Origin of the sequence: Vibrio sp. Sgm 5 (assembly GCF_026241575.1) — a bacterium.
Taxonomy (GTDB): Bacteria; Pseudomonadota; Gammaproteobacteria; order Enterobacterales; family Vibrionaceae; genus Vibrio; species Vibrio jasicida.
Window position 1 is genome coordinate 1 of record NZ_JAPHPY010000039.1, and the last position, 56,173, is coordinate 56,173.

The following is a 56,173-nucleotide window of genomic DNA, read 5'->3' on the forward strand; positions in this document are numbered from 1 at the left end:
GTCTATCGGATTTTTACACACTGGTGGGATCGTTCAATTGATCAGTCTATTAATTTCTTAACTGATCGGCATTACCGCAGTTTGCGGCTCTTTTTTTATTCGAAAGTGAGTTTCGTTAAAAGCTCAACGGAGCGTTATTGTGCCAAGTCTGCAACGAATGTTTGTTGGTTTCTGAGGCTACTTTGCAACTCCCCTTTGATCCACTGATTAAACAAACTAAAGTCAGAATGTAGCGGCCAGAAAAGGGAGGCAATGACTCTTTTGCCAAAAAAATCGGGGTGGTCGTTAATCAGCTTTAGCTTATTTTCTTTTATGTTCCCCTCTATAAGAAACTCCGGCAAAAATGCGATGCCTTTTTGGGCTTTACATAGGTCTAGGATGGTCCCTAAATCATCAAGCCTCCACAAATTATAGGCGGCGATGTTTGATAAATTGAGTAACTCTTCGCACCCATCCATTAAAAGAACGCGTTGTGATGGACTACCACCAATGTGCGTTAAGTCTTCGTGAGCTACCCACCAACAATTGACGTGAAACAATTCATCAATGTTAAAGTCGTTTCCCGTTTTGTGGTACGGGTTTCCTAAGGCAAGATCTATTTTTCCTTCGTTAATGTAATTTCCTAATACAAAACTTGGTTTAGTGACAACCAGCAGATCCACATTAGGAAATGCTTCTGAGAAATCCAACAGTGTTTTTTTTACTTCCTGATTGAATACCAATGGATCTATTCCAACGCGGTAAACAATTTGTTCCGAGATATTCATTTGTTGAGCTGTTGTCATCAATTCGCGGTACTTTGAAACAACAGGGGCTGATAAATGAAATAGACGTTTCCCTTTTTCATTCAACCAGACTTTAGAATACTGCCTATTAAATAAATTGAAGCCTAAGTCTGATTCAAGATTTTGAACAGCAGTACTAACGGTAGATTGGGATTTACCAAGCTTACGAGCAGCAGAACTAAATGAACCCTCTTCAACTACAGCTACAAACGAAACAATATTTTCGAAATGCAGTTTCATGATTCGACCAACCTTTTAAAAGCAAGCAAATTTTAGTTTTTTGAATTGTAATTTGTATATTTGCAACACAATAGCGTGATGATGCTCGTATTTCAACACGTTTTATAAAGCATAGTTATTTAAGAGTGCAGCTTTCATTCTTGCCATATTACTATCTTGCATAAGGATTCATTACAAAAATCTATCATTTTGATAAAATCAATTAGCATGTAGATAGTTTGTTACTCTATAAATGATCTACCTCTCATCATTTGCATTGTTTTAATTTAAGTGATTTTTGTTATTCTTCTCCGCTTTACTAAGGTAACCACTTGTAAAGTATGGTTTTGTGTGTTTTTTGTTCGATTTGCTTTGCTTTTTATTTGGTTGTTTTTTCGATTGCCTATCGATTTTATCAATAAGAGCTATTTTCTGTTGAATGGAAGTATTAATTACTATGGGGCTGCATTTGTAAATTCACTTCATAGGAATAAAACATGATTACTAAATTGTACGTGAAAACAGGCCTGTTTTTGTCGCAATTCAAAAACGATGAGCGTGGTGTAACGGCGATTGAATATGGTCTAATTGGTGTTGCAATGGCAGTGCTAGTTAGCGTAGCGGTAGGTGATAACGGCTTCATTAAAGAGCTGGGTAATGCGTTTGATACAATTGCTGATACGATCAAAACTGCTGGTACTAAACCAACGCCATAATTAAACATATTACCCTTTGGTTTTATGTAGATAATATCGATAGATATTTGTGCCAGATCTATGGTTTTCATTGGTCTGGCATCGTTAATTCAGATTATCTAATAAATGTTTTTTGAAAATAAACCAGAAAAGTTAACCTGAGAGTCTTATTTTTGAGTCGTGAATGGTATTTGTTAGTATTGGCAATTGCGTGTGTTTATGTTTCATCTGTCGATTTTATTTGTCGAAAAATACATAATTACACCTTGCTCATACTCCTCTTGTTGCAAAGTTTTTTTTCACCGTTAGATATTCAAATAACAACCTTTTTGCTGGTGTTAGGGGTAGGGTTAATACTTTACGCTCTGATTTCGATTGGAGCTGGTGATATTAAGTATGCCGCTGTCTTATCTCTTTCAATCCCTTTACATGATTTGCCGTGGGCCTATATTTTGACGGCTTTTGCTGGTGGTTTTTTAGCTGTTATTTATTTGATAGGTCAAAAGCTAATAAGCAACACGTCGAATAATAAAGAGGGAATCCCATATGGAATAGCAATTAGCGTTGGATTTTACTTAGTAATTTTAACTCAAAATACGCCACATATATAAACCTCCAAAAATAGGCACGTTATGAGATCTCGACTGGTATTACTTGTTGCTATTGTTGCTTTGATAGTTGGCGCGCTAGGCGTTGTCGATTTGTTCAAAAGCGAACCTCAGTCAGCAACTACCGCTGAATTGGCAGATAACAAAGAAGAAGAGCATGTTGCTGTCTGGACGACCACAGAAGCGTATGAAAAAGGGCATGCGATCAGTGCTCAAGGCGTCATAAAACGACAGCTCCCACTTAGCGAAGCATTGACGCTTGGTGTGAGAGAAGACGCTGAAATCAGTTTTTCCCCTTCCGTTTTATTGAATCGAGATTTGAATCCTGGCGAAGTTGTGTTGCCAGAATACCAAGTCGCGTCTGGTCAGCCTGGGTATATCGATCTTCTCGTCACGGAGGGAATGACGTTGTATCCACTCGAAGTGAGCAACAAGAATCTAATCAATGATTATATCCGACCAGGTTCATACATTGATGTCCTTACGGTGAGCTCTCCAAATGATAACTTAGCGGGAAATATTGATAAGCCAAAGCGCTTCAGAGGCGTGAAAGCATCAATGTTCCTCAAGCATATTAAAGTGCTCAACATTGGTGATGGAGAAGGGGAAAACAGTTCTGTTACTGCACGAGCCCCGAGTAAAGAAGACGGTTTAACGACTGTGGTCATTGAAGTTAGACCTGATGACCTAGCCAAACTTGCGTTAGCCCAAAGAACTATGCACATCGAAATATACCGAAGCCAAACCTACAAGCAGCCTGAGTACGCAGAAGTGCGCAATATTATTGATAATTACACTGGTATTGACGAGTTGCGCGGTAACGTCAACAACCCAAGAGAGGCTCTGTAATGACAATACAACCTCAAATGAAGCAATCAGTTTACCGTTCTATCGTGCTCTTTTTTATGGGCTTACTGTGCGTAACAAATGTTTATGCGGCGAATCGCTCCATTACGCTCAATGATGGACAACATATTCAGCTTAAGACACCAATTGGAAAGGTCTTCATCAGTAATCCTGATATTGCGGATTATAAAATCATCAATGACAACACATTGGTGGTATTCGCTAATGGAATAGGGCAGTCACGATTGATTGTGTACGGGATTGATGATGATGTGCTGCTCTCTGATCGCATTATTGTTGATTTGGACTTAAGCGAAGTCAGACGCCAGCTTAAATTCCATTTTCCAGATGCTAAGGTCAAGGTTCAGTCTGTTGGTGAGCAAGTTGCCGTCAGTGGTGTTGTTGATTCCGAAGCAACGCGTGATGACATCTATCGATTGGTTGCAACACTACTTGGCCGAGAAAAGACAGAGCGATGGGACAAAGCCGAGAAGTTGGAGTTCAGCTCTGAAAGTGCCGACTATGAAGAGCCGGAGGGAATGGTTTTCGCGCGAAATATGACATGGGAAGGGATCGTCGAACGCATTGAAGTCGCTACGACTCAACAAGTGAACGTCAAAATTTCCGTTGCTCAAGTCACCGAATCATTTGGAAAAACAGTAGGCGTTGACTGGAACTCTGTGGGTTCTAGTGTCGGTGAGTTTGTTTTTGATCAGTTTGACGCCGCAAATTTAAGCACGTTGATTACAGCATTAGGCAATGACCAAATTGCTGAAGTTTTAGCTGAACCTAATTTAACCGTACTCTCCGGCGAATCGGCAAGTTTCCTCGTTGGTGGAGAGGTGCCGGTCATCGTATCGACGGACAGCAATGTCAACATCACTTTTAAAGAGTTCGGCATTAAGTTGGACCTTACTGCGAAGGTACTTAGCCAAGATAAGATCCGAATGCAATTAGCCCCAGAAGTCAGCGAAGTAGAAAGCTATGTAGAGGCGGCTGGTATAAAAGTACCACAGCTGGCTTCGCGTCGAGCGTTAACGACGGTCGAGTTAGCAGACGGAGATAGCTTCATTCTAGGTGGGCTAATGAGCAGCACCGATTTAGAAAAAATGCAGAAGATTCCTTTTGTCGGCGATATCCCTGTACTTGGCGCGGCATTCCGTAAGGCAACGACAGACAGAAAACGCACTGAGTTGATCATCGTGGCGACGGTAAATCTGGTTGAGCCAATGAAACCAAAAGACATTCAACTGCCACATATCAAAAAAACATCAACATTGGCGCGTTGGTTGAATATTGATTCCGAGGGTAATTCCCCAGTGATATCGGATGCAACGATTCGCTTACTGTCTGAAGGAGGTTTCATTCAATGAAGAAACTCGTACTCATTACTTTATTGACTTCATCCCTCTTTGGTTGCGCTTCAGAGCGTTATTTTGGTGGTAACGGTGCTGAAGCTTTGGTGTACAAAGAACACCACAATTTCGAATTTGCGATCAAAAAACAAGCGGAAACCACCAAGCAGATTAAGCAACTGATTCACGATATTGAGTCGATGGATAAAGAGGCGACTTACGTGGTGGATTACAGATCAACGCGTAGCAAGACGATGTTAGAGCAGATATTTAGCCAATATCCGTCACACATTGTCGCGCCGCAAAGAGTGACGTTCCGCAATGCACCTCATTTACCGAATGATCTCAGCATTCAAGTAACGTTAACGCGCATGAAGACTCAGCAATGTGCGCCTGCACAAATTCACGTCCAACTAGGTCAACCTGACTGCTTTGTAGAGTCGATGCGTCTAAAACAAGTGTCCTACAAGTCTAGATTGGTGGGAGAATAACATGTTTGATCTGACCAAAGCGTTAAGCACCAAGGCTAAGCCTACTCAGTCCACCGCGACTGGCGTTGCTGGTTGTACTTTGTTTTATCAATCACAAGAGTGTTTGAACCTAGTTCAGGAAGTGTTTCGATTTGAAGGTTGGAATGACCCTGAATGTGTCAAAGCCAATGCTGGATTAACTAAGTTAACGGAACAGCAGAGTAGTCACATTGTTATCCTTGAGCTTAATGAATCCAATAACGTTGTTGAAGACGCCAAATCTTTTGCCAGCAAATTGCCTACGCATAAAGGCGTGGTCGTAATTGGCAAAGAGGATGCTATTTCGACGCTGCGTTCGCTGAAAGATATGGGCTTCTATTATGTTTTTTGGCCAGTGAACAAACAGGAATTTGCTGACTTCTTAAATCATGTTAGCAAGAACCTAAAGACGTTTTCGGGTGTCAGCCAAAAACGCAAAGCAAAACGTGTTGCAGTTGTGGGAGCAAAAGGTGGTGTTGGTGCCTCATTTATCACAACAGAGTTGAGTTCACTACTGTCTACTCAGGGCACGGATACCATCCTTGTTGATCACCAATACACTGATACCAATATTGATGTCTTATTGGGCTTAAAAGACTTTAAACCCCGCGGTATCGATGAGTTTACCGCGCCATTGCATGAAATGGATGAAGAAGGTGCATTGAGCTATCTGTTTAATGCACGAAAAAACCTACGTTTGTTAGCGATTGATGGGGATATGAGTCAGACCGATATCCTTAACTATAACCAAACGCTTTGTGACCTTTTGGCAAGAAATACCAATTTCATTATCGAAGATTTCTCTGGTGGCGTGGATTTCAAAGTTGAACCTCAACTCTTGGTAGAAAACTTCGACGTGGTTGTTTTGGTATTAGACGCATCGGTGTCTTCGGTAAGAAGCGCAAAGCGGTTATTTGAAAAAATGTCGAATTTGCAGCTCACACTCGCATCTCGCACTCGTGTTATTACGGTCGTGAACTACCATCGACCAGAAAATGCTTATGTATTGCAGAAGCCTGACCTAACCAAATACTTAGGGGCGGATGTTGACCTAGAAGTGGCTTACTGCAAATCGCTTTCACACATCATCATTGATGGTAAGCGAGGCCATAAACATGATCGCCACGTCAGTCGCTCTATGGAGTTACTGGTGAAGCTGATCAATGGCCAACCTGTTGATCAAAAAGGCATGGGATCGTGGTTAAAGAAGGTGCGTGCTAAATGAGTTCTAACAAAGACTTATATCTCGCTTTTCGTGGCCAAATATTTGAAGCGTTAGATGCTGAAGCGGTTCAGAAAATGAGCCGTCGAGATCTTGAGGCCCAGATACAAGCTGCGGTAGACCTCCTTGCGAACAGCTACCAACGACCGATCACTTCCATGATGAAGTCTGGGTTGGTGAAAAGCTTAATTGATGAGCTTTTTGGCTTAGGGCCTTTGCAACCTTTGGTCGAAGACCAGTCTATCTCCGATATTATGGTGAATGGACCAAACCATATTTTCTTTGAGCGACACGGGAAAGTTCAAAAGTCAGAAGTCACATTTGTAAATGAAGAACAACTCCTAGCCATTGCGAAGCGTATTGCTTCACGTGTTGGTCGCCGTGTTGATGAGTTGTCTCCAACGGTTGATGCCCGACTCGATGACGGTAGCCGTGTCAACATTGTTATCCCACCTATTGCGTTAGATGGGACGTCAATCTCGATACGTAAATTCAGGGAGCAGAACATTGGTTTCGAAGACTTGATTGGCTTTGGAACCATGTCACCAGATATGGCAAGAGTGCTCATGATTGCGTCTCGCTGTCGAATGAATGTGCTAATTTCAGGTGGTACAGGCTCAGGCAAGACCACTCTGCTCAATGCATTGTCTCAATACATTGCAGAAGATGAACGCATCGTCACGATTGAAGACGCTGCGGAACTGCGTTTGCAACAACCGAACTTGGTCCGATTAGAAACTCGAACGTCCAGCGTGGAACAAACCGGTGCGGTAACGCAACGCGATTTGGTGATCAACGCACTTCGTATGCGCCCAGACCGAATCATATTGGGTGAGTGTCGTGGGTCTGAAGCCTTTGAAATGTTGCAAGCAATGAATACTGGCCATGATGGTTCGATGTCTACGTTGCACGCTAACACACCGAGAGATGCGATTGCTCGTGTTGAATCCATGGTGATGATGGCGAATTTGAACCAACCTCTTGACGCGATTCGAAGAACAATTGTCAGTGCCGTTCAAATGGTCGTTCAAGTTAATAGGTTGCGTGATGGCTCCCGTAAAATTACCAGTATCTCTGAAATTGTTGGCCTAGAAGGCGATAGCGTCGTGATGGAAGAGATCTATCGTTTCCGTTACGACGATGCGCATTTCGGGGAAACGGTGAAAGGCGACTTTGTGACCAGTGGCATCATGCAACGATCTGAGCTTGTGAAAAAATCCCAATTCTTCGGCTTATATGACGAGCTGATGGCTGCATTTAAGGGGATATAGCATGCTCTGGATCTCGCTCATCCTCTTTGCGGTTGTACTGCTTTTGATCAGGGATTCGAAGGTCAAAAAGGTTAACCAGTTTTTCAATATTGAAGAAGCTGAAGCGGAAAACTTCAATGCTATCAACGTTAAATCATTGGTACGAAAGCAAAGCTGGCAAAAGTTCAAAGAGTCCATTTCACCAACATTAACTGTATTGGGGCCGAGATCTTCGCTGTACATAGCGCTGTATATCACGGGGAGTCTGATTGCATCTTGGTACGTCGTCGTTAAATTATTGTTGATGACGAATACAGTGTTGATTCTCGGTTTATCTTTGTTGCTTACCATTTTTGGTTATCGCTACCTGATCACAAGAAGACGTCGAGATTTTGAAAACACATTCCCGGATGCGCTGAATATTCTGATGAGCGCGGTAACGGCTGGCGACAGTCTAATGCAAGCCATTAGTTACGTCGGCGAGGTGATGGACAACTCAATTGGTCGTGAATTCAAGTTAATGGGTGACCGGTTGAAGTTAGGTGAATCTCCTGAAGTGGTACTTCAACGTTCTTGCAAGAACTACCCGTATCCGGAGTTTCTCTTTTTTACCGTAACGCTTAGAGCAAACATTGCGCGTGGTGGTCAGCTTAAAGGGGTGTTAGCAAGACTAATTCGAGTCTTGGTGGATGCTAGGACGTTAGAGAAAAAGAAAATGGCGATGACCTCTGAAGCGAGGATTTCGGCCAAGATTGTGGCAGCAATCCCATTGATTTTTATGGTTATTCTTAACTATGTAAATCCTGGCAATGTGGATTATGTCTTGTATGACCCTTCTGGCCGAATCGTGCTCTTTTATGTGCTTGGCAGTGAGTTGTTCGGGTTATTCATTGTTTGGCTGTTAGTCAAAGGAGTACGCGCATGATGTTATTGGTTTCTCTTGTTGTGCTGTTTGTTTCGTTACTCTTTTTAATCGTTGATTCACTACGTACTGAGCAGCGACGCAAGAAAGTGGCATTTTACATCGGGGGAGATGCAGTGCGTGCGCCCTCTCGCGTTAACCGTTTTTTTGTCCGTTTCGGTAAAGAGTATCGACATGAATTAGAACAAAAAATGATTGAAGCTGGGTATTACAACACAGAGTGGGCCAAGTTCTATTTTCCGGCCAAGTTGTTGGTACTTGCTTTGGTTGCTGGTGGGGTTTTACTGTCGGATATGACAACGACCAGTCAGCTTATCGTGGTCATTTTTGCTCTTATTGGCGTGATAGTTGTACCTGATACCTTGCTGCAGCTTCGACGTAAAGTTTTGATTAGTAAGACGTCATCTCAGTTACCGTATTTATTAGACATGATGTCGGTGTGTGTTCAAACCGGTATGACGATTGAAGCGGCTTTGGTGTACTTAGGGAAGGAGTTGGCAGAGTTTGATTCAGACCTTTGCTATCAAATTAAACGCACTTCCGATTCAGCCAAAATACACGGTGTAGAAAAGGCGCTTAATGATCTCAGTGACCGGATACCAACACCAGCAGTTCGAAGCTTTGTCCTGACTATTATTCAAAATTTGCAATACGGAACCTCCGTGGCTCAAGTATTAAGTGATCTCGCAGAGGACATGCGAAAAGTTCAAATTCTTACGGTCGAGGAAAAGGTTGGCAAACTCTCGGCGAAGATGAGTGTGCCTTTGATCTTATTCATTATGTTTCCGATCGTCATTCTGATACTCGCTCCTAGTGTCATGCAAATGTCGATCAATATTGGGGGTAACTAATGGTTGCAAAACGTATTTCTGTCGTTTTGTTCGCGTTAAGCGTATTAGCTGGCTGTCAATCGACACCTTCACAGCAGAGCCAGCAACTAGATGATGTCACTAGCATGGAAAAAGTGAAGAATTACGACGGCTTAATCACGCATTATAAATCCAAACTGGAGCAAGGTTCACAAGATCCTGCGGTAAAAGAAAACCTCGCGTGGGCTTACTTCCATAAAGGGGATCTTGAGTCAGCTAACTTCTACGTTCAACACCTCAGAAAAGAGGGTATTGAGAATCCTAGTCTGTATCAACTAGAAGGGCAGGTGTTTGATGCAAAAAACGACACTGAAAATGCCATTGCCGCTTATCTATCTTCAGTCAGTGCTGGTAATCAGGCAGGGCAAATTCATGTCTTGCTCGGCGTCTCTTACACCAAAGCGGGTAAGTATGAAGATGCTTATCAAGAGCTGAATAACGCTCGCTTACGTGGATACGACGATGTCGTGATCAAGAACAATATTGCGATGATACATATGGCAAGCGGTGAGTACCAACAAGCAATTGAGACGCTAACTCCCGTGTTAAAAGACAATCCAGCAAATAAAGTGGTCAAAGCAAACCTTGCTATCGCACTTATGAAAGCACAACAAATGGACGCAGCGAAGAAATTGCTCAAAGGTGACTTTTCAGCTCAAGAGATCCACAGTATCGCGACTGAATTGACTCAGACTAGGAGTTAGTGATGAGAAGTCTTTGCAAGCAGAAGGGGGTGACGGCGATAGAGTTTGCTTTGGGTGCGCTCGTTTTGTTCTTTGCCACTTTTGCTATTTTCGAATCCAGCTATCAAATCTACGTCGTAAACATGACGGAGTACTCTCTCAGAGAAACCATAAGAAACACAAAGATCTATGAGGGAAAAGGCATTAATCAACAGTATGAAGATAAGTTTCGAACGTTGATAGAAGCCGATAGTAACCTGTGGCATTTCTTAATTGATAGTGCCCGATTCTCTATTCAAGGTCGGTACTACAAAACCTATGACGATTTTATTGCCAATCGAGGGCATTCTGATCAAGGTCTGAACTTCAATTATGACTTAGCCGAAATCACGGTTACGTATCACTACTCTCCAATGATAAAGCTAACTGGTGCTGCTGATAAAGACATTGCTCGAACCATGGTTTTGAACTTAGAGCATGAAGGGTGGAAAGATGACACTCCGTAACCGATTTTTACCTTCTACCAAGCACCAAAAAGGCGCATTTACGATTGAGCTTGTGTTTGTTCTTGTCGCATTGTGGGGTGTTTACCTTTTTGCGGCGGATCTCAGTTATCAGCTACTTGTGCGCGCAAAGCTCGATCGTTCCAGCTTTGCCTTGGTCAATGTGATCAAAGAACGTACTCGTTACTTTGATGCTGATGTGTTGGCAGGGAAAAACTTATCCGTCACCAATACAGATTTAGAAGACCTGACTCAAGTGGCGAGCCGGATGTTAGATACAACGCCAGATAATGTGGCGATTAAAATCGAGTCGTTGACGAATAAGGCGAATGTGGCTGCTTTTACCAGTAGCAAATTCAATAAATTAGGTTGCGAAACGGACTCAATTCTTGCTCATGCAGATTTGGCTCCGGTTGAAAAAGGCATCGTATACCCACTGTATCGAGTCAGTGTATGCGAAGAGCAAAGCTCTTGGTTCAAACCTTTTTTCAATGGAGGCACCGGGACAACGGTCAAGATTGGCTCTTCTTCAATCATGCCAGGGAGATAATGAAATGAAAATGCAGCGATACCAGCATCAAAGTCTCCAACAACAAAAAGGCGTTGCCGCGATATGGATGGGTTTATTGCTTGTTCCTATCATGGGGTTCACTTTTTGGGCTGTTGAGGGAACACGTTATGTTCAAGAGTCCAGCCGATTACGAGACTCAGCAGAGGCTGCTGCGATGGCGGTGACCATTGAAGACCAGCCCGATGCAGCTCGTGAACTGGCAACGAAATATGTCGAAAACTATGTGCGAGATATTAAATCAGCCAGCCTTTCTGCCCAGCGATTTCATCAGGCGGAAGATGAAGGGGCAGGGGTGCTTGAATACATTCAATATACGGTGAACGCAAGGACGACACACGACTCATGGTTTGCGAGTAGTTTTGTTCCTTCTTTTAATGAGCAACAGGATTTAGCGGGCCGTTCGTTAGCCAGAAAATACCCCGTTTACCTTGGAGATAACAACATCGATATTGTCTTCGTATCTGATTTTTCAGGCTCGATGGACGAAAGGTGGGGATCAAGTCGACATAAAAAAATTGATGATTTGAAAACCGCAATCGATCAAATATCAAACAAGATTCTTTGTACATCTACTCGTAAAGAGTATGTCGATGGGGAGTGGAAAGATGTTTGTGACGAGCCGGGAGAAGATACAACCGGAGACAAGCTGCTTAATCGAGTAGGTTTTGTTCCATTTAACGTTCGAACCAGAGAAATTGTCGGGGGCAATCAAGCTCGGGCGACTAGCCAATTAAGTTACAGAGATGGTTATAACGCTTATCTATCGCCGTATACCTATAACGATGTTAATTGGGATTATTGGCGTACGTATTCGCAAAGTCAGGTACTCAACTGTGCGAGCAGGCAATCAAGATGTTCAAACCCCAAATCGGATAATCAAAAGTATGCGAAGCGTATTCGTGATGTCATCAATTTGGACCGTTATGCCGTTGCGGATGTTTACAACTATGTGGATTTTCCGGCGTCAGTTTCAACCATGTTTACTGATAAATCGGGATTAAAGCCCAATTTCTATAGTGTGAGTGGAACACGTCTATTTAACGCACATGGTTCCTCCAATTCATCGCAGTTTTACAACATTCGATTATCGAACAAGCTTTCCGATTTGAACGCAATTAAGTCGATGTGGGCAGATGGCGGTACTGCTGCGTTTCAAGGCATATTAAGAGGATCTCAGGTTCTTCATGATGGAGACCCAAACAGTACAGATGATGAAGAGCAGCAAGCGTACAACAAGAAAATCAAGATGCTGCTGATTTTGAGTGATGGGCAGGAAAGTCCTAACAACGGCATTCTGAAAGGGCTAGTAGACAACGGTATGTGCGACAAAGCCAGAGCAGAGATTCCGGGCTTATACATCGGTGTTATTGGTATCGATTTTCGTGCTTCTCAACAAAGTGGTTTTCAAGACTGTGTTGTCAATCCAAGTGAAGACATCATCGATGTATCTGACTTAGATGAATTGATTGAAAAGATAGAAGAACTCATCCGCAAAGGCTCAAAAACAAGCGGAATAACTAAGTTGTACTAGAGGAAAATATGAAAAAGTTAGTGATTGGCGCAATCGCGTTATCAATGATGCCGTTAAGCTTTGCAGTAAAGGCTGGAGAAGGGCTTAGTGTCTATTGCGACAATACCTTCAGCGAGTACCAACATAGTGTCACTGTGGATGATGTTATCGGAATTGGTCAACATCGACAGGGCTTTTTGCAGATAGAGCAGAAATCTGACAGTCACGAGCTAAAACAAGTGTTGGCGGGTAAATCAAAGTTGGGGTTGGAACAATCTAGATGTTCGACTTGGATTGGCAATCAAAACAACTATCTACAAGGCAAGGGCTTAGTTGCGCGTCTGCATTTTGGCTTTGACCAATCTAACTTAACTCCGATGGGCAGTAAGGCTCTGAATCAACTCGCAGGTTCGCTTAAAAATAGCGATAGTGCTATTGCGGTAGATGGTCACACCGACAGCAAGGGTTCTGAAGGCTACAACCAATCGTTGGGCTTGCAGCGTGCGTTGACAACGTCTAACGGTTTGATTGCGCAAGGCGTGGATAAAAGCCGTATCGTCGTTCGTTCATTTGGTGAAACTCAGCCGATTGCGTCGAATTCAACCGCTGAGGGACGATCACAAAACAGACGCTCAGAAATATGGGCTTCTAAGAATGATCAGGCAAAACCAGACGAAGTAAAGCCAACGGAATAGGTTTTAATCGCAGAGTGTTCACCTTGCCTAAAACGCAAGGTGAAGCATTAACAACAATGGTGTCGTGGTGGGTCAATTTGGAGTGGCAGTGGGTAAATCTAAAACAGTATTAGTCATATGGGTGGGTCTAGCATGGAGTGGTGTTACTGCTGCCTCAGAGCTAATTAACTTTAATGAGCAAGATAAGTTAAACAGCATCAAGTCGGCTTATCAGCAAGAATATAGCGCGCTCAATATTGATGAAAATATTGCGCATTACAATAAATTGAATGCTGAAATTGAATCCACCAAGATCAAGTTGGTCAACAACGTTGAGATGATCAAATCTGATTCAAACCGTTTAACAGACAAGTTGGTCGATGGCGTCTACGATGAATCCTTGATGCTCACCTTACGTAACATGTCATCCAAAGTGAACTCAATGAAGAAAGAGATTGAGACCGCCGGGAAGTTGCTTACAGAAACAAAACAGCAACTGTCGCAAGACCAACGAGAAGCCAGTCAGATTGAGCGAAAGAAAAACGACGCGTTGCTGGCTTTGTATGAGAAGATCAAAGCTCGACATTTGGACGATTCGAAACGCGTTATTAATGATACTTATCAAGGCCAATTACAGTGTAATGTATCGGAAAGCTTATCAACGTGCGTGAACCGCAATCTTCCTTCTATCAAAAATGCATTTGTGTTGAGTAAAGGTGGCTTGTCGCGCATTCAACTTACGCGTTTTAGAGTGGTAGATGCAAACCAAAGACTAAATGGCGATCTCTCCTTTACCGCGGATGCGAGTTACAAACATGCCTACAGTGCAAACACAGAAGTGGAGCTTAGACAGGCGTTAAACCTAGATAGAGTACGGTTTGTGTTCCGTTCGAACTCGGAAAATACGGTGTTCTACATCAACGATCAAGAAGTCGGGTCGGGTGATAGAGTAGATGTGACGGGTAATTACGTGGGGGTTTACAGTGTTCGCGCCGTAAATAGCAATCAGACACAATCGCTTAAATTGAATCTCAAAAATGGCGGTGATTACTTCTTCCCATTTTCAAATAAGGCCAACGCAACCGATCTCCATTCAACTCGTTCAGTAATGGAAGAGGCGAGTAAGGTTGATGATGAAGCGACTAGAGACAAGCATTCTGGCAAATTCTCTGAGAGTCTTTTACCTCCATACGGCGTTGCCGGAATGGAGCCTGCTGCGAAGCAAGATGTGAAACGCTATACCAATAAAGTGCTGTATAAAGACGATGCGTTTACTTACCTTTTACCCCAGTTTAAAGGCAACCAAAAGTCTCACGATATCTTCCTGAATAGAGATCAGGCTACCCAGTATTGTGAACGTCTATCCTCCCGTTTACCTAGCACTACTGCTTATCAATACCTTGAAAAGTACGCCAACCTTTCTTCTGGAGATTATTGGACGAATAAAGGCAGCGTTTATTCATCAGATAAGCATAAAGAGCTTGATAAAGCGTTTGATACGAACAAGTTTATTTGCATGGTGAGTATGAGCTAACAACGACAACGATGCTATTCTGCGTCGCAAAAACTTCCATAAGAGCCGTATTTACGGCTCTTTTTTGTCTTCTTTTGGTGAATATTAGTTTGCTTAAAGGGGGATAGCTTAGACAGTTGCCTTGCCGTGTTTAAATCCTTTCTCAATGCTATCCCTTTATAGTTATTACCTCATAACATGTTCTTTTTAAAAAATAAAACGTGGGTGGACGTATGGCGAATAGAATGTATTTAGAGTTGGCAAAGCAAGCTTGTCAGAGTGAAAGAGAATACGAATGGGGGTTAGCGTGCGAGCTTTGGTCGGAAGCGGCTACAAAAGCCTCTGAGGGCAGCACGAATAAGTACTGGGCATTACTTCGCTCTGATTTTTGCCGATGTCGTGGTAGAGAGCATGGCATGTGTTTTCTAACAGAGACCGCTTATCAACGAGAGGAAACGAGAGAGGCAGTACAAGGGTTGAATCGACTTAACTATCTGAAAGGTAAATAGACTACCCTTCAATGATTCTTTTTTCATGCAATAAGCGATGTTGAGAATCCGATATTCTATTGATTCTTCAGAGGTTCCCTATGTCGCGTCAGAAAAATCTGATACTCACCTGCATGTATTTCTAATTTAGAGAAATTTAAATAATCTCAAATGATGGTTGGCAACGTTATTTTGATAGAGAATACCTATAGAAGTATTCGAAGATTTAAATGCGATATCTAACTGATACCCGAGTAACTTCAAGATACTGGTTTCTGGGGTATGAATGTACCAGTTTTTACAATGGGCATTTTGAGTTTTACTGGGAGGGGAGTTATATGACTTATTGTTTTAAAGATGAGTTGAATCGGTGGGTCGATACTAGAGATATTTCTCGAAAGGACCTTATCGCGCTGTTACAAAATAACTACTATGAGGAGTTTAAAGGCCTTGATTCTATTACCTTGAGCCGATGGTTCACAGGTAAAAGTATCCCGCCAATATATAAACAGTTCTATATTGCCAAGTGTTTGGATATTGATTTGATAGAGGTTCTGTTGCGAATGGATCTGTCTAAAGTTCGTTACTCGAATAAACATGATCTTGTCATCAGTACCCTAGTTCGAGCCCTAGATTTTTCGATTTCTAACCTTTCTTATCGCAAGGTGTCTGGGCCTCCTAATAGCGAAATAAAAAGTCTGACGATCAATGAATACTCTGACATGTTCAAAGAGTTTAACCATAACATTTCACCACTCAAAAGGTTCTATCAGGAGCTTCAAGAGAAAGCGAGTGATGTGAAGTATCAATGCATTTTGATTAAAAATGACCAAGAGGCAACGGTGGGCCATTGGTACGGCATGGTGAACATTGAAGGTATTAACGGGCTACCTTCATTTATCACGCTCCCACAAGAAGAGGCTGAGCGCAGCTGCTTGATTGGTGTGGGTTACTATACGAGCTCTGCTCATTATTTTGAATTGATTATTCAAGCACTTTGCTATTACTTGATTAGATATTCCAGTAAGAAAGATTACGCGTACTTTTTCATCGTCGATTTTCAACCATTAATTGCATTCAGTAAGCTGGTCTTTAACGCAGAAGAAGTAAAGTACTATCCGCCAAAAGAGAAGGGTAGCATGGGTGTTTACCTATTTAGACATAATATAATCAAATCGATTTCTAACCCTGTTCTATTGAAGAAGGTGAAAGAAAAGCTCGAATGTCTGGTGGATTGCGATCCAAGTTGTAACTTGTGCAATCTGCATGATTTCAGAAAAGATGAAATGATAATAAGTAATGGCATTCCTTTTTAGACGTGACTGAATCTAGAACTCAGGTTTGACAGTGTTGTAATACAGAGCCGCGTATGGCGGCTCTTCGATCACTCGCTTGTACGTGATTCCAACTCTTCATCATTGAGATAACGGTGGCCTTGCCTAAGGCCCGATATCTTTTTGAACATCAATTCGCATCGTTCTTTTGCATGGGTATCATTTTCGTTGACGCAGATACCATTTAAGAATGCATAACGTCCCTCACAGCCTATATCGTGGTTTGGGTTGATCATTGGCGTGGATAGCTGAGCTGTCACTCCATCGATTACGCAAGCGACTTTACCTTTTACGACACCGATTACACGTTTTACCCGATGTGCTTTATCTCCGCATTTCCATGCTTGGCGTGTTCCCCATTCATAACCATGTTTTTCTTTGCCTTTCTGAATATGCACAATGAGGTTCAAGTTCTTTTCCGTTGCATCAATAGGAGCTTGTACTATTTTTTGTGGCGGCGTAGTTCTAACAACAGATAACGGGACATTACAGTTTAGGTATTTAATCGGGTTTGCAGCGCCTTGTGGAAAGTGCGAAGAAATGGCCTTGTAACGAAGCTGTTCTCGAACGGTTTCATTGGCTAACTCTCCAATAAAGCCCCAACGTTCTTTTCCATCAATATCGACTGGATACCAAGATTTGATCTTGTAAACTTCGCGAGTTAACCCACGATAGGTTGTTACTGCGTAGGTTGCTCTATCTCGTTTGCTGCCAATGACCCAAGCTTCTCTTGTTGCATCGTAAAGCTCTTCTTGCGTAATTTCGCGATAGTACTTTTTATTGATGTTAATAAGTACGATGGGTAATGAGGTCTCGAGCGCTTCGGCACTATACATAGCGATAATCTCATCAGTCGTTTTAATGCCAAAATCGCTGGAGTAATGACCCCCTTGCAAATTAGACAGGTTGGTTAGTCCTATAAAATCGATGAACGCTGCTTCAACCTCAAATGCCGTTACTTCATCTAATCCATGCCTCAATACATAGTGTTCTACTTTGAATCCCGCATTTAAAATACTTCGAATTGTGTCAAGCTTGTCGCTAGAGCTATCACTTTCTAATGCACATTCTGCATGATTAAAGATTCGATTGCCTCTGCCTTTTCCAACATAGAAGACGATGCCGTTGCGTGGGTCTCGTAGGAAGTAAACGTAATATTTAAGTTGTTCGATGACTGATTGAGAAAACATAACGTGGATTGTCCGCGCGATAGTTAATAAGGGTGGTAGTGCATATTTAAATGGCGACGGAATCTATCACGAAACCTAACTTAAGTCTTGAATGTTTTGCTTGTCGCGAAATGGCAATTTTATTCCCGGTCCACTCGATATGATGCACCTGTATTGAGACAACTGACTCGGAGATAGAAACCATGAGTATCGTAATTAAAAATGCAAACGTGTTTAACGGTGTAGATGAGCAACTTCTGAAGAACGTGGACCTTCTGATTGAAAATAACTTAATCACACAAATCGGGAAAGTGGATGACTCGAATGCTGAGCAAATCATCGATGCAGAAGGCAAAACGGTGATGCCAGGTTTAATTGATGCACACGTACACATTACGCTTTCAGCGGGCTTCAATGAGCTGGATGGCATGACTCGAGAAGAGATCGCGATTCGCTCAGCGAGAATCTCTGAAGAGATGTTGATGCGTGGCTTTACGACCATTCGTGATGTTGCAGGCAACACATTAGGTCTGAAGAACAGTATCGATAAAGGTTATGCGAAAGGTCCAAGAATTTTGCCTTGTATGGCCGCGATTTCGCAAACTTGTGGTCACTCAGACTACCGTCAAAACCAAGCACAAGAACGCCTAGCGAACGGTCATGAAGACTCACCACTAATGAAGTCGGGCGCATTTAAAGTCGCGGATGGTCGTGCAGAAGTATTGAAAGCGGTTCGAGAGCAATTGTTTAAGGGCGCTTCTCAAATCAAAGTGATGGCAGGTGGTGGTGCATCCTCTACGTTCGATCCACTGGATACGTTGCAATATACGCTAGATGAAATGAAAGCGGCGGTGGAAGCGGCAAGCGATTATGGTACCTATGTAGCGGCTCATATTCACACAGCACCAGCGATGAAACGTGCCGCAGAGGCAGGTGTCATGTCCTTTGAGCACGCCACTATTATGGATGAAGAAATTGCTCAAATTGTGAAAGAGAAAGGCATTTGGCTTGTTCCATCATACTTCACGTCATCATTGATTGCAGAACGTAAGATCCCGTTGCCAAACGAAGAGACTTACCGCAAGACAGAACGCGTTGGTAAAGCAATGTTTAAGTCTGCTGAGCTTATCAAGAAATACGATATTCAAAACCTAGCGTTTGGTACTGACTGTGTTGGTAAAGCAAACGTTCATGAAAGTCAGATGCAAGAGCTGGGCGCTATTGAAACCACATTCGATACGATTACAGCACTTCGCATGGCTACCTCAAACTGTGGGCGTCTATTTGAATTGTCGACTTACAAACATCCGTATCAAGAAGGTAAGTTAGGTCAAATTGTGGAAGGTGCTTATGCAGATTTGCTTATCGTCGATGGCAATCCACTAGAAGGTGTAGATTGCGTGGTACAAGATGAAACTAAGAAAGTCATCATGAAAGACGGTGTTGTGTATAAGAACACACTATAGGCTAAATACCTCCTTATCAAAGGCGCTCACTGAGCGCCTTTTTTGCGTTTGGGGAAAGATTGGACGCCATTTAGCGAAAGCTTTCTGGGTTAATCCTTTGACCCGTTCTAGCCCTTTACCATCTTCCTACCAGTGTCATCTTTCATTGAAACTAACGTCTCCTTTTAAGCTAATTCGTATTGTCCAGCGAGAGCGCCTCGACGCTCCCCTCGCGTTGAGTTTGGTTATGTTCTAGTACTCTATGCGTAAGGGGTAAGAACTTAAGCATAGCAGCATAAGAGCGATGAATAGACACAATTTTACTTCTTATTTTTGGCCGTCAATGGCCCTGTCTTAGGTACTAAAGTTTAGAAAGAGAGAAGGGGCACAAGGTGATGATAGGGACGTGAATTCAGGGATATGACATACAAAAAACCGCACCTCAAAAAGGTGCGGTTTAGATAAAGGTAAAGTGACAGAATCTAATCGAGCTTACTTCATCACATAGCGGTAAGTTTTGATTGCCAACCAAGTAAAGGCTTTGAATAAAATTTTTATGGTCTTAAAGGCAACTTTACCTATGGACAGCATCAGTTCGCCGGCAACGGTTAGACAAGTGTGTAAATCAGTTTGTTTGAACTCTGCGTAAGTCATGTTGGTCTCTCATTTTTTAAGTGGGGACTCCTGTCGCTCAATGCATACCCTGTAGCGATATAGTAGAAATAAGCAGGGATGGGGACTTACCATTTGGCGCCACTTCGCACGTAAAGATAAAAAAGTAATATTGATTGTGGTGGTTATAAATAGTTGTGGTGAATTTTTGATAGGTGGATTACAGGTGCAAAAAAGCCACCACTAAAGAGTGATGGCTTCAAAGGGGCTGGTATGATTAGTATTTTACAAACAACATTTTTCTGAGGCTGTTACAGCGAGACTTATCTAGTGGGTCACCAAGGTATTCGCCATCTTCTGCCGCTTTCTTCATGACCAATGCTTTTGCTCGGTCACCACTGTCTAGGTCTTGATATTCTTCTAAGGTTTTCAGCTTCAATAAACGGTATTTCGATTTGTCTTTGCCAGAGGCGACACGATCGTAACAGTAACTCATCGCTCCTGCGTTTGCGCCAATCTTGCTTGCGTCGGTAATCGCATGAGCGTTAAAACCAATAGTGCTCGTGAGTAAAATCAAAAGGGCATTGCGTGCTTTCATTTTTCTTTCCTAATTCAATCAAGTTGATGAATAAGATAAAGGGCAACGACCTATAAAAATTGCCATTAAGCGACATTAGCGAAAAGTGAGCAATAACGCTTGTTTGTCAGAAACCTGTTAGTGATAAAGGTGTGGCGCAAATTGGTAAATCTTAATAACTTGAATTCAATAATCTTTGCTCATCGAATCATTCGGAGCACGCATTATGAATGCGAGAAAATTTACTAACGATACCAAGCGCAAGTTACTTCCGTTTGTTTATCTATTGACGCTGACTGGCTGGGGGATTTACACGCTCACACATGATTACAGTTGGCAGGCATTGTTATTGTTTGTCATCGGGTTACTGATGGTATTGCGTAACTACCACTTAGAAAGCGAACGCATTGACGAAAAGATCGCGAGTATTGCCGCGCACTCAGTGATTGGTGTCGTCATCCTCAATCAAAATTTACGAGTCGACTTTGCGAACAAAAGCTTTTCCAAGTTAACAGGACATACGGCCAAACAATTGAATGGAGAAGATTTGAAGAAGTATGGTTTCAGTTGTTTGAACGACGCGATTGCGAAGTTAGGAGCAAAAGCAAACTGGAAAGGCGAAATCAAAGTGACGAACCGTTTTGGTGACCACTTAACGTTAGATACTCACATCACGCATTATGAAATGGGGATGGGAATGAGTGATCGATATGTACTTAGCTTCCGAGATATCAGCCATCGAGTTCGGTTGGAGAATAAGCTCAAGAATCTTGCAGAAAAAGACCCACTAACGGGCTGTTGGAATCGCCGTCGTTTTGACAAGGAGATAGCACGTCACGCCAGTATTGCTGACCGTTATGCGGTGTCGAATACCACACTGGCTATTATCGATATTGATCACTTTAAGCAGATCAATGACAAACATGGTCATGATGTGGGTGATGAGGTGATTAAAGAACTTGGGGAGTTGATGCAAGCGCAGTGTCGAGAGACAGACATCGTCGCTCGTGTTGGCGGAGAAGAGTTCGCCATCATCATGCCAGAGACCAACGTTCGTAATGCATTTGAAGCAATTTATCGTCTGAAAGAAACCATTCAATCGAAAAGCGTATTGGGCATTACTATCAGTAGCGGTATTACCATGATCAATCGCTCGGTTGAGCAAAGCTACCGTATGGCGGACAAGGCATTGTATAGGGCGAAAACCTTAGGGCGAAACCGAGTTTGTAGCGCTGAGCGTGAACAAGTGAGTAGACATCATTCTGAGGTGGAAGATCTGACGGTAATGAATAATAAATAGTCTATTTATGAAGGTTGGTTTGTTTACATTTGATAACACGTTGGAGAACGGTTCGGCATTCCTTGCTCAATTGATATCTCTAAAATTAAAAGAGTAGAAATTATTTGAGTTCGATGTATTTATCTTTGTTTATGCTTTTGATGTGTATGTGTTGCTCATGCCGATTTGTGTCGATAAATATTGATTAATTGTCTTTAATTGTCTTTAATTGTTGATTTGTAATGATTTTTCTCTTTCATTTTCGATTGTTAACACTCCGATAATCTCACTTTTACCAATGTTTTAGTCATGATTATTATCGAAAGTATTCAGCTGTTTCTGATCTTTTTTCTAGATAATTAGTTTGAATTCGAACTAATTTTAAGGCATTTTATATTTAACTAACCGTTCAATTAAAAATAACAAGGATGCAAAATGCCCAAGGTTGGGATGCCTGAAATCAGAAAGCCGCAGCTAGTCAAAGCGACGATGTCGGTCATCGACAGAGTAGGTTTGCACGCTGCGAGTATCTCGTTGATCAGCAAAGAAGCAGGGGTATCAACGGGGATCATTAATCACTATTTCGGTGGCAAGCACGGTCTGTTAGAAGAGACCATGCGTGAGATCCTGCGCCAGCTTTCTGCCACCATCAAAGAGAACCTAAGCCAGCTGCCAGCTGATGCGCATCATCAACGTATTAATGCCATCATCGACGGCAACTTTGTGGGTTTCCAAGCCGAGAACCAAGTGGCAAAAACTTGGTTGGCATTCTGGTCGTACTCCATGCATGACGCGCAGCTCAAACGTCTGCAACGAGTGAATGAACGACGACTCCTTTCTCATCTAAAAAAAGAATTAAAAGCCTTGCTGGATCAAGACCAAGCAGAGCTAGTAGCGCATGGTATTGCGTCACTGATTGATGGCATTTGGCTACGCGGAACGCTCAACCCGCAAGGCATCGATGCCGAGAAAGCACGCGTCATCATCAACGACTATCTCGACAAACAACTCACGTTCTACTCAAAACAAAAATAAAGAGTCAAACCTTCAAATGGATATGAAAGCACACTACATCGATGGTGCCATGCACCTAGGATGCTCAGAAGAACACTTCACTACATACAATCCTGCCAATGGTGAGCCGCTTGCGAATGTGAAGCAGGCTAACCAGCAAGATATGCAAGCGGCAATTGAATCTGCCAAGCGCGGTTTTGCTATTTGGTCTGCCATGACGGCGACAGAACGCAGTCGTATCCTGCTTAAAGCGGTGGCGCTACTTCGTGAAAGAAACGACGAACTGGCAGCATTAGAAGTCGCGGATACGGGCAAACCAATCCAAGAAGCGAATTGCGTAGACATTGCAACGGGCGCTGATGTGATCGAATACTACGCAGGTCTTGCGCCTAGCATGCATGGCGAACAGCAACCGCTGAATGAATCCCAGTTTTTCTACACTCGCCGCGAGCCTCTAGGGATTTGTGCGGGCATTGGGGCGTGGAACTACCCAATTCAAATCGCGATGTGGAAGTCTGCACCTGCGCTTGCTGCGGGTAATGCGATGATCTTTAAGCCATCAGAAGAAACCCCGTTAACCGCACTCAAGCTGGCAGAAATCTACAGCGAAGCGGGGTTGCCAGATGGCGTGTTCAACGTCATTCAAGGTGATTACCGAGTAGGCCAAATGCTCACCGCACATCCAGACATCGCTAAAGTCTCTTTCACAGGCGAATCCGGTACGGGCAAAGTCGTGATGGGTGACAGTGCCAATACGCTAAAGCAAGTCACTATGGAACTTGGCGGTAAGTCTCCAATGATCATTTTTGATGATGCCAAGCTAGACGACGCGGTTTCTGCTGCAATGGTTGCGAACTTCTATACCCAAGGTGAGGTCTGTACACACGGTACTCGCGTGTTCGTTCATGAAGGTATTTATGATGAGTTTGTCGCTCAACTTAAAAAGCGTACTGAGTTGCTGGTGGTTGGCGATCCGCTTGATGAGCAAACCCAAATTGGCGCGCTCATTTCCAAAGAGCACGAATCAAAAGTTCTTTCCGCAATTGAACAAGCGAAAGCAAGCAACGCAACGCTACTGACCGGTGGCTATAAAGTCACAGACAATGGCTTGGCGAGCGGTAACTTTGTTGTGCCAACGGTTTTCACTGATTGCGAAGACGACATGCCGCATGTGCAGCAAGAGATCTTTGGTCCCGTAATGTCAGTGCTTAAGTTCAGTGACGAAGACGAAGTGATTGCACGCGCTAACAACACCGATTACGGACTTGCAGCTGGCGTGTTCACGCAGAACCTATCTCGTGCACACCGCGTAATTCACCAAATCCAAGCAGGTATTTGTTGGATTAACACCTGGGGTGATTCTCCAGCTGAAATGCCCGTTGGCGGTTACAAACTGTCTGGCATTGGACGTGAAAACGGCGTTGAAACCCTCAAACATTACACCCAAACCAAGAGTGTGTTAGTGCATTTGGGTGATTTCGATAGCCCTTACGCGTAATCAGTCAGGAGGATTTGTAATGCAACAACACTACGATTACATCATCGTCGGTGCTGGCTCGGCAGGCTGTGTCTTGGCGGATCGCCTGAGTGAAAGCGGTCAGCACCAAGTATTGCTGTTGGAAGCGGGGGGCTCAGACAAGAGCATCTTCATCCAAATGCCTACGGCGCTGTCTTACCCAATGAACACTGAAAAGTATGCATGGCAGTTTGAAACTGTAGCGGAAGAGGGGTTAGACGGACGCCAACTGCATTGTCCACGCGGCAAAGTTCTGGGCGGCAGCTCTTCGATCAACGGCATGGTTTACGTTCGTGGTCATGCTTGTGACTTTGACGAATGGGAAGCAGAAGGCGCGAAAGGCTGGAACTACCAAGCTTGTCTGCCGTATTTCCGTAAAGCGGAAACATGGACAGGCGGAGCAGACGAATACCGTGGCGACAGTGGTCCGGTAGGTACGTGCAACGGCAACGATATGAAGCTGAATCCACTTTACCAAGCGTTTATCGAAGCGGGGAAAGATGCAGGTTACCCAGAAACGCAAGATTACAACGGTTACCAGCAAGAGGGCTTCGGTCCTATGCACATGACGGTAGACAAAGGCGTGCGCGCTTCCACCTCTAACGCTTACTTAAGCCGTGCGAGAAAGCGCAGTAACTTCACTTTGATGAAAGGCGTAACGGCTCATCGCATTTTGCTTGAAGGTAAAAAAGCAGTCGGCATTGAGTTCGAACAATCCGGAAAAATCAAACAGTGTTTCGCCAACAAAGAAGTGGTGTCGAGCGCGGGCTCTATCGGTTCGGTACAACTGCTGCAACTCTCGGGTATTGGTCCTAAGACTGTGCTTGAAAAAGCGGGCATTGAAGTGAAACACGTTCTCGAAGGCGTGGGTAAGAACTTGCAAGACCACCTTGAAGTGTACTTCCAGTATCACTGCAAACAGCCGATCACGCTTAACAGCAAGTTAGGTTTGATCAGCAAAGGCTTGATTGGAACGGAGTGGATTCTGACGCGCAAAGGTCTGGGCGCAACCAATCACTTTGAATCGTGCGCGTTCATCCGTTCTCGTGAAGGGTTGAAATCGCCGAATATTCAATATCACTTTCTACCAGCAGCGATGCGTTATGACGGTCGTGCTGCGTTTGATGGTCATGGCTTCCAAGTGCATGTTGGTCCAAACAAGCCAGAGAGTCGCGGTAGTGTTGAAGTGGTTTCTGCCAACCCAAATGACAAACCAAAAATCGAGTTCAACTACATCTCGACGGAACAAGATAAGCAAGATTGGCGAGACTGTATTCGTTTAACGCGTGAAATCCTCAATCAACCTGCAATGGATGCGTTCCGTGGTGAAGAGATCCAGCCCGGTCTTAACATCACCAGCAATGAAGCGATTGATGAATGGGTAAAGCAAAACGTGGAAAGTGCTTACCACCCATCGTGTAGCTGCAAAATGGGCGCAGACAATGATCCAATGGCCGTTCTGAATGAAGCCTGCCAAGTGCGCGGCATTGAAGGCTTACGCGTGGTGGATTCATCCATCTTCCCAACCATTCCGAATGGCAACTTAAACGCCCCAACCATTATGGTTGCAGAGCGTGCCGCAGACATGATCTTGGGTCATACGCTGGAACAATCGAATAACACACCGGTTTGGATTGCTCCGAACTGGCAAGAGACGCAAAGAATGCGTCCGCCGAAAAGAGACTTAAGCTCAATCTCATAAAGTCAGTAATCATTACAAGGAATTTAAACATGTCTACGATGACAAAAATCTTTTCATCTATCGCGCTGAGTGCAGTAGCGACAGGTGCTTATGCTAACCAATGTGAAACTGTTCGATTTGCCGATGTAGGCTGGACAGACATTACCGCAACCACTGCTGTTACCTCTGAACTGTTAAAAGGCTTGGGCTACAAAACCAAGACCGATCTTCTATCTGTACCTGTAACGTACTCTTCAATGGCAAACGGCGACATCGACGTATTCTTGGGTAACTGGATGCCAACCATGGAAGGCGATATCGCCAAATACCGTGAAGCTGGCACAGTGGAAACCGTTCGCGCAAACCTAGAGGGCGCAAAATACACACTAGCAGTGCCAAAGTACGTATATGACGCAGGCGTGAAAAGCTTTGCTGACTTGGCAAAACATGCTGACAAATTTAAAGACCGCATCTACGGCATTGAGCCGGGTAACGATGGTAACCGTTTGATCCAAGATATGATCGACAGCGATGCATTCGGTTTGAAAGACTTCAGCTTAGTGGAATCAAGCGAAGCGGGGATGGTGTCTCAGGTGTCTCGTGTAGTGCGTCGCAACCAGTGGATCGTTTACCTAGGTTGGGCTCCGCACCCAATGAACAGCAATGTTGAGATGGAATACCTATCTGGCGGCGACGACTTCTTTGGTCCTAACTACGGCGGTGCAAATGTATACACCAATGTGCGCCAAGACTACCTATCTGAGTGTCAAAACGTGGGTCAACTGCTTAAGAATCTAGAGTTCAGCCTAGAGATGGAAAACCAGTTGATGGAAGCGATTCTAAACCAGAAACAGAAGCCAGCGAAAGCGGCGCAAGAATGGTTGAATACCAACCCACAACAATTTGAAGCGTGGCTAGAAGGCGTGAAGACGCTAGACGGCAAAGACGCAAAACAAGCGATTACTTCTTACCTAAAAACAAACGCTTAATCATTCCTCTCTTTAGGAAAAGGTGGGTAGCGATGCTCGCCTTTTAACACAAAGGTTTTATTGTGAATTTTATTACGGACAACAAACTTCCGTTGGGCGAATGGATGGAAACGGGCGTGGATTGGTTAACCATGAACGCGTCGGGTTTCTTTGATGCTATCTCTATTTTTCTCGAAACCATCATTCTTTTCGTGGTGGATATTTTCAAATGGATGCCACCGGCAGCACCAATCATCATGACCGCAGCGATTGCGTGGTTCCTACACCGCAGCATTCCTTTGGTCGTGTTTATCGTTCTGGCGCTGCTGACTATCCTTAACCTCGGCTACTGGCAAGAAATGCTGGAAACCTTTGTTCTCGTCTTCGCTGCGACAACGATTTCCGTATTAATTGGCGTGCCGCTGGGCATCATGGCGGCGCATCGCCCGTGGTTGTATACCTTATTGCGCCCGATACTCGATTTAATGCAGACCGTACCAACGTTTGTGTATCTGATCCCAACATTGGTTCTGTTTGGTTTGGGTATAGTACCGGGTCTGATTTCCACCAGTATCTTTGCTATCGCCGCGCCAATTCGTCTGACTTACCTTGGCATCACCAAAGTGCCAGAAGAGCTGATTGAAGCGGGTAAAGCGTTTGGTGCAAGCCGCATGAAATTGCTATTAAAAGTCGAACTCCCAGCAGCATTGCCAAGCATTATGGCGGGTGTGACCCAGTGCATCATGTTGTCGCTTTCTATGGTGGTGATTGCGGCGCTAGTCGGTGCGGATGGTTTGGGTAAACCAGTCGTACGAGCACTGAACACCGTGAACATTTCTCAAGGGTTTGAAGCAGGTTTAGCGATTGTTTTAGTCGCGATTATTCTCGACCGCTTGTGCAAAGCACCAAACCAGAAGGAGGCATAACATGGATGCAATTACGATTGAAAACCTCGACGTTGTGTTTGGGCAGCAGCAAGAGCAAGCATTGGCGCTACTAGACCAAGGCAAATCTCGTCAAGAGATCATTGATGAAACCGGACAAGTGGTTGGTGTTGATAAGGTCTCCATGAGCGTCAAACAAGGTGAGATCTGTGTACTGATGGGGCTATCTGGTTCAGGTAAATCCAGCTTACTTCGTGCCGTGAATGGTTTGAATGAGATCTCTCGCGGCTCCCTCAAAATCAAAGATGGCGACGACATGGTAGAGCTTGCCAACTGTGACGAACAGACTCTGCGTAATCTACGTACTCACCGCGTGTCGATGGTGTTCCAAAAGTTTGCGCTTATGCCGTGGTTAACTGTATTGGATAACGTGGCGTTTGGGCTTGAGATGCAGGGCATTGGTAAAGCTGAGCGTCGTAAAAAAGCGCGTGAACAACTTGAAATGGTTGGGCTAAGCGAGTGGGAGAGTAAATTCCCGCATGAGCTTTCTGGCGGCATGCAGCAGCGTGTTGGCTTAGCACGTGCCTTTGCTATGGATACAGACATCTTGCTGATGGATGAACCGTTTTCTGCACTAGACCCACTGATTCGCGCTCAGCTTCAAGATGAATTGATTCAACTGCAAGAGAAACTCAACAAGACGATTTTGTTTGTGAGCCACGATTTAGATGAAGCGCTGAAAATCGGTAACAACATTGCCATTATGGAATCGGGCAAACTGATTCAACACGGCAAGCCTGAGCAAATCATCCTTTCACCAGAAAACGACTATGTGGCGGACTTTGTCGCTCACACTAATCCGCTTAACGTGTTGAAAGGTCGTTCATTGATGCAAGCCAGTACCGAGCTTAAGCAGCAGAATGACCGCGTGTTGGTGTGTGCAGATAAGCAGATTTGGGTCGAGCAAGAACCGAAAGGTGTCACGCTGGTGGATTCCGATAAGTCATTGGTGAATTGGGAAAGCGATTCAACCACACTCGACGACATCGGCGAAAGCACGGTTGTTCAAGCTAACCCAGACATCAGTATGCGTGAGGCGATTGAACTGAAGCAACGAAGCAATCAACCTATCTTGCTGGTGGAAGAGAACAAACTGGTTGGTGTACTGAGTGACAATGAATTGTACGACGCGCTGCTTGGTAATTTTAAGTCCAAGCAAGTGGCGTAGCTGTTTTATATCTTAAAACGTTTGTTACCTTCTTAAAATAAAAAAGAGCCGCACTGATCAAGTGCGGCTCTTTTCAATTCAACGTCTGTTGTTGTTAAAGCTCGAGTTTTGCGTCAACACAGCTTTCGAAGTCGTCCAAATCACAACCTTTTTTGAAGAACTCCATTTTCTGTTCTTTAGTGTCAGCAAGTTTTGCTGCCGTGCGACAGCCAGAAACATCACCTAAATCACAGCTTTTTGCGTAGTAAAGTTGCGCGCCTACTTTATCACGAATGCGCTCTAGACCACGCCATGCAAAGTTGTAACAAGCTTGAGCGTCGTTGTTTTCACAACATGCAGTATGAGCGTCTTGTAGTGGTTTAGGGAAAAGTTCTACTTGAGCATCACAAACTTGCGTCACTTTCGCTGGCATTTTTGGTGGCACTTGAACGAAGAAGTTTTTCTCTGCGATGATTTCATCATTCAGCTTAACTGCCACTGTCCATTTACCGTTTGCAAGTTCTGCTTCTGATTCAAATTGCCACATTGCAAAGTTATCGCGACCAAAGTAAAGCGTATCGTTCCAGCTGCTTTGAGTTGAGCCATTGATCTCAGGGTGAGTCACTTCAACGATAACCGGTAGGCTCTTATAAACTTTTCCTTCCGTTGTATCTGGTGTCATCGCCACTGACTGAGTTGCCGTGTAGCTAAAGCCAAAGAAGTTGCCAATTTCTGCAGGAACCGCGAAGCCTTTTTGGAAGTTATAACCAACAAGCTGTTTGTTTTTAAAAGCAGGCGTTGCAAGACCAGATTTATTGATCTTCGCTGTCGCTCCAACTTCAACTTTGTTTTCAGATGTTTGCTCAACGTTAGTTTGTTGGTTGTTTTGCTCTTCTTTAGTGGTAGCACAACCACCAAGTAAAATAGAAAGGGAAATTAGGCCAAGTACTGACGCTTTACTGCTGATCATTATAATCCTGCTTATTTTGTGGGAGTTATATCGAAGTTTTTATTTGCCAAACAATGCTTTAGATTGGGAGGCTTTAAAGTGAGCGCGCAGTATATAGAGGAGAAACACTCAAGACAATTTGCTTGACTGCCAAGTGTTCAAAGTTTGAGGTTTATATAAAATTAAGCTTAATTTGGTGAGTTTTCTATTAATAGTGGGTTCGTAAAACGAGAGGAGAGCCGTATAAACGACTCTCCTTAAGAAAACCATCTCGACTTATGACTTACAGAGTAGTAATCACGTCATCGATGTGAAGGCGTGCTTTAGGCAGGCCGTGGTTGTAGTCTTCGCCGTCTTTGTGGTAGCCGATTGCTAGTGCAACTTCACATACGTGACCATCTAATTCTGCTTTGAACTCTTCGCCGATCAATGTTGGGTCAACACCTTCCATTGGAGTAGAGTCGATACCTAGACGCGCTAGTGTGTGCAGTAGGTTACCAAGCGCGATGTAAACTTGCGCTTTAGTCCAGCCGCCGTTGTAGCCGTTCTCATCTGTGTTTGCTTCAGCAAATGCGTAAGCACCCATGAACATGTCGTACATGTCTGCTGGTAGGTGACCAGAAGTTACTTCAGCATCAACGCGCTTCGCGAATTTCTCTTTAGTGAATTTTGGATCGTACGCTAGCAGAATAGTGTGAGATGCTGCTTTAGCGTGCGGTTGGTTGAACTGGTGCATGTTAGCAAACGTGTCGTGAAAACGCTGTTTCGCTTCGTCGCTCTCAATTACGATGAATTTCCAAGGCTGAGAGTTGATAGAAGACGCAGATAGGCGAATGGCTTCTTTGATGATTGCCATATCTTCTTGAGAGATGCGTTTCTCTTCGTCGTATTTTTTCGCTGTGTAACGGTTGTTTAGGTCTGTAATGATTTGATGAGACACGTTTATATCCTCTTAATATTATTAGACAAATGAGGATGCGCTTAGCATCGACAACCATGCGTACCTCGAAAGTGAGTCCATAATATCGACTTTTATCGAATTGATAATACGTGTTTCGTTTAAATCACTTTCTATTTTTTATTGAAAATCGAATTTGAACGTCTAAAAGGCAGGCAGCTATTCCCCGTACGCCGAGGTTCAGAAACAGCAGAAACTACCAACGAGCTTGGTAGGATTATCAAATTACATTCATAATGAAAATAGATGAGTTGGTTGGAGGCTAGGGTATGAACGTAATCGAGGTATTTAACGACAGTTACGAACGCTGCGTAATCCATGAGGACTTCTTTGATTTGTTCTATGAGAACTTTTGGTCGAAAGGTGAAAACTTCAGGCAAAAGTTCGATGGCGTGGACATGAAGAAGCAAATCCGGATGCTTAAAGGTTCTATAGTGTTTGTGATGATGGCGGATACCTCTGTAGATACTCGAGATATGATGCGGAAATACGGGCACAAACATGGGCATAACAATATTGGCGTAGCACCTGAAGACATTGATGTCTGGTTTGAAAGCCTTTTAGAAACCGTGGCTCAGTGTGATTCTGACTTTGATGAAAGGGTCGAGTACGCGTGGCGTCACTGCTTTGAGACAGGTTTAGCGATCATGAAGAAAGAGTGCACCGACGCTTAAGCTCAATCAATGTTATAAGTATCCTTGAAATTGCTTAATACTAGAATTCTTTATTAAGGGTAAGGGTTGTAACAGCATTTAGCGATAGGTTGCCATAAGCGCTACGGTTCTAACAAGAAGTGGAATTAATCGGTATGGTTATCATAAACGCTCACTATCAGAAACAGCTTTGTATTGAGTAAAGTCGTTACTCGGTGGCAAGCTAAGCCTGAGAAATTACAATGCTCAGTTTGGTAGACTATGTAATGATTAAAGCTTACAGGATTTGGTATGCTTGAAACTCAGTGTCTTGTTTAAGAAGTATTCAATATGGGGTAGCCATGTCTTCTCACTGAATTAAACAACAAACCCCCTACGAGAGCGTTGTTTAGATGCAGAGCGATAAATCTGAAGCATCACAGCTTGCGCTGGCTCTTTATGCTTACTTAGAGAAAAGTTTTTATGATCTCTAACGAAATGCACTAGTTCGCTAGAAAATATGTCCTGCATGGAGAGGGTTTGTTTTTAGTCTCCTTTAAAACGTTCTTTCTTGTAGTAAAAATAACGCTTTGCTCTTTAAGGTATCACCAGTATAAAAATGTGGCTATATAATAAGCACTTGGCCTTATAGGAGAAGTGCTTATCTATGGATGGCGATGATATTAAAAAGAAGCACATAGCGACTAGTAGCGGAGGAGGTTACACCTCACTTGTTGAGGGGGAGGTTAGCCCTAAAACACCGACGCTTGGAGAAACTCTTAAACAGCTTGCTGAACGACAGCGTTTAGCACGTAAAGAAGAGCTGACCTACTCAAAAGAAGATGAAGCTCGTTGGGCCGCAAATCGAGAAAGAGTCATTGGCCGCCTAGAAAAAATTGAAGTGCCGAGTTTCGATCTTGATGAGGCATTGGCGAACCCTGAACTGGATGCGGTTAATTCGGTTAAGCTTGACCCTGCCTCAATGCTTGCTGATGATATTGAGGCACTGGCTAAAGAGGGAAAAGAGTTCATCAATAAACCAACATTAGCGGGCGCGGCTTCCATGGCTGTTATCGCAATCCCTGGCAAATTTCTAGACGACTTTGGTGGAAAACTAGTTAGCGAGGCCTTTGAGCGGAATCCTCTCAAGGAGCTAAGGGGAAGAAAAATAATTAATAGTGACTTAGCAGGTCAAGCTGTCCAAACCAAGGGAGGGGTAGTATTTATTGATTATGATGGTTTCCCTGACTTTTCCCCCTACGCAGAAAAGGTCGTACGAGTTGATGGGTTAAGTGGGAAAATGGATCACGATGTCTCTTTAGCAATGCAGAGGTTAGCCCTAGATAGCTATGATAAAAAAAATATGGTTTGGCACCATCATCAAGATGGTAAAACAATGATGCTAGTTCCTCGAAATGTTCACTCGACTGTCAATGGAGGCCTCAATCACTTTGGGGGACGAAATGTATTGAGACACAACGAGGAAAATCCATTAAATAAAGTTATTTATCCGTCACCAGAGGAGAAGTTTTAATGAATTTGTCGAGCAAAGCAGAACGCTCTTTACGTAAGGTTTGGCTATCTCCTAGCTCAGTCTTGGACAAAGAGATAGAAGTTTCTTTGTACGAAAATCTGTCAAAAGAAATCCCGGACGACACATTGCAGATCACTGAAGTAATAGAAGAAAAAAACTTGAAAGAAGTTTATGGGGCGTTTGTTCCTTATATGGACGAGCCAGAAATGGTTCCTTTCCTAGTCAATTATGGGAACGTTGTTACATGCATTGGATTTGGGGAACATAATGATGGTTTTATATACTGTTATGACCCAGATTTTGGGTGTTTTCTTTTAGATAAAGACCTTGAGATGTTTTTGTCCAAATTAGCTTAGAGTGCAGCGAAAAGTCGTTCAACTATGGTGCAGAGGCGGTACGTTAGCCCCTTCATTTATAGAGTAAGTTAGTTCAGGCTGCTCACTGCTCCCCAAGCGACAAATATGCGTCCCTTATACAGAAGTGTAGGGGAGGAGATGCTGAAGAATGCTTACTAATTACATTTGGTGCATCGATATGGTAATTGGTTATGTGCTGAACGTCCACCATATCGAATAGAAACCTGACCACATCTATAAAGGGAGTAGCAAACGGTTTTCTTCTTCCTTTTTCTACTTGCCTCTATAGCGGCTACTAGGCTTACTCTTTCCCTTCTTCCGACTCTCCTTGATTCTTCTTCACTGCTTTGGCGATATCGGAGACCGCTTCGACGAGATTAATCGGCATCGGGAAGATAATGGTCGATGTCTTGTCTGTGGTGATTTCAGTGAGCGTCTGCATGTATCGAAGCTGCAACGCGTTAGGTGCTTTATTTAACATCTCGGCGGCTTCTCTGAGTTTGTTGGAGGCTTCCAACTCACCAGTTGCGTGGATGATCTTCGCACGGCGGTTACGCTCGGCTTCGGCTTGGCGGGCGAGGGCGCGCACCATGCTGTCGTTCAGATCAACGTGTTTCACCTCAACCGTTGCTATCTTGATACCCCAATCGTCAGTTTGCTGGTCGAGGATGGATTGTAGGTCTTTGTTGAGGCGCTCACGTTCAGAAAGCAACTCATCCAGTTCATGCTGACCAAGCACCGAACGCAGCGTTGTCTGCGCAAGTTGGCTGGTGGCATCGCTGTAGCTTTCAATATTGTTGATCGCCATTTGTGGGTCGACAACTCGGAAGTAAACCACGGCGTTGACTCTGACTGATACGTTGTCACGGGTGATTAGATCTTGGGTTGGGACATCTAACACAATGGTACGTAAGTCAACGCGAACCATTTGTTGAATGAAAGGGATTAAGATGATCAAGCCCGGTCCTTTTACTTCTTGGAAGCGACCGAGGAAGAACACCACGCCGCGCTCGTACTCACGCAGCACCTTGAACATTTGCGTTGCCAGTGCAACCAATAAAACAATGATAACGGCAACAGTGTAGAGCATCACAAGCGCCTCCTATTCCTTAGGGCGGTCACTGGGTTTCACGGTTAGGGTCAACCCTTTTATAGTCACCACGGTGACGTGGTCTCCTTGTTTGAGCTGTGCGTCAGCTTTGGCTTGCCACAAAGCACCATCCAGTTGGACAAGCCCAGTTCCATCAACAAAATCATCGCTCACAACAGCGAGTTTGCCCGGGTAGGTTTCTAGCCCAGTGGTGGCTTTTTTACTGCGAATTTTAAGAAGCAAGCCAACGGTAATCACAATTAATCCTGCAGAGAAAACAGCGATACCGAAGATCAGCGGTAGCGCGATTTGGAAGCCGGGGATGTCGCTGTCCATTAGGAAGATTGAGCCGAGAACAAACGCAACGACGCCACCTAAGCCGAGTATGCCAAAGCTCGGGTTAAAGGCTTCAGCAATCATCAGAGCAATACCGAGCAGCAGTAACCCTAAACCAACGTAATTCACTGGCATCATTTGTAGAGCATACATAGCGAGTAATAGGCATATTCCACCGAGCACACCTGGCAAGCCAATGCCGGGGTTGTAAAACTCTAGAAGCAAGCCATAAATACCAATTAGCATCAGGATATAAGCCACGTTGGGGTTGGTGATCACCGCCAACATTTCTGCACGCCAATCTGGGACGCGCTCCACCCAAGTTGGGTTATCTAACGCCAGCTTAAACGGTTTGCCGTTGAGTTTGACTTCGATGCCATTAATCGTTGAAACCAAGTCTTCCGGTGAGTTGGCTATGAAGTCGATGACGTTGAGTTCTAATGCTTCGGTGGCGTCCAAACTAGCCGCCATGCTGACCGCTTTTTCTGCCCACTCGGCATTTCTATCGTGCAATCGCGCTAAGCCTTTGATGTACGCTTTGGCATCATTAATGACTTTCTTTTCCATTGCGGTTTTGGCAGGGACTTCGTCCGAGGCTTTTTCTGTGGATTCCGGTTGTGAATCTGTTGAATCTTTACCTTCGTCTGAAGACGGCTGTTGTGGTGCGCCACCCAAGGCAACGGGAGTCGCGGCTCCTAAGTTAGTGGCTTCTGCCATCGCGGCGACATGACTGGCCAGCAGAATGTAGGTGCCAGCGCTGGCTGCCCGAGAGCCTGATGGACCAACCCAAGTTGCAATGGGTACGGAAGAGGTGGTGATGGCGTGAATGATGTCCCTCATTGAACTATCAAGCCCGCCCGGTGTGTCCATTTTTAGGATGACGAGGTCAACGCCGTTTTGTTGAGCTTCTTCAATCTCTCGCGACAGATAATCGCTCAGGGCAGGACCAATCGCACCTTTTACAGGCAATACCCAAACGGTGTTCGCTAGCGCTTGGCTGGCAAACAAGAGTAGGGGAAGAAGCCACAATCGTATCTGTTTCATACAGCCCTCCTTGTGTTACCACTGGGACTTATTGAAAACACTATTTAAAGTATAGATACGAGTAGACAAGAGAATAGATTTATCCGTCGTCTCCAAATGTATAAGCAAATTTACAAGGGTGAGGCTTAGCAGTGATACACACTTTCTCACGTAATCTGGGTTTTCATGCGTTGTGGTTCGTAAGAAAACCAGTAAACTGCGAAGAATCAACGACACTCAGACAAGAAGATAAGTTGGAAATTATGATGTTAATTGCGATTCGATTGGTGAAGCTTGCCGTTATCTGTGCAGTGTTCTTCACTATCTACGATTTGATTGCGTTCGGTGAGGTGACTTGGATTAACCGTTTCTTCAATCTGTAATCCGAAATGAAAGGGGCATTGCGCCCCTTTTTGCTGTCTAATTTGTCAGTTCTGGCTGTTAAGGTGGTGTGTTCACCACGGACATCTGCTGACATCGATCTTGAGCTAGGAAAAGAAACTTGTCGTAACCGCTTCTTTCTAGTTCTTCGCTAGAGACAAGTTGTTTAACGATGTTATCGCACTTCTTGATTAGGATTTCGACTTGCAGTGCGTTCTTATTGGTTGGCCATGCACGAGTCAGCACCTTGATGATGTTGATACACACAGTACGCAGTAAAGGGCAGTGTGCTTGTAACTCAATCAAGGCATCAATGAGAGATTGATAATCTTGTTCTGCCGCGCGGATCTTTTTGTATTGTTCCTGCATCCACGCCTGTCGCTCAACATTGTCCGCTTCTAATGAGCGGCCAAGCGTAATTTTACTCGACAAAATGGTATCACTAGAATCGGTTTGTAAGTTCTCAAAACACCATGTGATTGCATGAGTAAACTCGGATTCAAAGTTCATTTCATGTAATAGCCACGCGAGATGAAACTGTGCGTAAAAATGCGCGAATGGTTTACGGTGATATAAATCACTGAGCACTTTAAACGCTGCTACATATTGGTTCTCTTCAATCGCGATATGTGCCGCAATCAAATCCAATTCATTTTTTAATGCTTTATTTTTCGGCCCAGACATGACGGATTTGAACAAGTTCTTTGCTTGAGCCAATAAGTCTTCTCTTCCCTCGAGTTTGCGTGCGCAATAAAGAAGGATTCGAATCAGGTTTAACTTTGCGTAGGTATTGTTTCTGTAAGTATCTTTGTTGATTTCCATGTATACATGGTAATGCATTAGAGCAGAATGATAGTCATGCTCAGCTAAGCATAAATTCACGATGACAAGTTCGCGTTCCGAGTTCCCCTCAACCAAACTGCTTGCAAGCTCCAAATGTTTGATCGCAGTTGGCACCTCACGGTTAAGCATTGTGTAGTTTGCTGCACATTCGCGGACTTCAACGTTGTTCGGAGATTCCTCTAACAAGGCGAGTACTATTCTTTTTGCCTCGTCTGCTTCACCCAGCGCAACCATGGTATTTGCCAAGCCAATCTTTGCCCAATTCACGTCTTTACGCTCAATCACTCGTTCGTAAACGTGTTTGGCTTCTTGGTGTAGTTTGAGGCGTGTTAGAAAGTCAGCACGAAACTTCTCAATAATGAAGAAATATTCGGGATTAAATGGTGTTAACTCATCGCAGGCCTCTAACCCTGAGCGAGCATCGTTTTTGAGTTCAGCCTCATAGAGTGCGCGCAAAGTGACTTTACGCTTTATTGCGGCTGAAATACGTTCTCTAAGCGTTATGGAATTAAAAGGTTTGAGCAGGTATTCGTCGGGTTTAAGCTCAATGATGGCACGCACGATAGTGGCAGAGCTCTCACCAGTAACAAGGATAAACACCGTGTCATGGTTCAGCAATTTGAGGTGTTTTAGCTCTTCGAAAAGCTGCTTGCCATTCATACCCCGACCGAAGTTGTAATCACAAATAATGAGATCGATGTGCTCTTTGTGCGCAATCGAAATTGCCCCTCTTGCTAAGCGTGCTGTAAAGATACGTTTATCCGAAAAGCCAAGTTTAGTCAGCATGTTACGAAGAGTAAGGATGACAATAGGCGCATCGTCAACGATCAGGATATTGTATTCAGAGAAAGATTTACTGCTCATTTCTTTATGTAATCGTCTAATGGTTTAAACAAAGCTGCTGGTTCGTCAGCAGCAATGAACAAAGGCGTTATACAAGCTTCTTTAAGGCTTCAAGTGGTATCGCTTTAGAAGCGACAAATCCCTGATACAAGTCCACTCCTAATTGATTCAAGTAGTGCAAGGTATCTTCGTCTTCGACCCCTTCTGCAACCGATTTTAAGCCCAATGACTTCGCCAGTTGAAGGCTTGAAATGGTCAATTGTTGGCTCTTGAAATTGGACAAAGAATTGCTGATAAATTGTCGATCAATTTTGAGCTCGGTGTACGGCAAGACCGCCAACTGACTTAATGATGAATAACCCGTCCCAAAATCATCAATAGCTAAACCAACGCCACGTAAACGTAAATTAGCGAGGTTGGCCAATGAGATCACACCTGAGTCGTAAACTTCATCTTCCGTCAGTTCCAAGGTGATGCGTTCAGGGGCAACGCCATAGTCAGTACATAAAGCAAAAAAGCGTTCACTCATAGGCCCCCTGAGTGATTTCTGGTTCATGTTGACCGATAAATGAATCGCTTTACCCAAATGTGCGATATCACGTAGTGCTTCTTGAAGCACGAGCCAAAATAGACGATCGAGTTCGTTGCGTTGGTTTATTTGATCCAAAAATGCAACAGGGGCAAGCAAGCCATGCACCGGATGATGGCAGCGAACCAAGGCTTCTACACCAACCAGCGTGTTGTCGTCTGTGGTGTATTGAGGTTGGTAATAGTTTTCAAACCAACCGTTATTAAAAGCCTGCTCAATCTCTTCATTATTGAGTTGAATCTGAGGTCGCTTTACTTCCGATTGCTGCATCTGTTTTTGAAATGCAGTTACAATCTCGTGTAACTGTTCAAAAGAGATGGGTTTGGTCATGGCACGCACAAATACGTAATTGGCGGATAAACACATGTTGTAAGTGATCTCGACAATGTCTTTGCTCATCGCACTTAATATCACCACCCCCTTTGGTTTGATTTCCTCAGACAATGTTGAGAGTAAGTTGATACCATTTAAGTCGGGCAGGTCAATATCGCAAATCATTAGGTCAATGTTGCCGCCAGCACACACTTCTGACACCTTTGAACCGCTATGGACTAGGCTCACTTGTCCGTCAACTAAGCGGTTTGCCAAAATCTTTAAATTTGTTGCTTGTAAAATGTCGTCTTCAACAATCAACACGTTCATTTATTGCTCTCACAAAGCGTTAGCCATTGTTTAGTGATGGCTACAATCGAATTCATTTCTTGCAGAAGGGCATGTTTCGCCTGTACCTCCTGCGGTGTGCCAATTAACGTTTCACACTGTTTGGCCAAGTTTTGTAGCGGGTTGAGATTTAATGCTGCCGCCGAGCCTTTAATACGATGCGCTACTGATTTTAAGCTTTCTTTGCCTGATTCAATCAGCTCGATGTCGCTAGATAGTGCATCACAAACCACTTGAGCCATTTCGATACTCTCTTCTTGGTTATAAGCACTTAGCCACGCGCTTCTTGCTTCTTCTGTGATTTCCAATGCCAAATATTGTTCACACAAGTCACGTAGGTCATCCAAGCTATAAGGTTTGAATAATACTTCTTCTATACCAAACTCTCTTGCTCGTTCCACGACATTCCTTGAGTTTTCCGCGGTACAAGCGATGACAGGGATATGTTTCAGCGAGTTGTTTTGTTTGAGTGTTTGAGTTAACTGATAGCCGTCCATTTCTGGCATATGGCAATCAGTGATGATCAAACTGACTGGCGTTTGTTGTGTATCATCGTGAATGGCACAAAGCTGTCGTAACGCTTCTGTACCGCTTTTCGCTACATCACAGGCAACCCCAAGTCGTTCAAACTGTCTTTTGAAAAGTAATCGGTTGATCACATCATCATCAACGACAAAAACTCGTCCCTTCCAGTCTTGTCCTGGCCGCTCTTCAAGGGCGTCGTAAACCATCGAACTCGTGTCCAGCTTTTGGTGAATCAAGTCGGGGTAGATGCTGCTGTAGTTTGAATCAGCTTTGATCTCGTGATGTCGCATTTCAAATTCATCCAAGGTGACTTGCCAACACTCTAGCCATTTCTGAATGTACGCATTTTCAGTGTAAACAGGGCCAAGTCCGGTTAATTCAAGTGCCTCGCTTTTCAGTGGTAGTTGGATATATACCGTTGTTCCAATTTCGGGTTGGCTCTCTACTTCGATATGTCCGGCCATTATCTTGACTAAGCTGTATACGATAGACATACCAAGCCCTGTTCCACCGAAGCGACGACTGACACTTTTGTCTCCTTGAACAAAAGGTTGGAAAAGAGAAGCCAACTGACTGTCATTCATTCCGCAGCCACTGTCGGAAACCGACAACTTCAACGCGTCTTGTTCAATATTTAAACTGACCGTGATGTGGCCCTGTTCAGTGAATTTGACTGCATTGCTTAGCAAGTTGTTCATAATTTGATTGACGCGCAACCAATCAAGCTCAACAAAAGCATACGGGCTTGGCGTCCATTTCACATGGAATGCTAGGTCTTTTTGTTCTACGACTTTTTCAAAGCTGCGCAACAGTGGCCCAAGTTCTTGGTAACTGTTTCCGACTTGAATGTCTAACTGCAACTGGTCTGCATCGATTTTTGAAAAGTCCAAAATATCGTTCACATGCAACTTTAAACGCTCAGCCGATAGCATGGCGTTCCTAAGCAATTCTTTGCTTTCTCGTCGTTTTAACTCGGGTTCTAGGAGCTCCATTAAGCCCAACATTGCTGCAATTGGCGTTCTTAGCTCATGGCTTACGACGGCGAGGAAATGATCTCGTGCTTCAATCGCTTGCATTGCTTTGATGTTTGATTCTTTAAGCGCGCACTGTTTTTGTTTTAACTCAGTAATATCGGTCAAATACCGTCATTTGATATTGCACCCCATCATACGGATGAATTAGGTGTTGGCGACGAACCCTGAAGTGCTGTTTCCCCAATTGAAAAACAGGCGTGCCTGACGCATCTGACAATGGGTATTCCTTGTCTTTTAACTGCTTCAAAAAGTAAGCGCGTTCAGGCTCCGCAATGCTGATGTCTGAATTACAACGATTAAGCATATTAAGGAACGGCTTATTCGCCAGTACCTGTTTATGGTCGTCGTCAGAAATCAAAATCATATTTGGGATATGGTCCAGAACCGAAGACAGCCATTGGTTTTGACGTTGTCGGATTTGGGTCTCATATTCCTTGCGGCGAATCTTTCGCGTGAGTTCGCCAGTTCTGACGATGTAAATGATCGCGGCAAGCAGCAAAACACATGTGCCAACCAGCGCCCAAATCGCTACGATTTCTTTGTCAAAACCGTAATTCACTGTCACCTTGTTATGGCGATCTTTCAATTGCTCCAACTCTGCGTCTGTGGTGATCTTTAAGACGGTATTTAAGACTCGACGCAGAAATTCTGAGTCTTTTCGTAACTCCATGCCTAGTTTTATCTTTAGTTGAATATCGATGGGCGGCGTTGCAGCTTTGAACTTGACCCCTTGTCCTTCATAAAAATGATTGTCGATTAAGTTTTGATTGACGAAGGCGTGCGAAACTTCACCATTTTCGAAGGCTTCCATCAAGTAATCGAAATCACGATACACAGATGAATACTCATAAGAGGAGTAATCTAAAAAGTGCGGATAAAAATTACCTGAGCGGTCCAAAATCGCAACAGCATCACGTGCGTACGAATTGAGTGACTCAATATAGCCGTATTGTAGAAAGCCCAAGGATCTTGTCGTGATAAAGCGCTTCTTGTCGGTTAACGCAATATTACGAGCAGGGAGTAAATCGACGATACGTTCCTCCAACATCAAATCCACATCACGACCGTTAGGTGGAACATACTCAAATTTGATCATGCTCTTTTGCTCCATTAACTTTAGCAAATCATGAACATAGCCTTTAATTTGACCTGTTTCCGGATCTAGATAAGAAAGGGGATAGACATTATCTTGGATCGTGTAACGAACCGTCTGATGACCTTGCTGCTGTTCTAGAATATCGAGCATTAATTCGTTGTGTAGAATATTGATATTGGCTTCGATATGAACCCGGCTGTGTTTAGACTCTTTGGAGTGTGAAATATACTTGGAAACGATCGACATCAACTGTTTAGACTGTTTCGCCGTAAAGATCGTAACTTGTCCGGGCGCCAAAGCGCTATCGTAAACCACTTTTCCGATCAGTTCGCCTTTAGGGTTTTTAAATCCATAAGAGTTTAAGGTCGATAAACCAACCACTGCAGCATCGGCTGCGCCAGTATTCAAAGATGTAGTCATCATCATGGTATTACGAACCGTATGAACGTGTTCGAATCCCAAAGCTTCGATTTGGTCGCAAGCGCTGGAGTCTTTTACACATACCCACTTTAATTCGTGTAGAGGTTTACTCTCTAGTTCGATGTCTCTGAGCCAAACCAAGCGAAGGGTTTGGAAAATCGGGGCAGAATACAAAAAGCGCTCGGCACGTTTTTTAGTTGCGACAAAGCCAACAGTGAGATCGATATCTCCTGCTTCTAGCGCATCGAACAAAGCATTAAGGGTTCGGTAGGGAACGTACTCGGCTTCCACATTCAAATCATGCGTCATGGTTTCTGCATATTCGATGTTGATGCCTTCTTTTGAATCAAGATCGCCCCAATAAGGCAGCCAATCGCCTTCTAAAACGCCGACTTTTATTCGTTGTTGAGTTTCGAGAAACTTCCTGTCTTCCAGAGTAAGGAAATCACTGCCTAATGCACTGAACGATAGGGTAAAAAGTAACATTGCAATCGATGCGTTTTTTTTCACTATTTTTGTGTGTCCGATCACGAAATTCAAACCGAAAGGGGAACGGATAGTATAGGTTTTCACCAAATCCATCCAATCAAGGTTGTTTATCTTGTCGACAACGCACGCTTGATACTGCCTAACAGGTAAGTAAAGGTATTGGGGGTACAAACAATCAATGGGTTATGAGGGCAGGCTCAATATCCCTATCTCTAGTAATGGAAAAAAACGGAAAAGCAACTAAGTTCATATTAAGGGGCTGGGTAAGGATACTCTTAATATGTATAAAAGGCTTACCACTAAAGGGGTGTGTGGATGTTTATTAGCATTAATCAGCGCTTCATTTTATGCGGGCGGGACGTTAGCTAAACAAGACTTACAATTGGTGAAGCCGATTGAGGGAGAGCCGAGTATCGATATGGATTTTGCTCGTGTTGGTTGGCACCTTTTTCGTGATCCAAAGCTCTCTTCTAATGGTCAAATCAGTTGTGAAACTTGTCATGATTTACAAACGAATGGCGCGGAACCTAGTGCGGTTTCAACTGGTGTAAACGGTTTAGGCATTCGCAATTCTATTACTGTATTTAATGCGTCTCTTAATTATCGCTTTTTATGGGACGGTACCGCTAATTCACTCATGGCGCAAATCGATGGGCCGGTATTAAACCCGCTAGAAATGGACTCGAATTGGAAGGACATTGAGCAATACGTGAAAAGTGATTCAACCTACAACGCATTGTTTAAACGGGCGGATGGGCGAGAAATTACCATACGAAACATCAAAGGAGCGATTGTTGAGTTCCTGAAAGCTTTACAAACTCCTAGCTCGCCTTTTGATTCTTATCTACTAGGTTATTCCCATGCCCTTGATGAGCAGGAAATTCGAGGATGGCAAACTTTCCAAGAAGTAGGATGTGTGCAATGCCACCAAGGTAAAAACGTCGGTGGTGCGATGATTCAACGGTTTACTTACTTCCAAACGCCAGATGTTGATTTAGACACAGGACGTCGTTTAAGGACGACTGATGGAGAAGACAAGTTCTATTTCCGTGTTGCGAGCTTGCGAAACGTCGGCCAAACCAGCCCTTATTTCCACAATGGCAAAGTCGACAAACTCTCCGATGCTATTCAGATTATGTCTCAAACTCAGTTAGGCGTGACCATGAATGATGAAAAGGTGGCGGACATCGAAGCGTTTCTCAATGCATTAACCGCCCCAAGACCTTCGATTTTGGAGGTGTTTGAAAATGAGTAAGTTCAGAATACTTAACGTACTACTTTTTGTGATCATTGCCGTCATGATGGTATTAGCGTACATGACTCATGTGAACTCCAAAAATACTCAAGTTCTACATGCTTCTTTGTCTGAGATTGGTCATCACTTAATTGAAGAGCGGGATACGGTCGTTAATCGTTACCAGACCAGCTCAAGGAAGGACTACGAGATTACGCAAAATCTCGTCGAGTTGGAACTTGCCGCGGAGCAATTGGGTGAAGATTTTGAACAATCTATTTGGTTTAATTTCACCTCAACAAAGAACAGAGTCAAAAATATCCTTGTTCAGTTTGATGGAAAAGTGCGTGAGGCCACTCAGACACTGGATATGTTGATAGGGGTTCAGGTCGCCAATCAATATGAACTGCTGGCGCTACACAACATTTATAAGGATCAATTCGGGGCGGATACTCAGGACGTTTGGCTTGAAGAACACTACTTTGACTTTCTTACTAATGCTGCGTTGCAAGGGGACAACCCAGAAAGTCAGAACATATCGTTATTTTTGAATCGTCTACGTCAAAGTGAACGTAAGATTGAGCTGCTGACCAACAAAATATTAGAAGGTCACTATTTTGAATTTGTTGGGTATTCCGAGCATCAACTGTTGGAATTTGTTCAGCGTGAAGCACGTTTGACGTGGTTTCTTGTCTTGCTCTCTATCGTCTTACTCGTGGCGGTGTTTGTGCTGCAAACTCAACACCGTGTGAATAAGCTCAAACATCTCAATGATGATTTAACGGAAGCGACAGATAAAGCGGAACGTGCAGCAAAAGCTAAATCACAATTCTTGGCAACCATGAGTCATGAGTTGAGAACGCCGATGAATGGTGTTTTAGGAATATCTCAGATCATCGCGAGCGAGACTCAAGAGCCTAAGACCAAAGAGCACGTTCAGGTCATTCTTGACTCTGGCCAGCACTTAATGACCATTCTGAATGATATTTTGGACTTTTCCAAAGTAGAAGAGAATAAGCTGGATTTGGAAGAGGCTCCTTTTAATCTGTCGCAAGTTTTAACACCAGTATGCAGTGCAATCCAGCCTCTAATTGAAGAAAAGAACATACAGCTGTTTATTGAAAATGAAGTGCCCGATCAGGTCGAATTTCAAGGTGACTGTGCCCGTATTCGCCAAATCTTATTTAATTTGGCGGGTAATGCGGTGAAGTTTACTCATGACGGACACGTATTGATTCGTTCAGAGCTGGATCAAGAAAGAAGGCGTCTGATGCTCTCTGTGAACGATACGGGCATAGGTATTCCCGCAGACAAGCAAGATCGCATCTTCAGTGACAACCAGTACAGCCGTGCCCATATATGGGAGTTTGATGGAGGATTACAAGTACCCGCGTCTCCCTCTCCTCATGTTGTCCCTTTACCGTTTTCGGTAGAAGAGAATGTTGATCCAGAAGAAGCTTTCATTGCCGCACTTTCGAGTTGCCACATGCTGGTCTTTCTTTCTGTAGCGGCAAAGCGTCGTTATGTTGTGGATGCTTATATCGATGAAGCGGTAGGTGAGCTTGCTGTTGGCGAAAATGGCAAGGAATGGGTTTCCAAAGTGGTGCTTAAACCAAAAGTCGTGTTTTTAGGTGAGAAACAACCAACACGCGAGCAGCTAGAAAAAATGCATCATATGGCACACGAGCATTGTTTTATTGCGAACTCGGTGAAAACGGAAGTGACGACTGAAATCATTTAAAACACTCAATGCCGCGATACTCTCTCGTCATTTCAGTTCAAAATGAAAGAGTGCCGAAATGGCTTTGCTTTTCGTCGCTTTTGATTTAGCTGAAAGCTCTAATAAACGGTATTTTATGCTCGATATGAGTGACTGGTTTCACATTTCAGCTCATTTGAAGCCGAGAACTGAACCAATGTTGTGCAGTGGCGCAAACTGTTTGTTGTTAAATTAATGTTAATATCGAATGGTGTGTCATTGATTAATAGCGAGCATGGATGTGCAAACGCCTTTGAATCCCTTTATTCAAGCGAATGGATTACCTCAATTTGGTCACCTAGACGCGATACCTGAATCGCTACAACTTGATCTCTTCCGATACCTCAATGAAATGGACAGTCCTGCGTCAAGTTGGCGTAAGCGCTTTGATTACAAACAGTTCCAGTTCGTCTCGATCGTGACAGAGAAATACATCATTGGTGTTGCGATTGCCGATATTCGCTATTTGGCATCTGGCTTTTGCTATGTGTTTGACGCAGAAACCCATGAACTGGTGGAGCAGCAGTGGCTAAAGCCGCTCAACATGGGCTATCAAACACAGCCTTCAAGTTGGAACAGTCAAGCCTATCTCGCTAATGATGCCATTCAATTCAAGATTGAAAATGGACTCTGGCACATACAGCTTTCAACAGACCTTATTCAAGCTGACTTGAGGTTAAAACCTGAGTCAGAAAGCTTGCCTTTGATGCTCTGCACGCCAACCGCGTATTCAGGTTGGACCTACACCCAAAAACACAACGTGCTCGCTGTCCAAGGTGAAATGAGTGTGAAAGGGCAACCACAAGATCTAACCAACGCAGTCGCTGGGTATGACTTCTCTGCTGGGTATATGCGGCGGGAAACCAGTTGGCGATGGGCGAGCATTAATCATCACAGTGAAGACAAACGGATAGGGCTGAACTTTGCTGCTGGAGTTAACGAAACCGGGTATTGTGAAAACGTGATTTGGATTGATGGTGAACGGCATTTGATGCCACCTGTACAATTCGATTTTTTTCGCATGCATCAAGAAGCGTCATGGCGAATTACGTCACAAGACCAGCGCGTCGACTTGATCTTCAAACCTAAAAATCAGCGCTCAGAGAAAAAGAATTTCTGGTTTTTGAAGAGTAACTTTCGTCAGTTTGTCGGCTACTTTTCTGGCTATTTGATTGATGGCAATGGCATTAAACACGAACTTGATGAGGTGATGGGACTCACCGAAGATCACTACGCGAAGTGGTAGGAAGAGACGATGGAATGGTCACGAATTACTGAACACCCTGATTTATTATTGATGCTGCTCGCACCGATCTTTCTCCTTTGCATTGCCGCAGAGTATTGGTTTGGACAGCGTGGTGGAAGATTACCTGAGAGTGCCCGATATTACTTACCCGAAGTGGTGTGTAACTTTGTATTGGCTGGGCTTCATCAAGCGACAGATATCTTAACAGGGCTGCTTATCGCCAAGTTGTACTTATGGTGGTTTGGTTGGCGCTTGTTTGATATCGAGATGACGGTTTCTACCTTCCTACTGCTAATGGTCTTGCAAGACTTTTTCTATTACTGGTTCCACCGAGCAAGCCATCGTATCCGTTGGATGTGGGCGGCACATGTGGTGCATCACAGTTCAGAGCGCATGAACTTCAGTACCGCATTTCGTCAAAGCCTGATGTACCCATTGGCCGGCATGTGGTTGTTTTGGGTGCCACTGGTCATTATTGGTTTTGATCCTAAGTGGGTAGTGTTTGTTGTTCTGCTTAATCTCGGTCTGCAATTCTTTGTTCATACCCAGTCGATTCGTTCTCTTGGTCCTTTAGAATGGGTCTTCAATACGCCATCTCATCACCGTGTTCATCATGGTGTGAATCGTCAATATATCGATAAAAATTACGCTGGCGTGCTGATCATCTGGGATCGCATGTTTGGTACATTCGAGCCAGAAGTTGAAACGGTTCGTTATGGCATCTCAAAACCTGTTAACAGCTTTAATCCTATTACCGTGACGTTTGCGGAATGGAAAGACATGTTCAAAGAAGTGACTCGTCCTAATTTATCTTGGCGTCAGCGCTGGCGGTGTTTGTTTGCGCCTCCGTCTGACACCCTGGAATAGCCGTTTCTTATGATTAACTAAACGCCATACCATTTATTCTTGACAGTATTCGGTAATGTTGTTTTAATGCGTACGGTGTTTTGTAAGATTTAAGGAACGGACGGTGACATTTAATCGAGTTTTCTCAATTGTAACGATGACCGCCGCTATGCTCGGCTCTGGGTACACATACGCAGCAACTGCTTTTAGTGCCGATCAGCTGTGTAAAGCAGGGTTAGCACTGGCGATAGATAAGCAGCCCCGCGGGATTAAAACGGCGGGAACGTCAGGTCATCGTATTTTGCTGGCTTTGAAAAATGGTAAAAATGATTGGGATTACCGCTGCACGGTAAATCGTCAAAATCGTACGTTAAAGATTGACGCTAAAGACTTGAAGCGAAATGACAAATACCTCGCTCAAGCAATACGTTATCGCGTCAATGAAGGGAAGCGATCGGTCGAAGTCACCATGAAGAAACGCGCTGGTGGCGGGCTGAAAAACGACACGTTCACGACACTTCAGTTGGATTAACCCCAAAGATATGGGGAACATTATAACGAAGACACGCCCCTGTATTTTGCAGGGGCTTTTTTATGCCTGCAGTTTTAGGTAGCAAATACAAGAGAGCGATTACAGCCGCAGCATGATAGCAGTGAAGTACGAATTTAAAGGATAGTTTTGGAAATCTGAGAAAAAGACTAGCTTAAGGGAAAGCTTGGAGCGGGCAGCGGGAATCGAACCCGCATCATCAGCTTGGAAGGCTGAGGTAATAGCCATTATACGATGCCCGCGCATCGATAGGACAGTTCCAATATGCCACATTAACGACAAAAGAAAAGTCTTTTTTGATCAATTGGTTGCTCAATGCGTAAATAACTCTCAAATTGCCTATAAAGCGTTCGATTTGTTGCTTTTACAGTCGTGGCGGAGCGCTCTTCTTAAACTCAATCGGGCAGAATTTTCGTCTGTTCTCGCTTTCTATTGTTTCTCGAATTTGAACACTTGGCAATCATGGTCAAGACTAAATGTTGAAATGATTCAATTTTTTCCCAGTTGCAATAAATGAAGGCCGATAAATACGGCAAAATAGAGAGGAGAATGAGTATGTGGAAAGGTTTATTGGCGGCGTCTTTCGTGTTTATGATAACGGCCTGTACAACCGTGACGACCGACGTCGATAAACAAGCGGATTTTTCATCCTACAAAACGTTTGATTTTGGAGAACAATCAGAGGCTCCAACAAGCCTAGATGCTCGTCGTATTGAGCAAGGTCTTGCTTCTCAATTGGAAGCGAAAGGGCTATCACAAGTAAAAAATGGTGGTGACCTTTATGTGCACCACGACATCATCAAAGAATCGGAGCTCGTTTCTTCTGGTTCCTCTTTCAGTGTGGGTTACGGCTGGAACAGTTTTGGCGTTGTAACCTCAAGTCCTGAGCGTTACAAAGAAAAGAAGTATGGCAAGTTAGTGGTGGAGTTAGTCGATACCAAAGCGAATCAAGTGGTATGGAAAGGGGTATCAAGCCGTAAACTTACGGAGTCGATGAGCACTGAAAAACGTGAAGAATTGATTTCGGAAGAAGTGACAAAAATGTTTGAAAATTACCCGTATGGTAAAGATTAAGCGACTATTAAATAAAGGTTAAATGGACATCAAATTGCCCTAGCAAAGGTTTGCAAAACTCTCTTTTTATTATCGATTGAGAATTTAGATTGCAAATTGGCACGCATGGAGTTAAAACAGCGTATCGTTGTGGTTTAGGTGAATTCTGTGCGTGCTTACCTAGTCTGTGTGTTAGGGCTTTTTGTTGCGCTGATGGCTTTTGAATTGAGTCAGGAACAACCGTCACCAAAACTTTCCCATGCGATTGCTTTTACTTCTTCTCTTACCAAAGGCGAAGCCCATCTTGAGGAAGTCCCTTTCTCTCCAAGGCGCAAAGTTACGGCAAGTTTACTCAGCCGCAATGCATTGCGAGTTAATCATTCTAATTCGACCACAGATAATGATGAGCTCGATGTATTGCCCGCGCGTTGGTTAACGGTATCGACAGAGTCTACGAATCGTTTTCTTTCGGCCTTTGTTTCCCCAATCCTACGAACTATTTATCCTCGTTCAAAGTATCGAATTGGAGGTCGGCAAGAATCGAACCTGATTTACCGCTTCATGCATGCGAGGTAGTGCCTAATCGTCTGTTTTCGCAAATTCGTTATGATGTTTAGGAGTATTTATGTTTGATTCAATTGTTCAGGTGTTACTTGCGCTTTGGCACCAAGATTTCACGGCTTTAATGGCCCCAGGCAGTGCAGGGCTGATTTACTTTGTTGTTGCAGCACTTATTTTCTTAGAAAGTGGCTTTATTCCAGCCGCTCCATTTCCATGTGATAGCGTGGTGGTTTTGTCCGGCACGTTAGCTGCGGTAGGTGTGTTAGATCCTGTCGTCATTATGCTAGTGATTGTTGTGAGTGCGGCAATGGGCAGTTGGGCGGCCTACCTGCAAGGAAAGTGGTTAAATCGCTTGCCGAAAGTACAGGGGTGGGTGAATGCTGTGCCAGCGAAACGTTTGGAACAAGTTGACGTGCTCTTAGGCAAACACGGATTGATTGCACTGTTTTGTGCACGTTTTATTCCTGTAGTTCGCTCTTTACTTCCATTGATGATGGGGCTTCGCGTGAATCGCGTGAGTAAATTCCATTACTTTGCATGGCTGAGTGCCATCTTGTGGACGTTGTTACTATGTGGTTTGGGGTTGCTGTTGCCATTACTACCAGAAAAGCTCAACAAGATTGTGACGATGGGATTAATGGCTGCTCCTGTGATTACATTGACCATCGCTATCATGAGTTTTGTGTTGGTAAAAGTTCGCAAGGCTTGGAGCAAATCAAAAACAACTCCACAACTGCCATAATTGTTCTGGTAAGAAATTTGAAAAGCAAAAAAGGCGCTATCACAGCGCCTTTTCTGTATTTACATTGCTTGCAACGAGCGCGAATCAGTAACCGATATTGTAAAGGTATTCGCCTGCTTCCTTACACTCAGTTTTGTAGAACTGTTCCATCTTTGTTTCATCCATGCCTTGTGCTTTAAACTCAGTTTCAGCAGAAGACAGTTGGCTAAAGGTATAACCGCGCTCAGCCATGAGATAGTGTCTAAACATCGCTCTATGCTCTGGCACGGCATTACGAGCATTCGAAGCGTTCGCACATTCTAGAAGCGCTTCATTAGTCATTTGTTCTGGTTTTGATGTCTCACTTGCTGATGTTGTGAATGAAGCAAGTGCTAAAGCCATAGCGGCGGTGATTGCGAATCTTTTCATTGTAAGGATCTCGAGTTAATTCAATGGATAGATGAGATCATCCTTGGCTAACACTGACGCATTCCTTCTTTAAGTCAGTGAAGTCAAAAGGCGAGCATAGATTCGCGGCCGTGTTTGAAAACGTACAACAAGTTTGCTTGTTTCCACCCTGATAGGTGAAAAGGAAGTTTGCCGTCTAAAGCATTATCATCTGGGAGAGGCGTTGCTTTTAATGCGATAGCCAACAACGGCGGAGACAAAAACGCGACGAGTAAGTGGTAGTCAGGTTTGATCTTTAATGGCAACTCACCGTCATCGCCCGAATTTCTTCGACAAGGCAATAGCCCAAGAAAATCACGTTTTAAAAAGCGAAAGTAACCGTCTTTCCCCCAGGAACTATCGCTATGCTTTTCAAGAAAAGGAGCTTTTAGCGATGCGTGATCTTGCTGACTGAGCTTAGCGAGTTTTTGTGATGTATTGAAATTCTGAGTCGAAATATCATGTGCGTGTGCGGCAACCATTTGCCCTGAGAATAGAGCAAGTGACAATAACAGCATAAGACGAAATAGATGACGCAAAACGAACCCTACAACCTCACCAAAACGAAACCTAATGGACCTAGTGCTACTGGTAAAGAGGACCGCACGAGGTCAATGATTGCGTATACTAACCAGATGCTGAGAAGATGAACAGTTTTTTATGACCAATAAAAAAGGGAGCGAATCCGCTCCCTTTCTTGAAGGTAGATAAACAACGACTAAGCACTTGCGTAAATGACGCTGCCGCCTTTAATGGTATCGATGATTTTGCGTGAGAGTTTCTGTGGCAGGGCTGGACATCCCCAACTGCGGCCAAGGTACCCATTCTTTTGGATAAAAGAAGGGTTCGCATAGTCTGCGCCATGAACCACAATGTAGCGCTCACGTGCTTTATCGTTCACGCCTGATGTCAATCCGTCAAGACGAAGTGAGTAACCGTTAGAGCCATAATAAGTCGTGTCAGTTAAGAATGTACCCAAAGACGTCTTACGAGAGTTTACGACGTTCGAAAACTTGGTTGCTGTTTTCTTACCGCTGTTCACTCCATGAGAGACATAGGTGTTGAAGATCAGCTTCATTTTATCTAAGTCGACCACATAAAAGCGCTTTTCAGTAGATGGTTTACTGTAGTCGATAATAGTAAGAAGCGATTTCTTACGATCTGGGGTTTTCTTGTAAGCCAAAAATGCATCATTGAATAATTTGTAATCAATGACTCCGCTTAGATTGGCCTGCTTATAGGCTTTTTCAACCAGTTGTTGAGTGGCTTTGGTTTCTGTTTTTGTGCCAGAGTGATGAGCAAAGGCAAATGGCGAAACAGAGAGCGATGTCCATATCAATAATAAAAATAGCTTTTTCATTTGTACTAAATAAAACTCTTGGTGTAGCAAATTCAGCGATTGCGTCTTGCAGTCGTTAATACAGCATGCACATCAATTTAATTCTATTCTCAACGTTTCCTATTATGCGTAGTGACACGTATTACCGAACCATTTTTGGTATTTGGTAGAGTTCCGCCAACTAACTCGCTGATATTAATCAACATTGAGAGGTTAATCGATGACTTTAAAAATCTTCAAGACAAATACTAGCCGATTTAGGTAATTAATAAAACTGTGTTTACCATGATTTACTAAGCAGCGGTGCTAATAAAACGTCGTTTAATTATAAATGAAATAAAAATACCGTTTGAATTCAATGTATTTATTTCATACTTAGCATTGTGCAAAAATTTTTTAGACTGTGATCCTAGTCGTAACAAATCATTACCCAACTACAGACAATTGATAGATTAAGCGAATACTTAACTCCGTATATTCAACTATACGTGCAGGTAGGTTGTTGTATGTGGTCAATTTATTGAGTATTGCTGTTCACATCATCGGAATGATTTATGTTAGTTTGCTAAAAAACGGTTATCAAAGGACGATGAAGATGGAAGTTCATGAGTGTGTCTCATTTATCTTAGTTAAGGGCGAACAAGTGTTGCTGGAAACTAGAGCAAAGGATAAGGAATCTGACCCTGGGGCAATAGCTATACCCGGCGGCCATATGGAGTTAAACGAAACCCAACAACAAACATTGTTTAGAGAATTGCAAGAAGAACTCAACATCAAGCCACTTCAATTTGGTTATTTATGTTCTTTATATCACCCAACTACAGAACTGCAATTGATTCACTATTATGTGGTGACCAATTGGCAAGGTAATATTCAGAGCTTCGAAGCGGAATCTGTTAACTGGTATCCAATAATAAATGCACCAGTCTCGACGGAAGTCGATCGCGTCGCATTAAGTGAATATCTTCGATTAAATGCAGCGCTAAGAACGATGTTTAATAAATTAAGTTCCATAAATAATATTTGTGACGAGCAATAATATTTTTGATTGAATTGTAAATATCGAAAATATTCGAATTATCTTGTAAACAAAATATAGTGGATAAATAATTTGCGAAAACTTGATCAAAAATAAACTTTGCTTTCAGTTGGTTATGCTAGTTTCTGCAAAGGTAAGTTGAAAAAGGGATGTGTATGTCGAAGTGGTTAGATTGGGCAAAGCAACTACAAGCAATTGCTCAAGCAGGGGAAGCATACAGTAAAGATGCTTACGATCTAGAACGATTCAAAATGGTCGAAGACATCGCTCATCAGATGTTTGCTGACATCAGCGATAAGTCCGTTGCCGATATTCAAAACTTATTTATCCCTGAAACGGGCTATCCAACACCCAAAGTCGACCTACGTGCTGGGGTGATAAAAGACGGCAAGATACTTCTCGTAAAAGAGCGCGAAGACGGAGGGTGGACATTACCTGGTGGTTGGGCTGATGTTTGTGAAACTCCGAGTAGTGGGGTGGTACGCGAAGTGTTGGAGGAGTCTGGTCTTGTGGTTGCGAACCCAAAACTGATTGCGATTCGAGACAGAGCGATGCATGACTATCAGCCGCCTTATCCATTCCACATTTATAAGATGTTCTTTTTGTGTGAATACGTTTCTGGTGAACCTAAAGAGAACATTGAAGTTTCGGAAATCGATTTCTTCGCGCAGCATAAGATTCCACCACTTTCACAAAGCCGAGTTTTACCAAGAGATATTGAAATGGTCTTTGATGCTTTTTACAGTGAAGATTTTCAAGTACACGTCGATTAAGGAAGAAAATGAAAACGATAGGCCTAATTGGTGGTATGTCATGGGAGTCTACCGCGAACTATTACCAAATCATTAACCGTGAAGTGAAAGCGTGTCTAGGTGGGTTACATTCAGGAAAAGTCTGTTTGTACAGTGTCGATTTCGCCGAAATTGAAACACTTCAACATCAAGGTCGATGGGACGACACGGCTACGATTCTCTCGCAAGCAGCAAAATCGGTGGAAGCAGGCGGTGCGGACTTCATTCTGATTTGTACTAATACCATGCATAAAGTCGCGGACCAAATTCAGCAAGCTGTCAATGTACCGCTTGTTCATATTGCAGATGCGACCGCTGAGAATCTGGTGGCGGATGGCATTAAGAAGGTTGGTTTGCTTGGTACGCGTTTTACCATGGAGCAAGACTTTTATAAGCAGCGACTCATCGATAAATTTGGTGTTGATGTTGTCGTTCCAAGTTCAGATGACCAAACGATTGTTCATGAGGTTATCTATAACGAGCTGTGCAAAGGAGAAGTGCGTGAGGATTCTCGTCAACAGTATCTCGCTATTATCGATAAGTTAGTTGAAGAGGGCGCTGAAGCGGTCATTCTTGGTTGTACTGAGATTGCGATGTTAGTTGAACCTCAACACACAGACGTTAAGCTTTACGATACAACAGAGATTCACGCTAAGGCCGCGGTAGAAGCTGCGCTGAATGAAGCGTAATTTTCTACAGAATTGATCGACAGGATTAAATTGCTCAGGGAAGAGTTATGAATTATCGATGCGGACAATGTCGCCAGTTTACGAGACAGAAGAGCAGCGCTGATGTTTGCGGTGCTTGGGGTCATCCAACGGATGCGAACCGTGCAGCTTGCGATTATTTTAAGCCAACGATTCGGGTTAAAGATCGTGTGGTTTCTCCTTTAAAAAGTCAAAATGGCTAAGTCGTTCTCGTTAATTGAGAATTTCTTAATCAATCAGTATTAGTTGATTGATGCAAACGATTGCTACCTTGGGAATGTATTGTATAATTTGCGTCGCGTCACATTTTGGTGGCGCGTATTACATTTCAGGATTCCCATGTTGAAGAAATCTCTTGCTCTAATGCTTGCTGCGTACTCACTTCCTTCGGTTGCAGGTTCGACCATCGGTATTGTCGGTGCGATGGATGTCGAAGTTGAAGCGCTATTGCCAAAAATCCAAAACCAACAAGTAAAGAAAATTGGTAGCCATCGCTTTTACACGGGGGAGTTAGAGGGCAAAACCGTTGTCGTGACGAAATCTGGCGTAGGTAAGGTCAATGCAGCAATGACTACCACACTTCTGATTGAGTCTTTCGGCGTTGACCAACTGATCTTCACGGGCATTGCTGGTGCTAGCGACCCTAAATTGGACCCGTTAGATGTCGTGGTCTCTACGCGTTTGGTTCAGCATGATGTCGATCTAACCGCATTCAATATGCCGAAAGGTCTACTGCCTGATTACGAAGAGCGTTACTTTTACGCAGATAAAACACTGCAAAAATACGCATTTGATGCAGCCGTTGATACGCTTGGCAAAGAGAGTGTTTACCGTGGCGTTATCGCATCTGGTGACCAGTTCATTGCAAGCAAAGTAAAAGTGACGGGTATCTACCAAGAATACAACGCCATGGCTGTGGAAATGGAAGGCGCAGCGTTAGGTCAAGTAGCAGATGCGTTCAAAGTACCTTACGTCGTTATCCGTACGATTTCAGACAAAGCGGATGGTTCGGCAGATGTTGTCTACTCGGATCTTAAAAAGGCAACTGCGGACAATTCTGCCAACATTACGCTAAACATGCTTAAGCGAATGTAGTGTTCTACTTCTTATCTAAAAACTAAAAAAGCAGCACTTGATGTGCTAATGCCGATCAGTTAAGAAATTAATAGACTGATCAATTGAACGATCCCACCAGTGTGTAAAAATCCGATAGA

At 43.6% G+C, this 56,173-nt stretch carries 53 protein-coding genes, 1 tRNA gene and 3 pseudogenes; 42 read left to right on the forward strand and 15 right to left on the reverse strand.

What is annotated here, in order from left to right; translation table 11 throughout:
* Nucleotides 1-134: 134 nt before the first annotated feature.
* Nucleotides 135-1,025, reverse strand: a complete 891-nt coding sequence (locus tag OQJ86_RS18945) for a LysR family transcriptional regulator (protein ID WP_038868090.1) — start codon at nucleotides 1,023-1,025, stop codon at nucleotides 135-137.
* Between the two features lie 476 nt (nucleotides 1,026-1,501).
* On the opposite strand from OQJ86_RS18945, the gene OQJ86_RS18950 reads away from it, so the two are divergent.
* From OQJ86_RS18950 to OQJ86_RS19030, 17 genes are all read left to right on the forward strand, one after another.
* Complete coding sequence (locus OQJ86_RS18950; protein WP_038868088.1) at nucleotides 1,502-1,720, forward strand: Flp family type IVb pilin; 219 nt, start codon at nucleotides 1,502-1,504, stop codon at nucleotides 1,718-1,720.
* A gap of 152 nt (nucleotides 1,721-1,872) precedes the next feature.
* Nucleotides 1,873-2,310 (forward strand): prepilin peptidase, encoded by a 438-nt coding sequence (locus OQJ86_RS18955; RefSeq protein WP_265989204.1) that lies wholly within the window; start codon nucleotides 1,873-1,875, stop codon nucleotides 2,308-2,310.
* 21 nt (nucleotides 2,311-2,331) lie between these two features.
* Complete coding sequence (cpaB, locus tag OQJ86_RS18960) at nucleotides 2,332-3,156, forward strand: Flp pilus assembly protein CpaB (protein ID WP_038868087.1); 825 nt, start codon at nucleotides 2,332-2,334, stop codon at nucleotides 3,154-3,156.
* Nucleotides 3,156-4,526 carry a type II and III secretion system protein family protein gene (locus tag OQJ86_RS18965; RefSeq protein WP_265989207.1) on the forward strand — a complete coding sequence of 457 codons (1,371 nt, stop codon included), beginning with the start codon at nucleotides 3,156-3,158 and terminating at the stop codon, nucleotides 4,524-4,526. Before cpaB ends, OQJ86_RS18965 begins: the two co-directional genes overlap by 1 nt.
* On the forward strand, nucleotides 4,523-4,999 hold the full coding sequence (locus tag OQJ86_RS18970) for a hypothetical protein (RefSeq protein ID WP_039976756.1): 477 nt from the start codon (nucleotides 4,523-4,525) through the stop codon (nucleotides 4,997-4,999). The genes OQJ86_RS18965 and OQJ86_RS18970 overlap by 4 nt, the downstream gene beginning before the upstream one ends.
* 1 nt (nucleotide 5,000) lies before the next feature.
* A complete protein-coding gene (locus OQJ86_RS18975; RefSeq protein WP_042605640.1) occupies nucleotides 5,001-6,242 on the forward strand; it encodes an AAA family ATPase in 1,242 nt (413 codons plus the stop codon).
* Entirely contained in the window at nucleotides 6,239-7,510 is a 1,272-nt protein-coding gene (locus OQJ86_RS18980) for a CpaF family protein (RefSeq protein WP_038880823.1), read from the forward strand. Before OQJ86_RS18975 ends, OQJ86_RS18980 begins: the two co-directional genes overlap by 4 nt.
* 1 nt (nucleotide 7,511) lies before the next feature.
* A complete protein-coding gene (locus OQJ86_RS18985; protein ID WP_265989211.1) occupies nucleotides 7,512-8,414 on the forward strand; it encodes a type II secretion system F family protein in 903 nt (300 codons plus the stop codon).
* A complete protein-coding gene (locus OQJ86_RS18990) occupies nucleotides 8,411-9,262 on the forward strand; it encodes a type II secretion system F family protein (RefSeq protein WP_038880821.1) in 852 nt (283 codons plus the stop codon). The genes OQJ86_RS18985 and OQJ86_RS18990 overlap by 4 nt, the downstream gene beginning before the upstream one ends.
* Nucleotides 9,262-9,984, forward strand: coding sequence for a tetratricopeptide repeat protein (locus OQJ86_RS18995; protein ID WP_265989213.1), 723 nt, complete (start codon nucleotides 9,262-9,264; stop codon nucleotides 9,982-9,984). The genes OQJ86_RS18990 and OQJ86_RS18995 overlap by 1 nt, the downstream gene beginning before the upstream one ends.
* 2 nt (nucleotides 9,985-9,986) lie before the next feature.
* Nucleotides 9,987-10,469 carry a TadE/TadG family type IV pilus assembly protein gene (locus tag OQJ86_RS19000; RefSeq protein WP_265989215.1) on the forward strand — a complete coding sequence of 161 codons (483 nt, stop codon included), beginning with the start codon at nucleotides 9,987-9,989 and terminating at the stop codon, nucleotides 10,467-10,469.
* Entirely contained in the window at nucleotides 10,456-11,016 is a 561-nt protein-coding gene (tadF, locus tag OQJ86_RS19005) for a tight adherence pilus pseudopilin TadF (protein WP_038868070.1), read from the forward strand. Before OQJ86_RS19000 ends, tadF begins: the two co-directional genes overlap by 14 nt.
* 4 nt (nucleotides 11,017-11,020) lie before the next feature.
* Complete coding sequence (locus OQJ86_RS19010) at nucleotides 11,021-12,568, forward strand: TadE/TadG family type IV pilus assembly protein (protein WP_038880816.1); 1,548 nt, start codon at nucleotides 11,021-11,023, stop codon at nucleotides 12,566-12,568.
* An 8-nt stretch (nucleotides 12,569-12,576) separates the two neighbouring features.
* The gene (locus tag OQJ86_RS19015; protein WP_265989219.1) at nucleotides 12,577-13,242 is read left to right on the forward strand and encodes an OmpA family protein; all 666 of its coding nucleotides are present in this window, start codon (nucleotides 12,577-12,579) and stop codon (nucleotides 13,240-13,242) included.
* An 88-nt stretch (nucleotides 13,243-13,330) separates the two neighbouring features.
* Entirely contained in the window at nucleotides 13,331-14,755 is a 1,425-nt protein-coding gene (locus tag OQJ86_RS19020) for a hypothetical protein (protein ID WP_265989221.1), read from the forward strand.
* Between the two features lie 212 nt (nucleotides 14,756-14,967).
* Entirely contained in the window at nucleotides 14,968-15,243 is a 276-nt protein-coding gene (locus tag OQJ86_RS19025) for an ANR family transcriptional regulator (RefSeq protein WP_265989223.1), read from the forward strand.
* Nucleotides 15,244-15,452: 209 nt separating this feature from the next.
* The gene (locus tag OQJ86_RS19030) at nucleotides 15,453-16,538 is read left to right on the forward strand and encodes an XRE family transcriptional regulator (RefSeq protein WP_323054542.1); all 1,086 of its coding nucleotides are present in this window, start codon (nucleotides 15,453-15,455) and stop codon (nucleotides 16,536-16,538) included.
* Nucleotides 16,539-16,606: 68 nt separating this feature from the next.
* On the opposite strand, the gene OQJ86_RS19035 is transcribed toward OQJ86_RS19030, so the two are convergent.
* A complete protein-coding gene (locus tag OQJ86_RS19035; protein ID WP_265989225.1) occupies nucleotides 16,607-17,746 on the reverse strand; it encodes an LEM-3-like GIY-YIG domain-containing protein in 1,140 nt (379 codons plus the stop codon).
* 182 nt (nucleotides 17,747-17,928) lie between these two features.
* Here OQJ86_RS19035 and OQJ86_RS19040 point away from each other — a divergent pair, with 182 nt between their 5' ends.
* A complete protein-coding gene (locus OQJ86_RS19040; protein WP_265989227.1) occupies nucleotides 17,929-19,191 on the forward strand; it encodes a metal-dependent hydrolase family protein in 1,263 nt (420 codons plus the stop codon).
* 471 nt (nucleotides 19,192-19,662) lie between these two features.
* On the opposite strand, the gene OQJ86_RS19045 is transcribed toward OQJ86_RS19040, so the two are convergent.
* Complete coding sequence (locus OQJ86_RS19045) at nucleotides 19,663-19,824, reverse strand: hypothetical protein (protein ID WP_171374430.1); 162 nt, start codon at nucleotides 19,822-19,824, stop codon at nucleotides 19,663-19,665.
* A gap of 235 nt (nucleotides 19,825-20,059) precedes the next feature.
* Entirely contained in the window at nucleotides 20,060-20,380 is a 321-nt protein-coding gene (locus tag OQJ86_RS19050) for a hypothetical protein (protein WP_265989229.1), read from the reverse strand.
* Between the two features lie 205 nt (nucleotides 20,381-20,585).
* On the opposite strand from OQJ86_RS19050, the gene OQJ86_RS19055 reads away from it, so the two are divergent.
* The 7 genes from OQJ86_RS19055 to choV all read left to right on the forward strand — a co-directional run bounded on the left by OQJ86_RS19055 (nucleotide 20,586) and on the right by choV (nucleotide 28,929).
* Nucleotides 20,586-21,659, forward strand: a complete 1,074-nt coding sequence (locus OQJ86_RS19055; protein WP_265989231.1) for a diguanylate cyclase — start codon at nucleotides 20,586-20,588, stop codon at nucleotides 21,657-21,659.
* Between the two features lie 414 nt (nucleotides 21,660-22,073).
* Entirely contained in the window at nucleotides 22,074-22,673 is a 600-nt protein-coding gene (gene betI / locus OQJ86_RS19060) for a transcriptional regulator BetI (RefSeq protein ID WP_041060594.1), read from the forward strand.
* Nucleotides 22,674-22,689: 16 nt separating this feature from the next.
* Nucleotides 22,690-24,150 carry a betaine-aldehyde dehydrogenase gene (gene betB / locus OQJ86_RS19065; RefSeq protein ID WP_265989239.1) on the forward strand — a complete coding sequence of 487 codons (1,461 nt, stop codon included), beginning with the start codon at nucleotides 22,690-22,692 and terminating at the stop codon, nucleotides 24,148-24,150.
* A gap of 19 nt (nucleotides 24,151-24,169) precedes the next feature.
* Nucleotides 24,170-25,870 carry a choline dehydrogenase gene (gene betA, locus OQJ86_RS19070; protein WP_265989241.1) on the forward strand — a complete coding sequence of 567 codons (1,701 nt, stop codon included), beginning with the start codon at nucleotides 24,170-24,172 and terminating at the stop codon, nucleotides 25,868-25,870.
* Between the two features lie 29 nt (nucleotides 25,871-25,899).
* Nucleotides 25,900-26,838: a choline ABC transporter substrate-binding protein gene (locus tag OQJ86_RS19075; protein WP_265989243.1), complete on the forward strand. Its 939-nt coding sequence runs from the start codon at nucleotides 25,900-25,902 to the stop codon at nucleotides 26,836-26,838.
* 62 nt (nucleotides 26,839-26,900) lie between these two features.
* The gene (gene choW, locus OQJ86_RS19080) at nucleotides 26,901-27,743 is read left to right on the forward strand and encodes a choline ABC transporter permease subunit (protein ID WP_265989245.1); all 843 of its coding nucleotides are present in this window, start codon (nucleotides 26,901-26,903) and stop codon (nucleotides 27,741-27,743) included.
* Nucleotide 27,744: 1 nt separating this feature from the next.
* Nucleotides 27,745-28,929, forward strand: coding sequence for a choline ABC transporter ATP-binding protein (gene choV / locus OQJ86_RS19085; protein WP_265989247.1), 1,185 nt, complete (start codon nucleotides 27,745-27,747; stop codon nucleotides 28,927-28,929).
* Nucleotides 28,930-29,023: 94 nt separating this feature from the next.
* Here choV and OQJ86_RS19090 read toward each other — a convergent pair whose 3' ends face one another.
* A complete protein-coding gene (locus tag OQJ86_RS19090; RefSeq protein WP_265989249.1) occupies nucleotides 29,024-29,878 on the reverse strand; it encodes a DUF3859 domain-containing protein in 855 nt (284 codons plus the stop codon).
* 262 nt (nucleotides 29,879-30,140) lie between these two features.
* Entirely contained in the window at nucleotides 30,141-30,797 is a 657-nt protein-coding gene (locus OQJ86_RS19095) for an NAD(P)H-dependent oxidoreductase (protein ID WP_265989251.1), read from the reverse strand.
* A 287-nt stretch (nucleotides 30,798-31,084) separates the two neighbouring features.
* Here OQJ86_RS19095 and OQJ86_RS19100 point away from each other — a divergent pair, with 287 nt between their 5' ends.
* The 4 genes and pseudogenes from OQJ86_RS19100 to OQJ86_RS19115 all read left to right on the forward strand — a co-directional run bounded on the left by OQJ86_RS19100 (nucleotide 31,085) and on the right by OQJ86_RS19115 (nucleotide 33,337).
* Nucleotides 31,085-31,489 (forward strand): globin, encoded by a 405-nt coding sequence (locus OQJ86_RS19100; protein WP_265989253.1) that lies wholly within the window; start codon nucleotides 31,085-31,087, stop codon nucleotides 31,487-31,489.
* 72 nt (nucleotides 31,490-31,561) lie between these two features.
* A pseudogene (locus tag OQJ86_RS19105) lies at nucleotides 31,562-31,767 on the forward strand (IS5/IS1182 family transposase); the annotation flags it as partial.
* 347 nt (nucleotides 31,768-32,114) lie between these two features.
* Nucleotides 32,115-32,981 (forward strand): HNH endonuclease, encoded by an 867-nt coding sequence (locus OQJ86_RS19110; protein WP_265989255.1) that lies wholly within the window; start codon nucleotides 32,115-32,117, stop codon nucleotides 32,979-32,981.
* Entirely contained in the window at nucleotides 32,981-33,337 is a 357-nt protein-coding gene (locus OQJ86_RS19115; protein WP_265989257.1) for an SMI1/KNR4 family protein, read from the forward strand. Before OQJ86_RS19110 ends, OQJ86_RS19115 begins: the two co-directional genes overlap by 1 nt.
* A gap of 301 nt (nucleotides 33,338-33,638) precedes the next feature.
* On the opposite strand, the gene OQJ86_RS19120 is transcribed toward OQJ86_RS19115, so the two are convergent.
* The 5 genes and pseudogenes from OQJ86_RS19120 to OQJ86_RS19140 form a co-directional block, all read right to left on the reverse strand.
* Nucleotides 33,639-34,430: a slipin family protein gene (locus tag OQJ86_RS19120; RefSeq protein WP_038868031.1), complete on the reverse strand. Its 792-nt coding sequence runs from the start codon at nucleotides 34,428-34,430 to the stop codon at nucleotides 33,639-33,641.
* Between the two features lie 9 nt (nucleotides 34,431-34,439).
* Nucleotides 34,440-35,807: an NfeD family protein gene (locus OQJ86_RS19125; RefSeq protein WP_265989260.1), complete on the reverse strand. Its 1,368-nt coding sequence runs from the start codon at nucleotides 35,805-35,807 to the stop codon at nucleotides 34,440-34,442.
* Between the two features lie 420 nt (nucleotides 35,808-36,227).
* A complete protein-coding gene (locus OQJ86_RS19130) occupies nucleotides 36,228-37,874 on the reverse strand; it encodes a response regulator (RefSeq protein WP_265989262.1) in 1,647 nt (548 codons plus the stop codon).
* A gap of 67 nt (nucleotides 37,875-37,941) precedes the next feature.
* Nucleotides 37,942-39,084 (reverse strand): EAL domain-containing protein, encoded by a 1,143-nt coding sequence (locus tag OQJ86_RS19135; protein WP_265989264.1) that lies wholly within the window; start codon nucleotides 39,082-39,084, stop codon nucleotides 37,942-37,944.
* Nucleotides 39,081-42,687 (reverse strand): annotated as a pseudogene (locus tag OQJ86_RS19140) (ATP-binding protein). The gene OQJ86_RS19135 and the pseudogene OQJ86_RS19140 overlap by 4 nt, the downstream one beginning before the upstream one ends.
* Nucleotides 42,688-42,946: 259 nt before the next feature.
* Between OQJ86_RS19140 and OQJ86_RS19145 the strand changes: the two are divergent.
* The 6 genes and pseudogenes from OQJ86_RS19145 (at nucleotide 42,947) to OQJ86_RS19170 (ending at nucleotide 48,283) form a co-directional block, all read left to right on the forward strand.
* Nucleotides 42,947-43,921 (forward strand): cytochrome-c peroxidase, encoded by a 975-nt coding sequence (locus OQJ86_RS19145; RefSeq protein ID WP_265989266.1) that lies wholly within the window; start codon nucleotides 42,947-42,949, stop codon nucleotides 43,919-43,921.
* A 349-nt stretch (nucleotides 43,922-44,270) separates the two neighbouring features.
* Nucleotides 44,271-44,900 (forward strand): annotated as a pseudogene (locus OQJ86_RS19150) (histidine kinase dimerization/phospho-acceptor domain-containing protein); the annotation flags it as partial.
* Nucleotides 44,901-45,029: 129 nt separating this feature from the next.
* Nucleotides 45,030-45,641, forward strand: a complete 612-nt coding sequence (locus OQJ86_RS19155) for an OsmC family protein (protein WP_265989284.1) — start codon at nucleotides 45,030-45,032, stop codon at nucleotides 45,639-45,641.
* Between the two features lie 253 nt (nucleotides 45,642-45,894).
* Nucleotides 45,895-46,905 (forward strand): DUF2804 domain-containing protein, encoded by a 1,011-nt coding sequence (locus OQJ86_RS19160; RefSeq protein ID WP_265989268.1) that lies wholly within the window; start codon nucleotides 45,895-45,897, stop codon nucleotides 46,903-46,905.
* A gap of 9 nt (nucleotides 46,906-46,914) precedes the next feature.
* Nucleotides 46,915-47,772, forward strand: a complete 858-nt coding sequence (locus tag OQJ86_RS19165; RefSeq protein ID WP_039976735.1) for a sterol desaturase family protein — start codon at nucleotides 46,915-46,917, stop codon at nucleotides 47,770-47,772.
* 103 nt (nucleotides 47,773-47,875) lie between these two features.
* Nucleotides 47,876-48,283 (forward strand): hypothetical protein, encoded by a 408-nt coding sequence (locus OQJ86_RS19170; RefSeq protein WP_038868011.1) that lies wholly within the window; start codon nucleotides 47,876-47,878, stop codon nucleotides 48,281-48,283.
* Nucleotides 48,284-48,468: 185 nt separating this feature from the next.
* Here the strand turns inward: OQJ86_RS19170 and OQJ86_RS19175 are convergent.
* Nucleotides 48,469-48,543 (reverse strand) — tRNA-Gly (locus OQJ86_RS19175).
* Between the two features lie 313 nt (nucleotides 48,544-48,856).
* Between OQJ86_RS19175 and OQJ86_RS19180 the strand changes: the two genes are divergently transcribed.
* From OQJ86_RS19180 to OQJ86_RS19190, 3 genes are all read left to right on the forward strand, one after another.
* A complete protein-coding gene (locus OQJ86_RS19180; RefSeq protein WP_038868008.1) occupies nucleotides 48,857-49,375 on the forward strand; it encodes a DUF4136 domain-containing protein in 519 nt (172 codons plus the stop codon).
* A gap of 147 nt (nucleotides 49,376-49,522) precedes the next feature.
* Nucleotides 49,523-49,930: a hypothetical protein gene (locus tag OQJ86_RS19185; RefSeq protein ID WP_080774292.1), complete on the forward strand. Its 408-nt coding sequence runs from the start codon at nucleotides 49,523-49,525 to the stop codon at nucleotides 49,928-49,930.
* Between the two features lie 49 nt (nucleotides 49,931-49,979).
* Complete coding sequence (locus OQJ86_RS19190; RefSeq protein WP_038868006.1) at nucleotides 49,980-50,657, forward strand: DedA family protein; 678 nt, start codon at nucleotides 49,980-49,982, stop codon at nucleotides 50,655-50,657.
* Between the two features lie 84 nt (nucleotides 50,658-50,741).
* Here the strand turns inward: OQJ86_RS19190 and OQJ86_RS19195 are convergent, their stop codons facing one another.
* From OQJ86_RS19195 to OQJ86_RS19205, 3 genes are all read right to left on the reverse strand, one after another.
* Nucleotides 50,742-51,065, reverse strand: a complete 324-nt coding sequence (locus OQJ86_RS19195; protein WP_038880731.1) for a hypothetical protein — start codon at nucleotides 51,063-51,065, stop codon at nucleotides 50,742-50,744.
* An 83-nt stretch (nucleotides 51,066-51,148) separates the two neighbouring features.
* Nucleotides 51,149-51,622 (reverse strand): hypothetical protein, encoded by a 474-nt coding sequence (locus tag OQJ86_RS19200; RefSeq protein WP_323054543.1) that lies wholly within the window; start codon nucleotides 51,620-51,622, stop codon nucleotides 51,149-51,151.
* A gap of 179 nt (nucleotides 51,623-51,801) precedes the next feature.
* Nucleotides 51,802-52,443 carry a murein L,D-transpeptidase catalytic domain family protein gene (locus OQJ86_RS19205; protein WP_038868002.1) on the reverse strand — a complete coding sequence of 214 codons (642 nt, stop codon included), beginning with the start codon at nucleotides 52,441-52,443 and terminating at the stop codon, nucleotides 51,802-51,804.
* Nucleotides 52,444-53,017: 574 nt separating this feature from the next.
* Between OQJ86_RS19205 and OQJ86_RS19210 the strand changes: the two genes are divergently transcribed.
* The 4 genes from OQJ86_RS19210 to OQJ86_RS19225 all read left to right on the forward strand — a co-directional run bounded on the left by OQJ86_RS19210 (nucleotide 53,018) and on the right by OQJ86_RS19225 (nucleotide 56,054).
* A complete protein-coding gene (locus OQJ86_RS19210) occupies nucleotides 53,018-53,461 on the forward strand; it encodes an NUDIX hydrolase (protein ID WP_265989277.1) in 444 nt (147 codons plus the stop codon).
* Nucleotides 53,462-53,616: 155 nt separating this feature from the next.
* A complete protein-coding gene (locus OQJ86_RS19215; RefSeq protein WP_186175474.1) occupies nucleotides 53,617-54,234 on the forward strand; it encodes an NUDIX hydrolase in 618 nt (205 codons plus the stop codon).
* An 8-nt stretch (nucleotides 54,235-54,242) separates the two neighbouring features.
* Nucleotides 54,243-54,941, forward strand: coding sequence for an aspartate/glutamate racemase family protein (locus OQJ86_RS19220; RefSeq protein WP_102389424.1), 699 nt, complete (start codon nucleotides 54,243-54,245; stop codon nucleotides 54,939-54,941).
* A 357-nt stretch (nucleotides 54,942-55,298) separates the two neighbouring features.
* On the forward strand, nucleotides 55,299-56,054 hold the full coding sequence (locus OQJ86_RS19225) for a 5'-methylthioadenosine/adenosylhomocysteine nucleosidase (RefSeq protein WP_009704133.1): 756 nt from the start codon (nucleotides 55,299-55,301) through the stop codon (nucleotides 56,052-56,054).
* Nucleotides 56,055-56,173: the final 119 nt, after the last annotated feature.

Coding starts and splice junctions, on each gene's coding strand:
- OQJ86_RS18945 (WP_038868090.1), bottom strand. CDS start 1,025: ATGAAACTGCATTTCGAAAATATTGTTTCGTTTGTAGCTGTAGTTGAA.
- OQJ86_RS18950 (WP_038868088.1), top strand. CDS start 1,502: ATGATTACTAAATTGTACGTGAAAACAGGCCTGTTTTTGTCGCAATTC.
- cpaB (WP_038868087.1), top strand. CDS start 2,332: ATGAGATCTCGACTGGTATTACTTGTTGCTATTGTTGCTTTGATAGTT.
- OQJ86_RS18965 (WP_265989207.1), top strand. CDS start 3,156: ATGACAATACAACCTCAAATGAAGCAATCAGTTTACCGTTCTATCGTG.
- OQJ86_RS18970 (WP_039976756.1), top strand. CDS start 4,523: ATGAAGAAACTCGTACTCATTACTTTATTGACTTCATCCCTCTTTGGT.
- OQJ86_RS18975 (WP_042605640.1), top strand. CDS start 5,001: ATGTTTGATCTGACCAAAGCGTTAAGCACCAAGGCTAAGCCTACTCAG.
- OQJ86_RS18980 (WP_038880823.1), top strand. CDS start 6,239: ATGAGTTCTAACAAAGACTTATATCTCGCTTTTCGTGGCCAAATATTT.
- OQJ86_RS18985 (WP_265989211.1), top strand. CDS start 7,512: ATGCTCTGGATCTCGCTCATCCTCTTTGCGGTTGTACTGCTTTTGATC.
- OQJ86_RS18990 (WP_038880821.1), top strand. CDS start 8,411: ATGATGTTATTGGTTTCTCTTGTTGTGCTGTTTGTTTCGTTACTCTTT.
- OQJ86_RS18995 (WP_265989213.1), top strand. CDS start 9,262: ATGGTTGCAAAACGTATTTCTGTCGTTTTGTTCGCGTTAAGCGTATTA.
- OQJ86_RS19000 (WP_265989215.1), top strand. CDS start 9,987: ATGAGAAGTCTTTGCAAGCAGAAGGGGGTGACGGCGATAGAGTTTGCT.
- tadF (WP_038868070.1), top strand. CDS start 10,456: ATGACACTCCGTAACCGATTTTTACCTTCTACCAAGCACCAAAAAGGC.
- OQJ86_RS19010 (WP_038880816.1), top strand. CDS start 11,021: ATGAAAATGCAGCGATACCAGCATCAAAGTCTCCAACAACAAAAAGGC.
- OQJ86_RS19015 (WP_265989219.1), top strand. CDS start 12,577: ATGAAAAAGTTAGTGATTGGCGCAATCGCGTTATCAATGATGCCGTTA.
- OQJ86_RS19025 (WP_265989223.1), top strand. CDS start 14,968: ATGGCGAATAGAATGTATTTAGAGTTGGCAAAGCAAGCTTGTCAGAGT.
- OQJ86_RS19030 (WP_323054542.1), top strand. CDS start 15,453: ATGCGATATCTAACTGATACCCGAGTAACTTCAAGATACTGGTTTCTG.
- OQJ86_RS19035 (WP_265989225.1), bottom strand. CDS start 17,746: ATGTTTTCTCAATCAGTCATCGAACAACTTAAATATTACGTTTACTTC.
- OQJ86_RS19040 (WP_265989227.1), top strand. CDS start 17,929: ATGAGTATCGTAATTAAAAATGCAAACGTGTTTAACGGTGTAGATGAG.
- OQJ86_RS19045 (WP_171374430.1), bottom strand. CDS start 19,824: ATGACTTACGCAGAGTTCAAACAAACTGATTTACACACTTGTCTAACC.
- OQJ86_RS19050 (WP_265989229.1), bottom strand. CDS start 20,380: ATGAAAGCACGCAATGCCCTTTTGATTTTACTCACGAGCACTATTGGT.
- OQJ86_RS19055 (WP_265989231.1), top strand. CDS start 20,586: ATGAATGCGAGAAAATTTACTAACGATACCAAGCGCAAGTTACTTCCG.
- betI (WP_041060594.1), top strand. CDS start 22,074: ATGCCCAAGGTTGGGATGCCTGAAATCAGAAAGCCGCAGCTAGTCAAA.
- betB (WP_265989239.1), top strand. CDS start 22,690: ATGGATATGAAAGCACACTACATCGATGGTGCCATGCACCTAGGATGC.
- betA (WP_265989241.1), top strand. CDS start 24,170: ATGCAACAACACTACGATTACATCATCGTCGGTGCTGGCTCGGCAGGC.
- OQJ86_RS19075 (WP_265989243.1), top strand. CDS start 25,900: ATGTCTACGATGACAAAAATCTTTTCATCTATCGCGCTGAGTGCAGTA.
- choV (WP_265989247.1), top strand. CDS start 27,745: ATGGATGCAATTACGATTGAAAACCTCGACGTTGTGTTTGGGCAGCAG.
- OQJ86_RS19090 (WP_265989249.1), bottom strand. CDS start 29,878: ATGATCAGCAGTAAAGCGTCAGTACTTGGCCTAATTTCCCTTTCTATT.
- OQJ86_RS19100 (WP_265989253.1), top strand. CDS start 31,085: ATGAACGTAATCGAGGTATTTAACGACAGTTACGAACGCTGCGTAATC.
- OQJ86_RS19110 (WP_265989255.1), top strand. CDS start 32,115: ATGGATGGCGATGATATTAAAAAGAAGCACATAGCGACTAGTAGCGGA.
- OQJ86_RS19115 (WP_265989257.1), top strand. CDS start 32,981: ATGAATTTGTCGAGCAAAGCAGAACGCTCTTTACGTAAGGTTTGGCTA.
- OQJ86_RS19125 (WP_265989260.1), bottom strand. CDS start 35,807: ATGAAACAGATACGATTGTGGCTTCTTCCCCTACTCTTGTTTGCCAGC.
- OQJ86_RS19130 (WP_265989262.1), bottom strand. CDS start 37,874: ATGAGCAGTAAATCTTTCTCTGAATACAATATCCTGATCGTTGACGAT.
- OQJ86_RS19135 (WP_265989264.1), bottom strand. CDS start 39,084: ATGAACGTGTTGATTGTTGAAGACGACATTTTACAAGCAACAAATTTA.
- OQJ86_RS19145 (WP_265989266.1), top strand. CDS start 42,947: ATGTATAAAAGGCTTACCACTAAAGGGGTGTGTGGATGTTTATTAGCA.
- OQJ86_RS19160 (WP_265989268.1), top strand. CDS start 45,895: ATGGATGTGCAAACGCCTTTGAATCCCTTTATTCAAGCGAATGGATTA.
- OQJ86_RS19165 (WP_039976735.1), top strand. CDS start 46,915: ATGGAATGGTCACGAATTACTGAACACCCTGATTTATTATTGATGCTG.
- OQJ86_RS19180 (WP_038868008.1), top strand. CDS start 48,857: ATGTGGAAAGGTTTATTGGCGGCGTCTTTCGTGTTTATGATAACGGCC.
- OQJ86_RS19190 (WP_038868006.1), top strand. CDS start 49,980: ATGTTTGATTCAATTGTTCAGGTGTTACTTGCGCTTTGGCACCAAGAT.
- OQJ86_RS19195 (WP_038880731.1), bottom strand. CDS start 51,065: ATGAAAAGATTCGCAATCACCGCCGCTATGGCTTTAGCACTTGCTTCA.
- OQJ86_RS19205 (WP_038868002.1), bottom strand. CDS start 52,443: ATGAAAAAGCTATTTTTATTATTGATATGGACATCGCTCTCTGTTTCG.
- OQJ86_RS19210 (WP_265989277.1), top strand. CDS start 53,018: ATGGAAGTTCATGAGTGTGTCTCATTTATCTTAGTTAAGGGCGAACAA.
- OQJ86_RS19215 (WP_186175474.1), top strand. CDS start 53,617: ATGTCGAAGTGGTTAGATTGGGCAAAGCAACTACAAGCAATTGCTCAA.
- OQJ86_RS19220 (WP_102389424.1), top strand. CDS start 54,243: ATGAAAACGATAGGCCTAATTGGTGGTATGTCATGGGAGTCTACCGCG.
- OQJ86_RS19225 (WP_009704133.1), top strand. CDS start 55,299: ATGTTGAAGAAATCTCTTGCTCTAATGCTTGCTGCGTACTCACTTCCT.